This window comes from Streptomyces sp. NPDC053367 (assembly GCF_044545925.1).
Lineage (GTDB): Bacteria > Actinomycetota > Actinomycetes > Streptomycetales > Streptomycetaceae > Streptomyces.
Genome location: NZ_JBITYN010000007.1, coordinates 391,402 through 446,835 on the forward strand (window position 1 = coordinate 391,402; position 55,434 = coordinate 446,835).

At 71.7% G+C, this 55,434-nt stretch carries 52 protein-coding genes, 1 tRNA gene and 1 pseudogene (1 of these 54 only partly in view); 24 read left to right on the forward strand and 30 right to left on the reverse strand.

The genetic code is table 11. The features are described 5' to 3' along the window. Window positions 1-460: 460 nt before the first annotated feature. The 3 genes from otsB to ACIGXJ_RS21780 all read right to left on the reverse strand — a co-directional run bounded on the left by otsB (window position 461) and on the right by ACIGXJ_RS21780 (window position 2,986). Window positions 461-1,339, reverse strand: coding sequence for a trehalose-phosphatase (otsB, locus tag ACIGXJ_RS21770; RefSeq protein ID WP_399647800.1), 879 nt, complete (start codon window positions 1,337-1,339; stop codon window positions 461-463). Between the two features lie 44 nt (window positions 1,340-1,383). Further along, a complete protein-coding gene (locus ACIGXJ_RS21775) occupies window positions 1,384-1,629 on the reverse strand; it encodes a DUF3263 domain-containing protein (protein ID WP_399647802.1) in 246 nt (81 codons plus the stop codon). A 97-nt stretch (window positions 1,630-1,726) separates the two neighbouring features. Continuing rightward, entirely contained in the window at window positions 1,727-2,986 is a 1,260-nt protein-coding gene (locus ACIGXJ_RS21780) for an extracellular solute-binding protein (protein WP_399647804.1), read from the reverse strand. A 146-nt stretch (window positions 2,987-3,132) separates the two neighbouring features. Between ACIGXJ_RS21780 and ACIGXJ_RS21785 the strand changes: the two genes are divergently transcribed. The 3 genes from ACIGXJ_RS21785 to ACIGXJ_RS21795 all read left to right on the forward strand — a co-directional run bounded on the left by ACIGXJ_RS21785 (window position 3,133) and on the right by ACIGXJ_RS21795 (window position 6,339). Then, a complete protein-coding gene (locus ACIGXJ_RS21785; protein ID WP_399647807.1) occupies window positions 3,133-4,077 on the forward strand; it encodes an ROK family protein in 945 nt (314 codons plus the stop codon). A 77-nt stretch (window positions 4,078-4,154) separates the two neighbouring features. Continuing rightward, complete coding sequence (nagA, locus tag ACIGXJ_RS21790) at window positions 4,155-5,288, forward strand: N-acetylglucosamine-6-phosphate deacetylase (protein WP_399648107.1); 1,134 nt, start codon at window positions 4,155-4,157, stop codon at window positions 5,286-5,288. A gap of 121 nt (window positions 5,289-5,409) precedes the next feature. Continuing rightward, complete coding sequence (locus ACIGXJ_RS21795) at window positions 5,410-6,339, forward strand: 1-phosphofructokinase family hexose kinase (protein WP_399647810.1); 930 nt, start codon at window positions 5,410-5,412, stop codon at window positions 6,337-6,339. 11 nt (window positions 6,340-6,350) lie between these two features. Here ACIGXJ_RS21795 and ACIGXJ_RS21800 read toward each other — a convergent pair whose 3' ends face one another. Both ACIGXJ_RS21800 and cdgB read right to left on the reverse strand, forming a co-directional pair. Then, window positions 6,351-7,292: a carbohydrate-binding protein gene (locus tag ACIGXJ_RS21800; protein ID WP_399647813.1), complete on the reverse strand. Its 942-nt coding sequence runs from the start codon at window positions 7,290-7,292 to the stop codon at window positions 6,351-6,353. Window positions 7,293-7,410: 118 nt separating this feature from the next. Next, window positions 7,411-9,069 carry a diguanylate cyclase CdgB gene (cdgB, locus tag ACIGXJ_RS21805; RefSeq protein ID WP_399647815.1) on the reverse strand — a complete coding sequence of 553 codons (1,659 nt, stop codon included), beginning with the start codon at window positions 9,067-9,069 and terminating at the stop codon, window positions 7,411-7,413. Between the two features lie 383 nt (window positions 9,070-9,452). Here cdgB and ACIGXJ_RS21810 point away from each other — a divergent pair, with 383 nt between their 5' ends. Continuing rightward, window positions 9,453-9,971, forward strand: coding sequence for a flavin reductase family protein (locus ACIGXJ_RS21810; RefSeq protein ID WP_399648110.1), 519 nt, complete (start codon window positions 9,453-9,455; stop codon window positions 9,969-9,971). 95 nt (window positions 9,972-10,066) lie between these two features. Here ACIGXJ_RS21810 and arfB read toward each other — a convergent pair whose 3' ends face one another. After that, entirely contained in the window at window positions 10,067-10,501 is a 435-nt protein-coding gene (arfB, locus tag ACIGXJ_RS21815) for an alternative ribosome rescue aminoacyl-tRNA hydrolase ArfB (protein ID WP_399647817.1), read from the reverse strand. A gap of 156 nt (window positions 10,502-10,657) precedes the next feature. Between arfB and ACIGXJ_RS21820 the strand changes: the two genes are divergently transcribed. The 3 genes from ACIGXJ_RS21820 (at window position 10,658) to ACIGXJ_RS21830 (ending at window position 14,224) form a co-directional block, all read left to right on the forward strand. Then, entirely contained in the window at window positions 10,658-11,233 is a 576-nt protein-coding gene (locus ACIGXJ_RS21820) for a TerD family protein (RefSeq protein ID WP_399647819.1), read from the forward strand. 97 nt (window positions 11,234-11,330) lie between these two features. Further along, window positions 11,331-12,374, forward strand: a complete 1,044-nt coding sequence (locus ACIGXJ_RS21825) for a GNAT family N-acetyltransferase (protein WP_399647821.1) — start codon at window positions 11,331-11,333, stop codon at window positions 12,372-12,374. 299 nt (window positions 12,375-12,673) lie between these two features. Then, a complete protein-coding gene (locus tag ACIGXJ_RS21830; RefSeq protein ID WP_399648113.1) occupies window positions 12,674-14,224 on the forward strand; it encodes a M4 family metallopeptidase in 1,551 nt (516 codons plus the stop codon). A 35-nt stretch (window positions 14,225-14,259) separates the two neighbouring features. On the opposite strand, the gene ACIGXJ_RS21835 is transcribed toward ACIGXJ_RS21830, so the two are convergent. Next, complete coding sequence (locus ACIGXJ_RS21835; RefSeq protein ID WP_399647823.1) at window positions 14,260-15,666, reverse strand: M1 family metallopeptidase; 1,407 nt, start codon at window positions 15,664-15,666, stop codon at window positions 14,260-14,262. A gap of 345 nt (window positions 15,667-16,011) precedes the next feature. On the opposite strand from ACIGXJ_RS21835, the gene ACIGXJ_RS21840 reads away from it, so the two are divergent. Next, complete coding sequence (locus ACIGXJ_RS21840; protein ID WP_399647826.1) at window positions 16,012-16,512, forward strand: hypothetical protein; 501 nt, start codon at window positions 16,012-16,014, stop codon at window positions 16,510-16,512. 5 nt (window positions 16,513-16,517) lie between these two features. Here ACIGXJ_RS21840 and ACIGXJ_RS21845 read toward each other — a convergent pair whose 3' ends face one another. Further along, on the reverse strand, window positions 16,518-17,222 hold the full coding sequence (locus ACIGXJ_RS21845; protein WP_399647829.1) for a pentapeptide repeat-containing protein: 705 nt from the start codon (window positions 17,220-17,222) through the stop codon (window positions 16,518-16,520). Between the two features lie 129 nt (window positions 17,223-17,351). On the opposite strand from ACIGXJ_RS21845, the gene ACIGXJ_RS21850 reads away from it, so the two are divergent. The 3 genes from ACIGXJ_RS21850 (at window position 17,352) to ACIGXJ_RS21860 (ending at window position 21,105) form a co-directional block, all read left to right on the forward strand. Continuing rightward, entirely contained in the window at window positions 17,352-18,512 is a 1,161-nt protein-coding gene (locus ACIGXJ_RS21850; RefSeq protein WP_399647832.1) for an NAD(P)-binding protein, read from the forward strand. Between the two features lie 48 nt (window positions 18,513-18,560). Continuing rightward, window positions 18,561-19,544, forward strand: coding sequence for a zinc-binding dehydrogenase (locus tag ACIGXJ_RS21855; protein WP_399647834.1), 984 nt, complete (start codon window positions 18,561-18,563; stop codon window positions 19,542-19,544). 67 nt (window positions 19,545-19,611) lie between these two features. Continuing rightward, window positions 19,612-21,105, forward strand: coding sequence for an MFS transporter (locus ACIGXJ_RS21860; RefSeq protein ID WP_399647836.1), 1,494 nt, complete (start codon window positions 19,612-19,614; stop codon window positions 21,103-21,105). Between the two features lie 338 nt (window positions 21,106-21,443). Here the strand turns inward: ACIGXJ_RS21860 and ACIGXJ_RS21865 are convergent, their stop codons facing one another. Beyond that, the gene (locus ACIGXJ_RS21865) at window positions 21,444-22,841 is read right to left on the reverse strand and encodes an NAD(P)/FAD-dependent oxidoreductase (protein ID WP_399647838.1); all 1,398 of its coding nucleotides are present in this window, start codon (window positions 22,839-22,841) and stop codon (window positions 21,444-21,446) included. A 268-nt stretch (window positions 22,842-23,109) separates the two neighbouring features. Here ACIGXJ_RS21865 and ACIGXJ_RS21870 point away from each other — a divergent pair, with 268 nt between their 5' ends. Further along, window positions 23,110-24,000, forward strand: coding sequence for an aminoglycoside phosphotransferase family protein (locus ACIGXJ_RS21870; RefSeq protein WP_399647840.1), 891 nt, complete (start codon window positions 23,110-23,112; stop codon window positions 23,998-24,000). After that, window positions 23,997-24,473: a GNAT family N-acetyltransferase gene (locus ACIGXJ_RS21875; RefSeq protein WP_399647842.1), complete on the forward strand. Its 477-nt coding sequence runs from the start codon at window positions 23,997-23,999 to the stop codon at window positions 24,471-24,473. Before ACIGXJ_RS21870 ends, ACIGXJ_RS21875 begins: the two co-directional genes overlap by 4 nt. Window positions 24,474-24,516: 43 nt before the next feature. Here ACIGXJ_RS21875 and ACIGXJ_RS21880 read toward each other — a convergent pair. Then, window positions 24,517-24,590, reverse strand: a tRNA-Thr gene (locus ACIGXJ_RS21880). A 213-nt stretch (window positions 24,591-24,803) separates the two neighbouring features. On the opposite strand from ACIGXJ_RS21880, the gene ACIGXJ_RS21885 reads away from it, so the two are divergent. The 3 genes from ACIGXJ_RS21885 (at window position 24,804) to ACIGXJ_RS21895 (ending at window position 27,449) form a co-directional block, all read left to right on the forward strand. Then, the gene (locus ACIGXJ_RS21885) at window positions 24,804-25,892 is read left to right on the forward strand and encodes an ABC transporter ATP-binding protein (RefSeq protein ID WP_399647844.1); all 1,089 of its coding nucleotides are present in this window, start codon (window positions 24,804-24,806) and stop codon (window positions 25,890-25,892) included. Window positions 25,893-26,111: 219 nt separating this feature from the next. Then, on the forward strand, window positions 26,112-26,567 hold the full coding sequence (locus ACIGXJ_RS21890) for a hypothetical protein (protein WP_399647848.1): 456 nt from the start codon (window positions 26,112-26,114) through the stop codon (window positions 26,565-26,567). A 150-nt stretch (window positions 26,568-26,717) separates the two neighbouring features. Further along, complete coding sequence (locus tag ACIGXJ_RS21895; protein ID WP_399647850.1) at window positions 26,718-27,449, forward strand: NDP-sugar synthase; 732 nt, start codon at window positions 26,718-26,720, stop codon at window positions 27,447-27,449. 95 nt (window positions 27,450-27,544) lie between these two features. On the opposite strand, the gene ACIGXJ_RS21900 is transcribed toward ACIGXJ_RS21895, so the two are convergent. From ACIGXJ_RS21900 to ACIGXJ_RS21925, 6 genes are all read right to left on the reverse strand, one after another. Further along, complete coding sequence (locus ACIGXJ_RS21900; protein ID WP_399647852.1) at window positions 27,545-29,254, reverse strand: DoxX family membrane protein; 1,710 nt, start codon at window positions 29,252-29,254, stop codon at window positions 27,545-27,547. A 117-nt stretch (window positions 29,255-29,371) separates the two neighbouring features. Beyond that, on the reverse strand, window positions 29,372-30,313 hold the full coding sequence (gene rlmB / locus ACIGXJ_RS21905) for a 23S rRNA (guanosine(2251)-2'-O)-methyltransferase RlmB (RefSeq protein WP_399647855.1): 942 nt from the start codon (window positions 30,311-30,313) through the stop codon (window positions 29,372-29,374). A 92-nt stretch (window positions 30,314-30,405) separates the two neighbouring features. Next, window positions 30,406-31,803 (reverse strand): cysteine--tRNA ligase, encoded by a 1,398-nt coding sequence (gene cysS / locus ACIGXJ_RS21910; protein WP_399647857.1) that lies wholly within the window; start codon window positions 31,801-31,803, stop codon window positions 30,406-30,408. 52 nt (window positions 31,804-31,855) lie between these two features. Beyond that, window positions 31,856-32,353: a 2-C-methyl-D-erythritol 2,4-cyclodiphosphate synthase gene (gene ispF / locus ACIGXJ_RS21915; RefSeq protein ID WP_399647860.1), complete on the reverse strand. Its 498-nt coding sequence runs from the start codon at window positions 32,351-32,353 to the stop codon at window positions 31,856-31,858. Next, window positions 32,343-33,140: a 2-C-methyl-D-erythritol 4-phosphate cytidylyltransferase gene (gene ispD / locus ACIGXJ_RS21920; protein ID WP_399647863.1), complete on the reverse strand. Its 798-nt coding sequence runs from the start codon at window positions 33,138-33,140 to the stop codon at window positions 32,343-32,345. Before ispD ends, ispF begins: the two co-directional genes overlap by 11 nt. 282 nt (window positions 33,141-33,422) lie before the next feature. Then, window positions 33,423-33,905, reverse strand: coding sequence for a CarD family transcriptional regulator (locus tag ACIGXJ_RS21925; protein ID WP_003953493.1), 483 nt, complete (start codon window positions 33,903-33,905; stop codon window positions 33,423-33,425). A gap of 615 nt (window positions 33,906-34,520) precedes the next feature. Here ACIGXJ_RS21925 and ACIGXJ_RS21930 point away from each other — a divergent pair. Further along, entirely contained in the window at window positions 34,521-35,168 is a 648-nt protein-coding gene (locus ACIGXJ_RS21930) for a copper chaperone PCu(A)C (RefSeq protein WP_399647865.1), read from the forward strand. A 66-nt stretch (window positions 35,169-35,234) separates the two neighbouring features. Here ACIGXJ_RS21930 and ACIGXJ_RS21935 read toward each other — a convergent pair whose 3' ends face one another. Continuing rightward, a complete protein-coding gene (locus ACIGXJ_RS21935; RefSeq protein WP_355906010.1) occupies window positions 35,235-35,915 on the reverse strand; it encodes a response regulator transcription factor in 681 nt (226 codons plus the stop codon). Then, a complete protein-coding gene (locus tag ACIGXJ_RS21940) occupies window positions 35,912-37,213 on the reverse strand; it encodes a sensor histidine kinase (RefSeq protein WP_399647868.1) in 1,302 nt (433 codons plus the stop codon). The genes ACIGXJ_RS21935 and ACIGXJ_RS21940 overlap by 4 nt, the downstream gene beginning before the upstream one ends. A gap of 214 nt (window positions 37,214-37,427) precedes the next feature. Here ACIGXJ_RS21940 and phoU point away from each other — a divergent pair, with 214 nt between their 5' ends. From phoU to ACIGXJ_RS21955, 3 genes are all read left to right on the forward strand, one after another. Next, window positions 37,428-38,102: a phosphate signaling complex protein PhoU gene (phoU, locus tag ACIGXJ_RS21945; RefSeq protein ID WP_399647870.1), complete on the forward strand. Its 675-nt coding sequence runs from the start codon at window positions 37,428-37,430 to the stop codon at window positions 38,100-38,102. Between the two features lie 275 nt (window positions 38,103-38,377). Beyond that, window positions 38,378-38,542, forward strand: a complete 165-nt coding sequence (locus tag ACIGXJ_RS21950) for a hypothetical protein (protein ID WP_399647873.1) — start codon at window positions 38,378-38,380, stop codon at window positions 38,540-38,542. Window positions 38,543-38,685: 143 nt separating this feature from the next. Then, the gene (locus ACIGXJ_RS21955; protein WP_399647874.1) at window positions 38,686-38,934 is read left to right on the forward strand and encodes an SCO4226 family nickel-binding protein; all 249 of its coding nucleotides are present in this window, start codon (window positions 38,686-38,688) and stop codon (window positions 38,932-38,934) included. 5 nt (window positions 38,935-38,939) lie between these two features. Here ACIGXJ_RS21955 and ACIGXJ_RS21960 read toward each other — a convergent pair whose 3' ends face one another. The 6 genes from ACIGXJ_RS21960 to ACIGXJ_RS21985 form a co-directional block, all read right to left on the reverse strand. Next, window positions 38,940-39,335, reverse strand: a complete 396-nt coding sequence (locus tag ACIGXJ_RS21960; RefSeq protein ID WP_399647877.1) for a hypothetical protein — start codon at window positions 39,333-39,335, stop codon at window positions 38,940-38,942. A gap of 30 nt (window positions 39,336-39,365) precedes the next feature. Continuing rightward, window positions 39,366-40,313, reverse strand: coding sequence for an RNA polymerase sigma-70 factor (locus ACIGXJ_RS21965; protein ID WP_399647878.1), 948 nt, complete (start codon window positions 40,311-40,313; stop codon window positions 39,366-39,368). Further along, a complete protein-coding gene (locus ACIGXJ_RS21970) occupies window positions 40,310-41,503 on the reverse strand; it encodes an NAD(P)/FAD-dependent oxidoreductase (RefSeq protein WP_399647881.1) in 1,194 nt (397 codons plus the stop codon). Before ACIGXJ_RS21970 ends, ACIGXJ_RS21965 begins: the two co-directional genes overlap by 4 nt. Window positions 41,504-41,625: 122 nt before the next feature. After that, on the reverse strand, window positions 41,626-42,903 hold the full coding sequence (locus ACIGXJ_RS21975) for an MDR family MFS transporter (protein WP_399647883.1): 1,278 nt from the start codon (window positions 42,901-42,903) through the stop codon (window positions 41,626-41,628). Window positions 42,904-42,994: 91 nt separating this feature from the next. Beyond that, window positions 42,995-44,797, reverse strand: coding sequence for a stealth conserved region 3 domain-containing protein (locus ACIGXJ_RS21980; protein WP_399647885.1), 1,803 nt, complete (start codon window positions 44,795-44,797; stop codon window positions 42,995-42,997). A gap of 12 nt (window positions 44,798-44,809) precedes the next feature. After that, on the reverse strand, window positions 44,810-46,480 hold the full coding sequence (locus ACIGXJ_RS21985; protein WP_399647888.1) for a stealth family protein: 1,671 nt from the start codon (window positions 46,478-46,480) through the stop codon (window positions 44,810-44,812). A gap of 236 nt (window positions 46,481-46,716) precedes the next feature. Here ACIGXJ_RS21985 and ACIGXJ_RS21990 point away from each other — a divergent pair, with 236 nt between their 5' ends. Continuing rightward, on the forward strand, window positions 46,717-47,478 hold the full coding sequence (locus ACIGXJ_RS21990; protein WP_399647890.1) for a phosphoglyceromutase: 762 nt from the start codon (window positions 46,717-46,719) through the stop codon (window positions 47,476-47,478). A gap of 86 nt (window positions 47,479-47,564) precedes the next feature. On the opposite strand, the gene ACIGXJ_RS21995 is transcribed toward ACIGXJ_RS21990, so the two are convergent. The 4 genes and pseudogenes from ACIGXJ_RS21995 to ACIGXJ_RS22010 all read right to left on the reverse strand — a co-directional run bounded on the left by ACIGXJ_RS21995 (window position 47,565) and on the right by ACIGXJ_RS22010 (window position 50,804). After that, entirely contained in the window at window positions 47,565-47,732 is a 168-nt protein-coding gene (locus ACIGXJ_RS21995) for a hypothetical protein (protein WP_399647893.1), read from the reverse strand. 581 nt (window positions 47,733-48,313) lie between these two features. Next, window positions 48,314-49,531 carry a tyrosine-type recombinase/integrase gene (locus tag ACIGXJ_RS22000; RefSeq protein WP_399647896.1) on the reverse strand — a complete coding sequence of 406 codons (1,218 nt, stop codon included), beginning with the start codon at window positions 49,529-49,531 and terminating at the stop codon, window positions 48,314-48,316. Further along, window positions 49,531-49,770 carry a helix-turn-helix transcriptional regulator gene (locus ACIGXJ_RS22005; RefSeq protein ID WP_399647898.1) on the reverse strand — a complete coding sequence of 80 codons (240 nt, stop codon included), beginning with the start codon at window positions 49,768-49,770 and terminating at the stop codon, window positions 49,531-49,533. The genes ACIGXJ_RS22000 and ACIGXJ_RS22005 overlap by 1 nt, the downstream gene beginning before the upstream one ends. After that, window positions 49,763-50,804: pseudogene (locus ACIGXJ_RS22010) on the reverse strand (replication initiator). Before ACIGXJ_RS22010 ends, ACIGXJ_RS22005 begins: the two are co-directional and overlap by 8 nt. Before the next feature lie 68 nt (window positions 50,805-50,872). Here ACIGXJ_RS22010 and ACIGXJ_RS22015 point away from each other — a divergent pair. The 3 genes from ACIGXJ_RS22015 to ACIGXJ_RS22025 all read left to right on the forward strand — a co-directional run bounded on the left by ACIGXJ_RS22015 (window position 50,873) and on the right by ACIGXJ_RS22025 (window position 54,247). Further along, the gene (locus tag ACIGXJ_RS22015) at window positions 50,873-51,193 is read left to right on the forward strand and encodes an ATP-binding protein (protein WP_399647901.1); all 321 of its coding nucleotides are present in this window, start codon (window positions 50,873-50,875) and stop codon (window positions 51,191-51,193) included. A gap of 1,074 nt (window positions 51,194-52,267) precedes the next feature. Next, window positions 52,268-53,380, forward strand: coding sequence for a hypothetical protein (locus ACIGXJ_RS22020; protein ID WP_399647903.1), 1,113 nt, complete (start codon window positions 52,268-52,270; stop codon window positions 53,378-53,380). A 438-nt stretch (window positions 53,381-53,818) separates the two neighbouring features. Further along, entirely contained in the window at window positions 53,819-54,247 is a 429-nt protein-coding gene (locus ACIGXJ_RS22025; RefSeq protein ID WP_399647905.1) for a protein kinase, read from the forward strand. Window positions 54,248-54,304: 57 nt separating this feature from the next. On the opposite strand, the gene ACIGXJ_RS22030 is transcribed toward ACIGXJ_RS22025, so the two are convergent. Then, window positions 54,305-55,105, reverse strand: a complete 801-nt coding sequence (locus tag ACIGXJ_RS22030) for a hypothetical protein (RefSeq protein WP_399647907.1) — start codon at window positions 55,103-55,105, stop codon at window positions 54,305-54,307. Between the two features lie 78 nt (window positions 55,106-55,183). Further along, a protein-coding gene (locus ACIGXJ_RS22035; RefSeq protein ID WP_399647909.1) for a YbjN domain-containing protein crosses the window boundary here: on the reverse strand, window positions 55,184-55,434 show its 3' portion. The gene runs 250 nt beyond the window's last position; only the last 251 of its 501 coding nucleotides appear in the window; the start codon falls outside the window, past its right edge; its stop codon occupies window positions 55,184-55,186.

Consider the following 55,434-nt stretch of genomic DNA (forward strand, 5'->3'; position numbering starts at 1 on the left):
GTCCGTGGTCGGTCGCGCAGTTCCCCGCGCCCCTGAGAAACCGCCCACCCGACCAGGCCCGTCCCGCCGTACGCTAGTGCGGGCCCGTCCACGGCCGGTCGCGCAGTTCCCCGCGCCCCTGAGAAACCGCCCACCCGACCAGGCCCGCCCCGCCGTACGCGAATGCGGGCCCGTCCACGGCCGGTCGCGCAGTTCCCCGCGCCCCCTGGGGAGCTGCCGGCAGGTGCGTACAAACCACGGAAGGTGGGATCGGCGGTCAGCCGCGTACGGCGGGAAGGGGACGGGACGGGGGGTTGTCCGCCCGCAGCGGCCGGCGGAAACCCGGTTGGACCCCTCGGCCGACCAGATCGCCGGACCGAGGACGGACAACCCCCCGGCCCGGCCCCGGCCCACCCACCGAACCCGGCGCGCTGCAGCAACCCCCACCGGAGCCGCGCGGGCCGCCGCGGGCATCCGGCGCTCAGGTCAGGCGGGACGCGAGGGCGGTCAGCAGGCCGACGACGCCCGCAGGCCCGTCGACCACGACATCGGCGCGCTCCCGCAGCTCGGCGACCTCGTCGCTGCCGCTGCACACCAGCAGCCCGGCCACACCGTCCGAGCGGAGCTTGTCGACGGCGGCGAACGCGGGCAGGTCCCCGAGGTCGTCCCCGGCGTACACCACGCACTCGGCACCCACCGACCGCACCCACTCCTCCAGCGCGACCCCCTTGTCCACCCCCGGCGGCCGCAGCTCCAGCACCATGCGCCCGGGCTCGACGATCAGCCCATGACGCGCGGCCAGCGCCCCCAGCGGCTCCCGCAACGCCTCGAACGCCGCCTGCGGATCCTCCGCCCGCCGCGTGTGGACCGCGACGGCGCGCCCCTTCTCCTCCACCCATGTGCCCTGCCACGCCCCGACCCCGTCGAGCACCCCGGGCAGCTCGGCCCGCACCGCGGCAACGCCCGGATGCGGCGCGGGCGCACTCACACCGCCGCTCGCCGCGTCCCACCGCTCGGCCCCGTAGTGCCCGAGCACGACGAGGTGCTCGAGCCCGGCCACCCCCGCGAACCCCCCGTACCGCACCGCCACCCCCGCCGGCCGCCCGGTGATCACCGCGACGGACGCCACCCGCGGCGCGATCCGCGCCAGCGCGGGCACCGCGTCGGGGTGCGCCCGCGCCTGGTCGGGGTCCGGCACGATCGGGGCGAGCGTGCCGTCGAAGTCGAGGGCGATCACCGCCTTGCCCGGCCGGGCGAGTAGCGCGTCGAGTCCGACGCGTCCGGCCTCGGTCACCGGCTCCGGCAGAGCACCCACGCCTGCCGGCCCTCCGTCACTCGCATCATGCTCATGGCTGCCCATACAACGACCCTATCCACGGAAGGCCCACCGCACGCGCGGCAACCTCACCGCTCCGCCCGCCGGGCCTCCCGCACCCGCCGCAGCCGATTGACGGTCACGGGGTCGTGGGCGAGGGCCCGCGGATCGTCCAGCAGGGCGTTCAGCAGCTGGTAGTAGCGCACGGGCGCCAGCCCCAGCTCCTCCCGGACGGCCCGCTCCTTCGCGCCGGGCCCGGCGAACCCCCGCCGCTCCAGCGCAAGGATGTCCCGCTCCCGCCGCCCGAGCCCGTCACCGTCACCGTCACCGTCCATGCCCAGCACACTAACCCCGGCCACCGACAAACGGGCACGGCCCGGTCCCCGCCCCCCCCTCAACCGCAACCGCAACCGCAACCGCAAGAGCACCGGCTCACCCCTCCGCGGCAGCCTCCGCGTCGGCCTGCGTGGCGAACGCCTCCAGCTTCCCCAGCACGGCCGACGGGCTCCCCCCGGGAGCGACGGCCTTGCCGATGCCGGACTTCACCTCGGCGCTCACCGAGGCCCACGACGTCTTGCCCACGGGATAGAACTCGGCGAGCCCCAGCTCGTCGAGGAACGGCTTGAGCTCCCGGTCCTCCGCGGCGGCGGACATGACGGCGGAGGCCGAGTTGGTCACGGGCAGCAGGTCGTACTCACGGGAGAACGCGAGCACGTTCTTCTCGCTGTACACGAAGTCGAGGAAGTCCCCGATCTGGTCCCGGTGGCCGTTCTTCTTGAACGCCAGCATCCAGTCGGCGACGCCCATCGTGGACTCGGTCTCCCCGTCCCGCCCGGGCATCGGCACCATGCCGAACTTCACGCCCTTCTTCGCGGCCATCTTCATCAGCGAGGGATGCCCGTTGAGCATGCCGACCTCGCCGGAGGCGAACGCCGCGAAGGCGTCGGCCCGGTTCAGCTTGGCGGGCGGGACCGGCCCGGTCAGGCCCTTGCCGACCAGCTGGTCGCGCAGCCAGGTGAAGGTCTCGACGTTCTCGGCGGAGTCGATGCCGTAGGTGCCCAGCGTGTCGGTGTAGCCGCCCCCGCCGCTGAGCAGCCACTGCATGGTCTCGGCCTGTGCCTCCTCGGGCCCGAGCGGCAGGGCGTACGGACAGCTGACGCCCTCCTCCTTCAGCGCCTCGGCGTCGGCGGCGAGCTCGGCCCAGGTGGTGGGCGGGGTGAGGCCGGCCTCGGCGAAGAGGGACTTGTTGTAGAAGAGCAGGCGCGTGGAGGCCGCGAACGGCATGCCGAACTGCTCCCCGTCGACCTTCCCGGCGTCGGCGAGCTGCCCGGCGAAGTCGGCCTGGGTGGTGATGGAGAGCAGGTCGTCGGCGGTGTACAGCTGCCCGTCGGCGGCGTAGTCGGCGTACGCGCCGATCTGCGCCATGTCGGGCGCGTCGCCCGCGTCGACCATCTCCTTGACCTTGCGGTCGACGTCGTTCCACGAGTAGACGGAGACGTCGATGCGCACGCCGGGGTGGTCGGCCTCGTACTCGGCGACCAGCTTGTCCCAGTACTTCTCGGAGCTGTTGGCCGAGCTGTCGCCGTAGTCGGCGGCGACCAGCTTCAGCGTGACGTCGTCGCCGGATCCGCCCCCGACGCCGCAGCCCCCGAGCACCGCCGTCATCCCCAGCGCGGCGACCGCCGCGACCATCCCTGTCCTACGCCGCTGCACGAACCGAGCCCCAACCCTGCGTGAGTTTCCGTCGAACACCTGTCGAGCGTCCGCTATCCGAATTAAGGTCTACACCACGCAAGTGGACTAGACCTCTTGTGGGTCCTCGGGCCACACTGTCCCCCGTGAGACATGTCATCGCCCTCGATGTGGGCGGCACCGGGATGAAGGCCGCCCTGGCCGGGGCGAACGGCGAGCTGCTGCACCGGGCCCGCCGGCCGACCGGGCGCGAGCGCGGCCCGGACGCGGTCGTCGACGGCATCCTCGACTTCGCCGCCGAGCTGCACGCGTACGGCGAGAAGCACTTCGGCGAGCCGGCGAGCGCGGCGGGCGTGGCCGTACCGGGCATCGTCGACGACAAGAACGGCGTCGCCGCGTACGCCGCGAACCTCGGCTGGCGGGACGTCCCGCTGCGCGAGCTGATGACCAAGCGCCTCGGCGGCATCCCCGTCGCCCTCGGCCACGACGTCCGCACCGGCGGCCTCGCCGAGGGCAGGATCGGCGCGGGCCGCGGAGCCGACCGCTTCCTCTTCGTGCCCCTCGGCACCGGCATCGCGGGCGCGATCGGCATCGACGGCCGGGTGGAGGCGGGCGCGCACGGCTTCGCGGGCGAGATCGGCCACATCGTCGTACGGCACGACGGAGCACCCTGCCCCTGTGGTCAGCGCGGCTGTCTGGAGCGGTACGCGTCCGCGTCGGCGGTGAGCGAGGCGTGGGCCGCCGCCGGCGGGGGCCCCGGGGCGGACGCCGCCGACTGCGCGCGGGCCGTCGCGTCCGGCGACCCGAACGCCGTACGGGTGTGGGGTGAGGCGGTCGGCGCCCTCGCCGACGGCCTGGTCACCGCGCTCACCCTGCTGGACCCCCGCACCCTGATCATCGGTGGCGGGCTCGCCGAGGCGGGGGAAACCTTGTTCTCACCGCTGCGGGACGCGGTCCGGCGCCGCGTCACCTTCCAGAAGCTGCCGACGATCGTCCCCGCCGCCCTGGGCGACACCGCGGGCTGCCTGGGCGCAGGCCTCCTGGCCTGGGATCTCCTCAACCACTCGGACCGTATGGAGGAACCGACGTGACGGCATCGCCCCGAGGGGCGCGGGGAACTGCGCGAGAAGCCTCGACGCACCCGCGGCCCGCGACGGACGGGACCCCGCTGGTCCTGACCGGAGCCAACGTGGTCCTCCCCGCCGGCACGGCCGAGAACGGCCGGCTCACCGTCGACGGCACCCGCATCTCCGCCGAGGCCCCCGAGAACGCCAGGACCCTCGACGTCTCGGGCCACTGGCTGGTGCCCGGCTTCGTCGACCTCCACAACCACGGCGGAGGCGGGGCATCCTTCTCCTCCGGCACGGTCGAGGACGTCCTCAGGGGCATCCACACCCATCGCCTGCACGGCACGACGACCCTCGTCGCCTCCACGGTCACCGACGAGATGGACCTCCTGGTCCGCCAGGCCGGCCTGCTCAGCGAGCTGGCCGAGCAGGGCGACCTCGCGGGCATCCACTTCGAGGGCCCGTTCATCTCCCCCTGCCGCAAGGGCGCCCACTCCGAGGCGCTGCTGCGCGACCCCGAGCCGGCGGAGGTGCGCAAGCTGATCGACGCGGCGCGCGGCCACGCCAGGATGGTCACCCTGGCCACGGAACTGCCGGGCGGCATCGACTCCGTACGGCTCCTCGCCGAGCACGGCGTGATCGCGGCGGTCGGCCACACGGACGCGACGTACGAGCAGACGGTCGAGGCGATCGACGCGGGCGCGACGGTCGCCACACACCTGTTCAACGCGATGCCCCCGCTCGGCCACCGGGCGCCGGGCCCGATCGCGGCGCTGCTGGAGGACGAGCGGGTCACGGTCGAGCTGATCAACGACGGCACGCATCTGCATCCGGCGGCGCTGGAGCTGGCGTTCCGCCACAAGGGCGCGGGCCGGGTCGCGTTCATCACGGACGCGATGGACGCGGCCGGCATCGGCGACGGCCGCTACATGCTGGGCCCGCTGGAGGTCGAGGTCGCGGACGGGGTGGCCCGGCTGGTGGAGGGCGGCTCGATCGCGGGCTCGACCCTCACGCTGGACCGCGCGTTCAAGCGGGCGGTGACGGTCGACCGGCTGCCGGTCGGGGACGCGGTCGCCGCGCTGTCGGCGACCCCGGCCGGGCTGCTGGGCCTGTACGACTCCATCGGCTCCCTGGAGCCCGGCAAGTACGCCGATCTGGTGCTGCTGGACGCGGACTTCGACGTCAAGGGCGTCATGCGGCGAGGGGAATGGGTGGTCGATCCCCAACTGGGCTGATTCAGCCGCGGGTCGACGAGACGGTGGCCGGTCCCGGGGCTGGGCCGGTCGCCGTCTCTTTGGCATGATCAGGACTTCGGAAGAAGTCGGTCGGCGAACGCATCGGGGGAGGTCGGACCAGGTGATCCTCACGGTCACACCGAACACCGCTCTCGACATCACCTATCGCGTACGGTCCCTGCGGCCGCACACCTCCCACCGTGTCTCCGAGGTCGTCGAGCGGCCCGGCGGCAAGGGGATCAACGTGGCCCGGGTCCTCGCGGCGCTGGGCCATCCGGTGACGGTCACCGGGTTCGCCGGCGGCGGCACCGGACGGGCGATCCAGGAGCAGCTCACCGCGACGCCCGGCGTGACCGACGCGCTCGTCCCGGTCTCCGGCGCGAGCCGCCGCACGGTCGCGGTCGTCGACACCTCCACCGGCGACACCACCCAGCTGAACGAGCCGGGCCCGCTGATCACCCCCTCGGAGTGGTCCGCGTTCCAGGAGGCCTACGCACACCTCCTCACCTCGGCCTCAGCGGTCGCCCTCTGCGGCAGCCTCCCCCCGGGCGTCCCGGTGGGCGCCTACGCCGGCCTCGTCCGAACAGCCCGGGCAGCGGGCGTCCCGGTACTCCTGGACACCGGCGGCGAAGCCTTGCGCCGGGGCGTGGCCGCGCGCCCGGACCTGATCAAGCCGAATGCCGACGAACTGGCCGAACTGACCGGCTCCCACGAGCCGCTGCGGGCCACCCAGGACGCCCGCAGACGCGGGGCACGGTCCGTGGTGGCCTCGCTCGGCGCACAGGGCCTTCTGGCGGTGACCCCGGAGGGCCGCTGGCGTGCCGCCCCGCCGGCCCGTGTGCACGGCAACCCGACGGGCGCGGGTGACTCGGCGGTGGCGGGCCTGCTGTCGGGCCTGGTGGAGAACCTCCCCTGGCCGGCCCGCCTGGCCCGCGCGACGGCCCTGTCCGCCGCGACCGTACTGTCCCCCGTGGCGGGCGAGTTCGACCGCCCGGCCTACGAGAAGCTGCTGGCCGGGGTGTCGGTGACGGGAGAGGTCAGCGCGGCCTGACCCCTGCACCGCTATTCCTCGACCTGGCCCTGCTTCAGCCGGAGCCGGTCCAGCAGGACGTTGCACTTGTCGCCGGCGCCGCAGGCGACGGTGAGGACGTTGGTGCCCTTGGTGAGGGTCGGGTAGGCGTAGGTGGTGGTCCAGCCCTTGGAGAAGTCGCCGTCGGGGGCACCGGCGTAGTTCTTCATGCTCAGCTTGCTGCCGAACTCCTTGCCGTTGACGAGGAGCGTCATCGACTGGTCCTCACCCGCGGCGCTGTAGTCGGCGAAGAGGGTGTAGCTGCCGTCCTCGGGGATGCCGTCGACGGTCCAGGTGACGGACGCGCCGGGCTGGTTCAGCCCGGTGATGTACACCCCGCCCTCGGACTTGGCGCCGGGGATCTCGGTGGCGGTGGCCACGCCCGGCGACAGCCGCAGCGCCTTGGCATCGGTCTCCAGCGGCTCCATCGCCTCCTCCATGCTGGAGCTGACCGACGGGCTCGGCTGCTCGCTCCGGGAGACGGACGGGGTGGGGCCGGTCTGGGTCCGGTCGTCGCCCTTGGCGTCGTCGCCGCCGACCATGGCGATGCCGATGCCGATGACGACCGCGCCGACCACCGCGAGGGCGCCGATCAGCAGGCCCTTGGTGTTGGGGCCGCGGCCGCGGCCGCCGCCGCTGCCGTACCCCTGCTGGGGAGCGGTCGGTGCGCCGCCGGGGAGGGTCTCGGGGGCCGCGTAGTGCGGGTTCGGCCTGCCGTAGGCGCCCTGCTGCGGGATGGGCTGACCGTAGGCGGGGGCGGCGGCCTGCTGCTGGCCGTACTGGCGTTCGCCGACCGTCCGCACTCTGCTCACGGAGTTCGGGTAGCCGTAGCCGCCGGAGGGCGGCTGGGCGCCGTTGGCCTGACCGTCGGCGTACAGGTAGCCGAACGGGTCGTCGTCCTCGGGCGTGCTCGCGCCGTTGTTGCCGGGCGTCATCCCTTGGTACTCCTCAACATGCGGAACAGATGCGATACGGATGTCAGGGTGGCGAGCCTACCCGCTCCAGCTGCCCCAAACAGGTGACTCAGACCGCATCAACCCTCTGACCTGGGGATCATCCCGCACGCCGATGCTGTTTGGGACGAGATCGTTTCTCGACGTACATACGTTCGTCGGCGGACTTGAGCACTTCGTCCGCGGTCATCCCGCAGTGTGCCCACCCGATGCCGAAGCTGGCGCCGACGCGCACGGCGCGGCCCTCGGCCCGGATCGGCTGGATGATCTCGTTGCGCAGCCGGACGGCGAGGTCCTGGGCGTCGGCGCGGCCGAGGCCGTCGGCGAGGATCACGAACTCGTCGCCGCCGAGCCGGGCGACGGTGTCGCCGTCGCGCACGCCCCGGGACAGGCGGCGGGCGACCTCGATGAGGACGGCGTCGCCCGCGTTGTGCCCGAACCGGTCGTTGATCGACTTGAACCCGTCGAGGTCGCAGAAGAGCACCGCGAGCCCCTTGGTGCCGTCGTCGTGCTCGCTCTCGGGGGCGACGGTGTGCACATGGTGGTCGTAGGCGTCGTACGGGTCGGTGCCCGGCCGGAAGTCGAAGCCGTGGCCGCCGCTGTCGTAGACGGGGTGCCCGTAGGCGGCGTCGACGGACTCCAGCTCGCCCGGGTGGCCGGAGTGCGGCCGCTGGCAGAGCCGCGCGGACAGGCGGGCGCGCAGTTCGGCGGAGTTCGGCAGGCCGGTGAGGGAGTCGTGGGAGGCGCGGTGGGCGAGCTGCAGCTCGCGGCGCTTGCGCTCCTCTATGTCCTCGACGTGGGTGAGCAGGAAGCGGGGCCCGTCGGCGGCGTCGGCGACGACGGAATTGCGCAGGCTCACCCACACGTACGTACCGTCGCGGCGGCCCAGCCTCAGCTCGGCCCGGCCGCCCTCCGCCGAGGTGCGCAGCAGGGTGCCTATGTCCTCGGGGTGGACGAGGTCGGAGAAGGAGTAGCGGCGCATCGCGGCGGCGGGCCGGCCCAGCAGGCGGCACAGGGCGTCGTTGGTGCGCAGGATGCGGCCGTGCTGGTCACCGCCCATCTCGGCGATGGCCATGCCGGAGGGCGCGTACTCGAACGCCTGCCGGAAGGATTCCTCACTCGCCCTGAGGGCCTGCTGCTCGCGCTCCAGGCGGACCAGGGCGCGCTGCATGTTGGACCGCAGCCGGGCGTTGCTGATCGCGATGGCGGCCTGGAAGGCGTACATCTGAAGGGCCTCACGGCCCCAGGCTCCGGGCCGCCGGCCGTTGCGCGGGCGGTCCACGGACAGCACGCCGAGCAGTTCGCCGTGCGGGCCGCCCTGCGAGCCGGGCGCGTACATCGGCGCGAACAGGCGGTCGGCGGGGTGCCACTCGTCCTCGAAGCGGGGGGCGGGGCCCTCGGTGAACCACTGCGGGACGTCGTCGTCGTCGAGGACCCAGCCCTCGGTGTGGGGTATGAAGATCAGGTCGCCCCAGGCCTCGCCCATGTTCAGCCGCCGCTCCCAGGACTCGCGGGAGCCGACCCGGCCGGTGATCAGGGCCTCGGCGGCGGGGTTGCCGGAGAACGCGGCAACGACGAGGTCGCCGTCCTGGCGGACGAGGTTGACGCAGGCCAGTTCGTAGCCGAGGGCGCTGACCACGCCGTCGGCCACCGTCTGGAGGGTGTCGGCGAGGCTGCGCGCGGTGTTCATGTCGGCCATGACCTGGTGCAGCTGCCGCAGGGACGCCAGACGGACGTAGGGCTCCGACTCGGTCTCCATGCTCGCCCTCCCCCCGAGACCTCGCAGCGAATAAAGGGTTCGCATCGTCCCCGCCACTGAATCACAGCGCGCTGCCCACTCGGTACACAGGGTCAACAATTAGTGCCCCTTGTGACTCAAGTCACAGGTAAATGTGAACAATTGCGTGAGGTTTCTGCGTTTTCCCTGTGTGTTTACTGAGCGCATATCCGGCGGAGATGTGCGGGAAGCACCGGAACGCACCGTAACTCGGCCGGTGGTCCTAGGCCCGGTCTCGGACCGAGGTCCGATGCGGGGGCCGTGGGGCGCACACTAGCGTCTCTCCTGTGCTGAACCATCCTCCCGTCACGTTCCCCGCCCAGTCCCCGCCCGTCACGGCCGCCGCCGCCGGGCATCCTGTGGGGGTGAGCAACGACGAGTTCCGCGCCGCCATGTCCCGGCTGGCCGCGGGCGTGGTCCTGGTGACCGCCAAGGAGCCGCCGCTCGACCCGGACGACCCCACGGCGCCGGGCGGCGAGGACGTCGGCATGACGGCCACCGCGTTCATGTCGGTGTCGCTGGACCCGCCGCTGGTCCTGGTCAGCCTGCGCGAGGGCTCCCGCATGGACGACCTGCTCGACGAGCAGCCGCTGTGGGCGGTGTCCGTGCTCGCCGAGAGCCAGCGGCACATCGCGGGCCGCTTCGCCATGAAGGGCCGCATCAGCGACCGCCTCCTCTTCGAGGACATCGCCTACACGCGCGGCGAGGCCTCCGGCGCGCCCCTGGTCGGCGGCGCCCTCGCCACGCTGGAGTGCCGTACCGAGCAGCGGGTGACGGCCGGAGACCACACCCTGGTCGTGGGCCGCGTGCTGACCGCGCGCGTGCCGAGCGCGGACGGCGGGCCGCTGCTGTACTTCCGGGGCCGCTACCGCCAGCTGGGCTGATTCCCTCCCGTCACCTCAGGACGAGGGGGGGGTGGGCGGGCCGTCGGCGTGCCGACCAGCCGCCCAGGGGAGTCCGGCGGGCGTGGGCCGGAGGACTACCAGTCGCGCCCGGTGCGGCCGCGCTTCGTCTCGGCCCGCTGCTTCTTCTCCCGCAGCCGCCGCTCGTTGATGCCCCGGGGTATCCGGGTCGGCCGTCGCGGCTCGGGCGGCGGCGCGGTCGCCTCGGCGAGCAGCGCGGCGAGGCGCACCGCCGCGGCCTCACGGTTGCGCCACTGCGACCGGTGCTCGGACGCGCGCACGGTGACGACCCCGTCGACCAGCCGCCCGGACAGCCGCTCGAGCGCCCGCTGCTTCCACACCTCGGGCAGTGCCTTCGTCGCCGCGAGGTCGAAGCGCAGCTCGACCTGTGAGTCACTGGTGTTGACGTGCTGTCCGCCCGGCCCGGAGGAGCGCGAGAAACGCCACATCAGCTCGGCCTCGGGCAGCGAGACGGAGCCACGGATGACATGGGGACCGGACATGCCGACCATGTTCCCGTTTCCGACCGGTCCACGTCACCCGAATATCCCGAGTGGGCGCATCCCGGTAAAGAAAGTAAAGACACCTGGAACCTATGGCACCTCTCTGGACGTTCATTGGGGTAGCTGTAGGTTCGTCGTACGCAACGAGGGAAGGGACTCCCAACAATGGCTGTAAGCCTGTCCAAGGGCGGCAACGTCTCGCTCACCAAGGAAGCTCCGGGCCTGACCGCCGTCACCGTGGGCCTCGGCTGGGACGTCCGCACCACCACCGGCACGGACTTCGACCTCGACGCCTCCGCCATCGCGGTCAACCCTCAGGGCAAGGTCTACTCCGACGCCCACTTCGTCTTCTTCAACAACAAGCAGACCCCGGACAACACCATCGTCCACACCGGTGACAACCGCACCGGCGAGGGCGCGGGCGACGACGAGGCCATCAACGTCAACCTGGCGGCCCTCCCGGCCGACATCGACAAGATCGTCTTCCCGGTCTCGATCTACGACGCCGAGAACCGCTCGCAGAACTTCGGCCAGGTCCGCAACGCCTACATCCGCATCATCAACCAGGCCGGCGGCGCCGAGATCGCCCGTTACGACCTGTCGGAGGACGCGGCGACGGAGACGGCCATGGTCTTCGGCGAGCTGTACCGCAACGGCGCCGAGTGGAAGTTCCGCGCCGTCGGCCAGGGCTACGCCTCGGGCCTGGCGGGCATCGCGCAGGACTTCGGCGTCAACGTCTGACGGACGCCACGCAGTGTGTGAGGACCCCAGGCTCCGGCCAGGGGTCCTTCCCCTCCGGCCCCTCATCACCGGGTGGGCAGCGCGGTAGCGTCCCGGCATGATCCTCCAGCAGCTGGACGTACCGCCCGGCCAGGACATCCCCGGGCCGCTTCTCACCGAACTCACCGCCCTGTACGCCTCCCAGCACGAGTTCTTCGCGCTGAGCGGTGACTTCCCCGACCCGGACGACATCCGACCGGAGCAGGTCGCGGCCGCGCTCGCCGCCGAACTCGCCCATCCGGACGCCGAGGTGCTGCTGGCACGCAGTCAGGGGCGGCTGGTCGGTATCGCCGTCACGCTGGCCCACCACCCGGACCCGGCCGACCCGGACCCGTGGATCGGGCTGCTGATGGTCGACGCCGCTGTCCGGCGCCAGGGACACGGCAGGCGGCTCGCCGCCCTCGTCGAGGACCGCTTCCGCGCGGCCGGACGGGATGCCGTACGCCTCGCCGTGCTGGAGAACAACCCCACGGCGCTGGCCTTCTGGACCGCGCTCGGCCATGAGGTCATCGACCGGCGCGCGGACCGCGAGCGGGGCCGCCCCTGCGCCGTGCTGCGCAAACCGCTGAGCACACCTCCGGGCACCAGGCAGGGCACACCCCCGGGCACACCGCAGGGCGAGCCGCCGCGCATCCCCCGGCGTGCCGCCCGGATCGCGGTGCTGGACCCGCAGGGCGCGGTGTTCCTGTTCCGGTACGACAACGTCGAGGTCGGCGTCCACTGGGCGATGCCCGGCGGCGGCCTGGAGCCCGGCGAGTCCCCGCGCGAGGGCGCTCTGCGCGAGCTTCACGAGGAGACCGGCTGGACGGACCTGGAGCCGGGGCCGCTGCTCACCACCTGGGAGCACGACTTCACGCACGCGGTCGGCCCGGTCCGCCAGCACGAGCACATCTACGTCGCCCACGGCCCCCGCCGTGAACCCGCCGGCCCCCACCTCGCCGCCGCGCACGCCGAGGACGGCATCCTCAGCTGGCGGTGGTGGACCCGCGAGGAACTGGCCGAGGAGGCCGAGCCGGTGTGGCCGCCGGAACTCGCCCGGCTGCTTGACGACTTGGACGACTTGGACCGGACCAACACAGGGGCCGATGACAACTCCCCCTGACGAAAGCCGAGTTGGGGCCACACTTACGTCCGGATAGCGGAGGCCCCACCACGGCTTTCGGATACGAACACGTAAAGTCTTGACGGCGGTCTGTCAAACAGACCGGTGCAGGTGTCACTCTCTCCTCGCCGCCGCAATCTGTGCCCCACCTGTGCCTCACCCCATGAGGCGCAGCCCACAGCCTGTGCCTCCCCCCAGAGGCCGGTGACCAAGGAGACCGAGTGAGACTGCAGTCCCACGCCACCCGCACTCCCCGCACGACCGTCCTGCGCGCCGCCGCCCTGATCGGCTCGGCCGCGATGGTCGTCCTCGCGACGCAGAGCGGCGCCGCCACCGCGGCCGCCCCCGAGCCCGCCTCCACCTCCGCGGCCCTCCCGCTGAGCGCCTCCGCGCGCGCCACCGCCATCGCCGCCGCCCAGGACCGGGCCGCCTCGACCGCCCGCGAACTCGGGCTCGGCGCCCAGGAGAAGCTGGTCGTCCGCGATGTCGTCAAGGACGCCGACGGCACGGTCCACACCCGCTACGAGCGCACCTACGCCGGACTCCCCGTCCTCGGCGGCGACCTGATCACGCACGAGGCGAAGGGCGGCGCCCTCAAGGGCGTCACCAAGGCCACCAAGGCCCGGATAGCCGTGGCGTCCACCGACGCCGCGATATCGGCGACCGCCGCGAAGAAGTCGGCGCTCGCCGCCGCCGGGGACGGCACCTCCGCCACCGCCCGCAAGGTGATCTGGGCCGCCGGCGCCAAGCCCGTCCTGGCCTACGAGTCCGTCGTCCACGGCCTCCAGCACGACGGCACCCCGAGCGAGCTGCACATCGTCACCGACGCCGCCACCGGCAGGCAGCTGCACTCCTTCGAGGCCATCGAGACCGGTACCGGCACCAGCCAGTACAGCGGCACCGTCACCCTCGGCACCACCCCCGTCTCCGGCGGCTTCACCCTCACCGACGCCGGGCGCGGCGGCCACAAGACGTACGACCTCAACGGCGGCACGTCCGGCACCGGCACCCTCTTCCAGGACGCCGACGACGTCTGGGGCAACGGCTCGCCGACCAACCGGCAGACCGCCGCCGTCGACGCCGCCTACGGCGCCCAGGTCACCTGGGACTACTACAAGACCGCGTTCAACCGCAACGGCATCCGCAACGACGGCAAGGCCGCCTACAGCCGCGTCCACTACGGCAACGCCTACAACAACGCCTTCTGGTCCGACCAGTGCTTCTGCATGACGTACGGCGACGGCGCGAACAACGTCAAGCCGCTCACCTCGCTCGACGTGGCCGGCCACGAGATGAGCCACGGCCTGACGGCGTCCACGGCCGGCCTCAACTACCGCCGTGAGTCCGGCGGCCTGAACGAGGCCACCTCCGACATCTTCGGCACCTCCGTGGAGTTCTTCGCGAACAACTCCTCCGACCAGGGCGACTACCTGATCGGCGAGAAGATCGACATCCGCGGCAACGGCACCCCGCTGCGCTACATGGACAAGCCCAGCAAGGACGGCAACTCCGCCGACTACTGGTCCTCCGGTGTCGGCCGCCTCGACGTGCACTACTCCTCGGGCCCGGCCAACCACTTCTTCTACCTGCTGTCCGAGGGCAGTGGCGCCAAGACGGTCAACGGCGTCAGCTACAACTCCCCCACCTACGACGGCTCCACGGTCACCGGCATCGGCCGCGCCAAGGCCGAGCAGATCTGGTACAAGGCCCTGACCACCTACTTCACCTCCACCACCGACTACGCGGGCGCCCGCGTCGGCACCCTGAACGCCGCGCGCGACCTGTACGGCGCGGGCAGCGCCGAGTACAACGCGGTCGCCGCCGCCTGGAAGGGCGTCAACGTCAACTGACGTCCCCCCGACGGTGATACGGGCCGGGCCGTCCCTCAGGGGCGGCCCGGCTTTCCGTCGCCGTACAGCCACTCCCGCCAGATGTCCGAGAAGTCCTCGCGCGGCGCCTGCTTCTCGACGTACGCCGTGAACCCGGCCGTGTCCGCCGTGCCGTGCCGGTGCGCGCCCGCCCAGCCGCGCAGCAGCGTGCGGAACGCGTCGTCGCCGAGCCGCTGCCGCAGCTTGTGCAGCACCATCGCGCCCCGCTGGTAGACCGGGTCGCCGGAGATCTGCGCCGCGCCGTCGGGGCGCGCGGGCGGGAACGCCCACAGGTCCGGGTAGGTGTCCTCGCCGTGCGCGTACAGCTCCTCGAAGGTGCGCTGCGCGCTGTCGCCGCCGTGCTCCTCCGCCCACAGCCACTCCGCGTACGTCGCGAAGCCCTCGTTGAGCCACATGTCCCGCCAGGTCCGCGGGGTGACCGAGTCGCCGTACCACTGGTGGGCCAGCTCGTGCACCAGCAGCGGCAGGTCCGGCGCGCCCGGGAAGACCGGCCGGTTCTGCGTCTCCAGGGCGTAGCCCACGTCCGTGTCCGGCTCGACGATCGCGCCGGCCGAAGCGAACGGGTACGGCCCGAAGGTGTCCTCCGCCCACGCCACCGCCTCCGGCAGCCGGGCCAGCACCGCCCGGCTCGCCCGCGCCTCCGCCGGGTCCACGGCGGTGTACACCGGCAGCCCCTCCCGGGCCGTCGTCCGGCTCACCTCGTAGCGGCCGATCGCCAGGGTGGCGAGATAGCTCGCCATCGGCTCACCCGTGTGCCACACGAACGTCGTACGGTCCTTTCCCCGGCGTTCCCTCACGAGTTCGCCGTTGGACACCGCCGTCAGGCCGCGCGGCACGGTGACCGTGATGTCGTAGGGCGCCTTGTCGGACGGGTGGTGGTTCCCCGGGAACCACGCCATCGACCCCACCGGCTGGCCCAGCGCGAGCGCGCCGTCGGCGGTGGGCAGCCAGCCCTCCCGCGAGCCGTCCGGGTCGGTGACGGTCTCGGGCGTGCCGCCGTACCGGACGGTCACCCGGAAGCTGCCGCCCTCCCGCAGCTCCCCCTCCGGCCGGACCGTCAGCTCCTGCCCGGCCCGGTTCCAGCGCGCCTGCCGCCCGCCGACCTCGACCGCGGCGACGTCCAGCCCCTTCAGATCCAGGTCGAAGGCGGACAGATCCTGAGTGGCCCGGACCGTGAGCACGGCCGTCCCGGTGAGCCGGCGCCGGTCGGGCTCGTAGGCGAGCTCCAGGCCGTAATGGGTGACGTCGTACCCGCCGTTGCCCGCCTTGGGAAAGTACGGATCCCGCACGCCCGCGCCACCGGGAGTGCCCTGCACACCGCCACCACCGCACGCGCCGAGGCCAAGGCAAAGGGACAGGGAGAGCGCGGCTACGGCGGGAACAAGGGGCACGAATCGGGGCACGAGCATGATCCTATGGGCGCCGGAGCGTGAGCCCCCCGGGCACGGAATGGCCAGGCACGGAATGGCCAGGCACGGAATGGCCGGGCACGGGATGGAACGACCGCTCAGCCTCGGAACCCGCCGGGCGCGGAACCAGGAGAACGCCGGCCACGGGACCAAGAGCCCGCCGGCCACGGGACCGGGAGAACGCCGGGCAAGGGCTCCGCCGGGCCCGGGAGCGAAAGCCCCCCGGCGCCTAAGACCCCGGAGGCCACCGGGTGCACGATCCCGGAGGGCACCGGACGCAGGACCCCGGTGGCCGCCGGCGTGGGATCGCCGATCTCCCGGTCGTGACACCATCCCTACGTGCTCGACATCGGTTACGCCCTCTCCAACCGCTTTCCCGACCCGCCGCAGACGGACTACCGGCGGGCGGACGTCCATGCGCTGCGGCACGACCTGTTCTGCGGGGACGTCTACCTCGCCGACACCGAGAGCGACCGGGAGTTGTCCACAGCCTGGGGATGGGTGCCGGTGCTCGACTTCGCGTGGGCGCTGTGCGACATCGTCGAGCGAATCGACCAGGACCCGGCCGGCTCGCGGGCCTCACGGCCGCAGTACGCCGAGCTGGACTTCACCGAGTCCACGGACCGGATGCTGTTCGAGCGGAGGTTCGGCTGGGTCGACATCGAGGCCGACTGGATGCCGGCCGAGGAGGCCCCGCTGACCTTCTCCCACACCGAGCTGCGCCGCGAGGCCCGGGACTTCCTGCACGACCTGCTCGCCGACCTGGTCGACCTGCACGAGGACCTGGGCGAGAACCCGGCGGTCTGGACCCTCCAGGCCCGCTTCCCCCGCGTGAGCTGACGCCCTCAGCCCTCCACCCGTATCCCCAGCTCCGCCGCCAGCACCGGGGCCAGGTCCAGCAGTTGCGCCGGGCTGATCACCGCACCCGAGAGCCGGTCCACCCCGCGGGCGATCTCCAGCGGGGCGGCGCCACGGAGGTCGACGTCCTTGAGGGTGGCCGAGGTGAGGTCGGCCTCCTTGAGGGCGCAGCCGACGAACTCGACGCGCTCCAGGTGGGCGCCCGCGAAGTCCGGCTCGACCAGCACGCAGCCGTCGAAGACGACGTCCTTCAGGCGCGCCGCGCGGAAGTTGAGGAAGTCGAGCTTGCCGCCCCGCACGACCACCCGCTCCAGCGCGGCCCCGTGCAACTGGGTGCCGCCCAGGCGGGCGTCCAGCAGCTCGACGTCCCGCAGGGTCGCCTCGGCCAGGTCGGTGCCGACCCCGCGCACACCTGCGAGGACCGAGTCGAGGAAGCGGGCGTGGTGCAGCCGGGTCTCGTCCAGGACGCAACCGGTCAGCGCGCAGTCCATGAAGCGGGCGCCCGCGCCGTCCTGTCCCGCGAGGTCCGCCTCCTTCAGCTCCAGGCCGTCGTAGTCCCCGTCCGGCTCCAGGGCGCCGCCCTGCCATCGCTCGAGCCCGGGCAGCCGCACCTGCGGCCGCCGCGCCCGCTTCACCGCCGCAGCACCCGTCCGTCCACCCCGTCCACCCCGTCCGACCCGCCCGCTCGCCATGCCCCCATCCTGCACCCCGCCACTGACAATCCCCCTGACCAGCACGAACGCCTCCCCTGTCACATTTCCCCGGGTCCGCGTCGTCGTAAGGAGTGACAGGCGAACCCCAGCAGAGGGAGACCCCCAGCCATGCACCGCATCACTGTCGTCGGCGGCGGCTTCGCCGGACTCACCGCGGCCATCACCGCCGCCGAGGCGGGCGCCCGGGTCACCGTGTACGAGGCGCACCACACCCTCGGCGGACGGGCCCGTACCGCCGACGGCCCGTACCGGACCAACGAGGGCCCGCACGCGCTGTACAACGGCGGTCCGCACTGGACCTGGCTGCGGCGGCGCGACCTGATCGGGCCGCTCGCACCGCTGCCGCCGCTGGAGGCCGCCCGGCTGCGGCTGCGGCACCACGGCGTGCTGCGCCGCACCCCGCCCTTCGCCATGCTCAAGCTGCTGCGCCGCAGCGCCGCGCAGGCGCCCGTGGACGTGGACTTCCTCACCTGGGCGACGCGCGAGGCGGGCGAGGAGGGCGCCCGGGCCGCCGCCCACTACGCGGCCGTCGCGCTGTTCCACCACGACCCCGGCTCACTGTCGGCGGCGTTCGTGCAGGAGCGGCTGCGGCGCGCCACCAAGCTGCCGCCGGAGGCGCACTACCCGCGCGGCGGCTGGGGCACGGTCATCGACCGGATGGCGGCCCGCGCCTGGAACCTCGGCGTGCGGATGGAGACCCTGTCGCGCGTCGACACCCTGCCCACGGACACGCCGGTCGTCGTCGCCACCTCCCTGGACGCCGCCCGCCGGCTGCTCCGCGACGACTCGCTGACCTGGCCCAGCGGCCGTACCGTCCTCGTCGATCTGGCCGTACGGACCCGGCGCGGCGACGCGTTCGCGGTGTCGGACCTGGACGCGCCGGGCTGGATCGAGCGGTTCACCGCGCAGGACCGCACCCTCGCCCCGGCCGGCGAGCAGCTGATCCAGGGCCAGATCCCGATCGCGCCGGACGCCCCGCGCGCGGAGGGCGTCGCCCGCGCCGAGGAACTCCTCGACCTGGGCTTCCCCGGCTGGCGCGAGCGCGTCACCTGGCGCCGCGAGGCCGTCGCCCAGGGCCGTACGGGCGCGGTCGACCTGCCCGGCACCAGCTGGCGGGACCGGCCCGCCGTGGACCGCGGCGACGGCGTGTACCTCGTCGGAGACCAGGTCGCGGCCCCCGGTGTGCTGTCCGAGGTGTCCTTCAACAGCGCGCTGACCGCGGTGTCGCTGATGCTCGGCCGGAACGCCCTTGACCTCAAGCATGCTTGAGGATGAAGGGTGGGTCGCGTCGCACCGACGAGACCCTGGGGGGATCCCATGCACGCCATCCGCCTGCACGCCTTCGGCCCGGCCGAGAACCTGACGTACGAGCAGGTCGAGGACCCGCGTCCGGGCCCCGGCCAGGTCCGCGTCCGGGTCCGGGCCGCCGGCGTGCACCTCCTCGACACCGCCCTGCGCGAGGGCGTCCAGGGCGGCCCGGCGCCGGTGCCGGCCGAGCTGCCCACGATCCCCGGCCGTGAGGTCGCGGGCGTCGTCGAGTCGCTCGGCGAGGGCGTCGCCGCCCTGTGGCTCGGCAAGCCCGTGGTCGCCCACCTGGGCTTCGTGCCGGGCGGCTACGCCGAACTGGCCGTCACCGAGGTCGAGCGCGTCCACGAGATCCCGGAGAACCTCGACTTCGCGCAGGCCGTCGCCATGATCGGCACCGGCCGCACCGCGATGGGCATCCTGCAGTTCGCCGACCTGGGCCCCGGCGCGGTGGTGATCGTCCCCGCGGCGGCCGGCGGCATCGGCACCCTGCTCGTGCAGTACGCCAGGCACGCCGGTGCCACCGTCATCGGCCTCGCCGGCGGCCCGGACAAGGTCGCCCGCGTGCGCGAGAACGGCGCCGACCTCGCCGTCGACTACAAGGACCCGGCCTGGCCCGGCAAGGTCCGCGCCCATCTGGGCGGCCGTACCGCCACCCTCGTCCTCGACGGCGTCGGCGGCGACGTCGCCCGCGAGAGCGTCGCCCTGCTCGGCCCGGGCGGCAAGCACCTCGTCTTCGGCTGGTCCGCGGAGGGCATCAAGGACGGCCGGGCGTATCTCGTCGACGGCGTCTCCGAGGAGGTTCTCGGCCCGGTGATGCTCGGCCGGGCGGGCGGCCCCAACCCGGTCCGCACGCTCGAACTGCGCGCCCTCGCCGAGGCCGCCGCGGGCCGCCTCACCCCGGCCGTCCAGCGCTTCCCGCTCGCCGAGGCCGCCGCCGCCCACCGCGCCCTGGAGAACCGCGGCACGACGGGGAAGGTCGTCCTGGAGCCCTGAGCCGACGCGCCCCCACCCGGGGGGCACCCCGGATGCGACCCGCCCCGATCCATGGTCTGCTGGCCGAATGAGCGGCACCCGGACAGCCGACAGGGCGGAGGCCGACCCCCATCGCTGGTGGGGCCTGACGGTCATCGCCCTCGCCCAGCTGATGGTCGTCCTGGACGCGACGATCGTGAACATCGCGCTCCCCTCGGCACAGCGCGCCCTGGACATGTCCGACGGCAACCGCCAGTGGGTCATCACCGCCTACACGCTGGCCTTCGGCGGCCTGCTCCTGCTCGGCGGCCGTATCGCCGACCTCGTCGGCCGCCGCCGTACCTTCGTCATCGGCCTGATCGGCTTCGCCGGCGCCTCCGCGCTCGGCGGCGCCGCCACCACGGCGGGCATGCTGTTCGGCGCCCGCGCCCTCCAGGGCGTCTTCGCCGCCGTCCTCGCCCCGTCCGCACTGAGCCTGCTCACCACGACCTTCACCGACCCGAAGGAACGCGGGAAGGCCTTCGGCATCTACGGCGCCCTCGCCGGCAGCGGCGCCGCGATCGGGTTCATCCTCGGCGGCCTGCTCACCGAGTACCTGGGCTGGCGCTGGTGCCTGTACGTCAACGTGCCCATCGCGATCGCCGCCGTCGTCGGCGCCCTCACCCTGCTGCACGACCGGCCCGGCCACGCGGGCGCCCGCCTGGACGTGCCCGGCGTGCTGCTCGGCTGCGGCGGCCTCGTCGCGATCGTCTACGGCTTCAGCGAGGCCCAGCCCCGGGGCTGGACCGACCCCCTGGTGCTGGCCCTGTTCGCGCTGGGCGTCGTCCTGCTCGCGACCTTCGTGTGGTGGCAGACCCGGGCGCCGTCGCCGCTGCTGCCCCTGCACATCGTCAAGGACCGCAACCGCGCCGGCTGCTTCCTCACCATCGGGCTCGCCGTCATCGGCATGTTCGGCCTGTTCCTGTTCATGACCTACTACCTCCAGGTCGTCCTGGCGTACTCCCCGGTCAGGACCGGCCTGGCCTTCCTCCCCCTCACCGCCTCGATCATCGTCGGCTCGACCCAGGTCTCGGCCCGCCTGCTGCCGCGCGTCGCCCCGCGCGCCCTGATGGCCCCGGGCGCCCTGCTGGCGTCGGGCGGCATGGTCGTCCTCACGCAGCTGACGGTCGACTCCGACTACGCCACCCACATCCTGCCCGCGCTGATCCTCATGGGCCTCGGCATGGGCATGATCTTCATGCCGGTCTTCTCCACCGCCACCGCGGGCGTCGCCCCCCAGGACTCCGGCGTCACCTCGGCCACCGTCAACACCTCCCAGCAGGTCGGCGGCTCCATCGGCACGGCCCTGCTCAACACCATCGCCACCACCACCAGCAGCGCCTACCTCACCGCCCACCTCACCTCCGGCGGCGACCGCGCCCTCATCGCCCGGCAGGCCGTCGTCCACGGCTACACCGTCGCCATCTGGTGGGCCGCGGGCATCATGCTCTGCGCCGGCCTCGTCGCAGCCCTCATGGTGAAGGCGAAGCCGACCGCACACGGAGCCGCACCGGCCCGACCGCTGCCGGAGTCGGTGGCGTAGGAGAACCCGCGGGAGAGCCGCCGGGCGGGACCGGGCGACCACGGAAGGCCCGCCGGGCGGAACAGGCGGCGACGGAAGGCCCGCCAGGCGGAACAGGCGCCCACGGACAGGCCCGCCAGACGGAACAGGCGCCCACGGACAGGCCCGCCAGACGGGACGAACGCCTCACGCAGGGCCCGGTCAGCCGGAAACGGAAGCCGCACGCACGGCCCGCCCGACCGACCGGAAGCCACACCCAAGACCCCGCCCGGCGGAACGGAAGCCGCACGGAAGCCGCACCCAAGGCCCCACAAAGCCCCGCCGCACGGACCGGAACCCGAGCAATCCGAGCGGAGCGCTCAGTGCCGCCCGGACACCCGGTCCGCCACCCGCGCGATCCGCGAGGACCCCGCACTGTGCGAGACCGTCTCGCGCCGGTCGGCTGCCCGGTACGCCGCGTACAGCGCCTGCACGCCCAGCCACCGCAGCGGCTCCGGCTCCCAGCGCCGCACCTTGTGCCCCACCCAGGGCAGCTCGGTCAGTTCGGTCCGCCCGCCCTGCCCGGAGTCCTGCTGCACGAGGTCCCGCAGGGTCCGGCCGGCCAGGTTCGCGGTGGCCACACCCGAGCCGACGTAACCACCCGCCCAGCCGAGCCCCGTCGACCGGTCCAGCGTCACCGTCGCGCACCAGTCGCGCGGCACGCCCAGCACCCCCGACCAGGCGTGCTCGACGCGCACCCCGGCCAGCGGCGGGAAGAACCGCACCAGGATCTCCCGCAGCGCCTCGACCGTCTCCGGCTGCGTACGGCCGTCGTTGTCCGTCCTCGACCCGAAGCGGTACGGCACCCCGCGCCCGCCCAGCGCGATCCGCCCGTCGGCGGTGCGCTGCGCGTACATGTAGGCGTGCGCCATGTCGCCGAGCGTCTCCCGCCCGGCCCAGCCCACCGACTCCCACTGCTCCTCGCTCAGCGGCTCGGTCACCACCATCGAGGAGTTCATCGGCAGCCAGGTCCGCCGCTGCCCCTTCAGGGACGCGGTGAACCCCTCGGTGCAGCGCAGCACATAGGGCGCGCGGACCGTGCCGTACGGCGTCACCGCGTGCTTGGGCCGGATCTCCGTGACCGGCGTCGCCTCGTGGATGGTCACCCCCAGCGCCTCCACCACGGCCGCCAGCCCCTTGACCAGCTTCGCCGGATGCACCCGCGCCCCGTGCGGCGTCCACGACGACCCGACCGCGCCCGCGACACGGATCCGCTCCGCCGTCTCCCGCGCGCCGTACAGCTCCCGGTCCTTCTCGCCGTACGACAGCTCGTGCGCGTGGAACGCCTTCAGCCGCGCCAACTGCGCGGGCGTACAGGCCACTTCGAGTACGCCGCCCCTGTGGACGTCGGCGTCGACGCCCTCGGCCGCGAGGACGGAGACGACCTCGTCGACGGTGTCGTTCATGGCCCGCTGCAGCCGTACGGCGGCGTCCTGCCCGTGCAGCTTCGCGTACCGGTCGCGGCCGGCGATGCCGTTGTACAGCCAGCCGCCGTTGCGCCCGGAGGCGCCGTAGCCGCAGAACCGCTGCTCCAGCACGGTCACCCGGAGGAACGGCGCCGCCTTCTTCAGGTAGTACGCCGTCCACAGGCCCGTGTAGCCGCCGCCCACGATCACCACGTCGGCGGACGCGTCCCCGGCGAGCGGCTCCCGCACCGCCGGAAGCCCGTCGTGCGCGTACCAGAAGGAGACACCACCGTTGACCACAACGCTGCTCATGGCGCGGACGTTAACCCGTCCCCACCGCCGGTGTCTCCTTCGGATTCCGTACTTTCCCACCCCTCTGACCAGCGGCAGCACCCGATCCCCGGGGCGAGGGCGGGCGGCGCGACGAGATGCCCGAGATCGGACCGGCGAAGCAGCGCCCCGGCGCGAGCGGAACGCCGTACGCGACGTGCACGACGCGCGGCGGCCGCCGCCCGGCCCGGCCCGGCCACGGAATCCGGACCCGTGGGCCGGACGCCCGCGCGCCGGTAGCCTCGGCCCGGTGACCGACATCCCGGAGGAACTGGCCGCGACCCAGGCGCGGTACAACGGCGAGGCCGGCCGCGCGTTCATCGCCGCACTCCCGGCCCTGATCACCACGTTCCTGGACCGCTGGAACCTGCGCCCCGACGGCCCGCCCCGCTACGGCGTCTGCGCCCTGGTCCTCCCGGTCGTACGCGGCCACGACACCCGGGCCGCGCTCAAGCTCCAGCTCCAGGACCCGGAGACCACGGACGAGCCCCTCGCCCTGCGCGCCTGGGCCGGCGACGGCGCCGTACGCCTCCTCGACCACGACCCGGCCACCGGCACCATGCTCCTGGAACGCCTGGACGCGGCCCGCCCGCTCTCCAGCCACCCCGACACCCGCGAGGCGGCGCGCATCGTCGCGGGGCTGCTCGTGCGCCTCACCGCGACAAGGGCCCCACGGGGACTGCGCGACCTGGGCGACATCACCCGGGCCCTCCTGGACCGCACGCCCAAGGCCCTGGCCCGTGTCCCCTACGAGCCGGTCCGCCGCCTCCTCACCGACTGCGCGTCGGCCACGGCCGAGGTGGCGGCCGACCCGGGCGACCGCCTGCTGCACTGGGACCTGCACTACGACAACGTCCTGGCGTCCGAGCGCGCCCCCTGGCTGGCGATCGACCCGAAACCGCTGGCGGGCGACCCCGCGTTCGAGCTGCTGCCGGCCCTGCTGAACCGCTTCGACGTGGACGAGATCCTGCCGCGCTTCGACACGATGACCGGCGAGATGTCCCTGGACCGGGCCCGGGCGGCCGCCTGGACGATGGCGAGGGCCCTGCAGAACGCGGTCTGGGCCACCGAGGAGGGCCTTCCCCCGGCCCCCGAAAACCTGGAGATCGCCCGCCGGCTCCGTTCTACGCTCCACTCATGATCCGCACAGCGACCCCGGCCGACATCCCCGTCCTGCACACCCTGATCCGCGAACTGGCGGAGTACGAGAAGGCCCCGCACGAGGCCAAGGCCACCGAGGCCCAGCTCCACGACGCCCTGTTCGGCGACCGCCCCGCCGCCTACGCCCACATCGCCGAGGACGACGCCACGGGCACCCCCGTCGGCTTCGCCCTCTGGTTCCTGAACTTCTCCACCTGGCGCGGCACCCACGGCATCTACCTGGAGGACCTCTACGTCCGCCCGTCCGCCCGAGGCGGCGGCCACGGCAAGGCCCTCCTGACCACCCTGGCCCGCCTCTGCGTCGAACGCGGCTACCAGCGCCTGGAGTGGTCGGTCCTCGACTGGAACGAACCCGCCATCGGCTTCTACCGCTCCCTGGGCGCCGTACCCCAGGACGAGTGGACGGTGTACCGCCTGACGGACGAGGCCCTGACAGCCCTGGCCAAGGCATAACAAAAGCCCAGGCCGGCCCCGGCCGGCCTGGGCTTCCACCCAGAGCCCCCTGTCGGATTCGAACCGACGACCTTCGCTTTACAAGAGCGGCGCTCTAACCAGCTGAGCTAAGGAGGCCTGTGCGCTTCAGGAGCGCGCCCAGGCAGTGTACCCAGGCCCGGGCGGGGGCCCGTCGAAAATTTCCGCGAAGTTCACAGAGGTCCAGGTACTGACAGAGTGGGTGGACGGCAGGTAGCGTCCTGCACGGTTCACTCGCGTGGACTACACCAACCACCTTCCTACAACGGATCGTCCGGCACGTTCCTGCCGGTAGAAGGGGGCCTCTGAGCCATGGCCACTGTCACTTTCGACAAGGCGACCCGGATCTACCCGGGTTCCGAAAAGCCCGCCGTCGACGCTCTGGACATCGAGATCGCGGACGGCGAGTTCCTCGTCCTGGTCGGTCCTTCCGGCTGCGGCAAGTCCACCTCCCTGCGGATGCTCGCGGGTCTCGAGGACGTCAACGGCGGCGCGATCCGCATCGGTGACCGCGACGTCACGCACCTGCCGCCGAAGGACCGGGACATCGCCATGGTGTTCCAGAACTACGCGCTCTACCCGCACATGACGGTCGCCGACAACATGGGCTTCGCGCTCAAGATCGCCGGCGTCAACAAGGCGGAGATCCGCAAGAAGGTCGAGGAGGCCGCGAAGATCCTCGACCTGACCGAGTACCTGGACCGCAAGCCGAAGGCCCTCTCGGGCGGTCAGCGCCAGCGTGTCGCCATGGGCCGCGCGATCGTGCGTGAGCCGCAGGTGTTCCTCATGGACGAGCCGCTGTCCAACCTGGACGCCAAGCTCCGTGTCTCCACCCGTACGCAGATCGCCTCGCTGCAGCGCCGCCTCGGCATCACCACCGTCTACGTCACCCACGACCAGGTCGAGGCCCTCACCATGGGCGACCGGGTCGCGGTCCTCAAGGACGGTCTGCTCCAGCAGGTCGACACCCCGCGCAACATGTACGACAAGCCCGCGAACCTGTTCGTCGCCGGCTTCATCGGCTCCCCGGCCATGAACCTGGTCGAGGTCCCGGTCGCCGACGGCGGCGTGAAGTTCGGCAACTCGGTGGTGCCGGTACAGCGCGACGCGCTCTCCGCCACCAGCGACAAGACCGTCACGGTCGGCGTGCGCCCCGAGCACTTCGACGTGGCGGGCCCGGAGTCCGACCTCGGTGTCGAGGTCGTCGTCAACGTCGTGGAGGAGCTCGGCTCCGACGCGTTCGTCTACGGCACCGCCAACGTCGGCGGCGCGTCCAAGGACCTCGTCGTCCGCGTCGGCGGCCGTGACGTCCCGGAGAAGGGCAGCACGCTGCACGTCGTCCCGCGGGCCGGTGAGACGCACGTCTTCTCCACCTCGACCGGCGCGCGCCTGTCCGACTGAAACCCGCAACCGCGGAACATCCCCGGGTAATTCACCCAGGTTGACGAAGAGGGCCCCGCAGACTCCCGCGGGGCCCTCTTCGCTGTCGACGAATACCCCGGCAAACCCCGCATTTCGAGCAGCGGGCGTCAACCCGTTACCCCGAAATCGGCACCTTCTCATCCCCCGAACCGGTGACTAAATGTCGCCAAATCATTACCAGAGGCTACGCTGCCCAGCGTGAAGCACTCCACCACCACCCAGACGCGAAGCGGCCGGGGCCCTGCCCGCCGGATCGGCCGCAGCCTCGCCCTCGTCCTGCCCGTCGTCCTGGTGCTCTCCGGGACCCTCGCGGTGACCCGGGTCAACTGGTCGGGCGACCCGTCGACCTCGGTGCTCACCGCGTCGGACACCACCGTCTCCGACGACGCCAAGCCGGCCGCCCCGCGCCGCCCGCACGAGCGGCTGCGCGACCAGCTCCTGACCGAGCTCCAGGAGAAGGACCCCGGCATCGCCCTCACCCACCTCCAGCAGGCCGTCGACGAGCGTCCCTCGCTCGCCGAGCACTGCACCTCCATCGCCCGCGCCCTCGGCCGGGCCGCGGTCGCCCTCTACGGCCCCAAGCGAGCCCAGTCCTTCGCCCGCCCGGTCTGCGACACGGCGTACGCGTCGGGAGTCATGGTCGCGACGGGCTGAATCGCCGAGAAACGCCCCGCAAGGGGCGACGCCCCAGGGGCGCGGGGAACTGCGCGAGCAACACACGACGGCCCGCGGCCGCACATGCGCAGAACCCCCGCCCCCACAGGCGCCTGCGGCCCCGGAACAGCGCCCGCGTAAAGTTCGGGCATGACCGACCCGAACGCCGCCTCCCGCCCCACCCAGGCCGTGGTCCTCGCCGGAGGCCAGGGCTCACGCCTGCGCCCGTACACCGACGACCGTCCCAAGCCGATGGTGGAGATCCCGGGCACGGGCACGCCGATCATCGGCCATCAGCTCGCCTGGCTCGCCGAGGAGGGCGTCACCCACGTCGTCGTCAGCTGCGGCCACCTCGCCGAGGTGCTCCAGAAGTGGCTCGACACCGCGGACCTGCCGCTGAACGTCACCACGGTCGTCGAGACCGAGCCCCTCGGCCGCGGCGGCGGCCTGAAGTACGCCGCCGCGCACCTGCCCCACCCGGACCGGCCCTGGTACGCCACCAACGGCGACATCTGGACCCGCTTCTCCCTGCGGGACATGGCCGACTTCCACACCGAGCGCGACGCCGTCGCGACCCTCGCCCTGGCCCGCCCGCGCATCCCGTGGGGCGCCGTCCAGACGGACGGCTTCGGCCACATCACGGACTTCATCGAGGCCCCGCCGTCGACCTTCGAGATCAACGCCGGCGTCTACGTCTTCTCCCCCGAGTTCGCCGGCCTGCTCCCCGAGCGCGGCGACCACGAGCGCACCACGTTCCCGCACCTGGCCCGTGAGCACCGCCTGGCCGGCTTCCCGCTCCCCCAGGGCGCCTACTGGCGCGCCATCGACACCGCCAAGGACCTCACGGAGGCCGCGAAGGAACTGGCGGCCATGGGCCGCTAGAGCCGCCTCCGCCCCGGCCTCCCCGGGGCGTACGACGACGGGGTCCCGCATCTGCTGCAGATGCGGGACCCCGTCGTCGTGGAGCCGGCCGGGCGTCAGCCCAGGAGGCCGCCGACCAGGCCGGGCTCCTCGGGGGCGGGTGCCCCGCCACCACCGGAGTCGCCTCCTCCGGAGCCGGTGCCGCCGGAGGACGTGGCGCCGCCGGAGGCGGGGCCGGTGCTGGTGCTCGGGGGCTGCTCCTGGGCCGGGATGGACTGCTGCGGCGGGGCCTCGCCGACCGTGCCCTGCGTCTGGCTGGGGGCGCTGCCCGCGGGGGCGTCGTCCTGGGTGGCGCCGGGTGTGGTCGCGGCGCCCGCGGTGGGGGCGGCCGAGGTGGCGGCCTCCTCGGTGGGCGTCGTGGCGGCGGAGGGGCTGCTGCTCTCCTTCTTCTCGCGCTTCCCGGGCTCCTGCGGCAGCGGCGAGCCGGGCAGTTCGTTGCGCGGGATGCCGCCGGGGCCGGGGACGACGATCCGGTCGGCGTCGCGGACGGCTCCGCCGAGCAGCGAGCCCAGCAGCAGGGTCAGGCCGGTGGCGACGGCGGTGACCAGGGCGCCGCGGCGCAGGACGTAGCGGCGCAGGTCCCAGATGTCGGAGCGGGGGCCGAGCCGGCGCCAGGCCATGCCGGCGAGGCGGCCGTCGACGGAGTAGACGGGGGCGCCGGCGATGATCAGCGGCGACCAGGCGGCGAGGTAGATGATGTCGGGGGTGTCGTAGGCGGGGACGCTCTTCCAGCTGACGGTGACGAGCAGCGCGGCCGACAGCAGCGCCCCGAACACGGCGGCGACCCGCTGCCAGCAGCCCAGGACCGTCAGGACGCCGACGACGACCTGCGCGAAGGCGATGACGAGGCCGGAGCCGACGGGGTGCTCGAGGGCGAACTGGCGCAGCGGCTCGGCGACCTCCCACGGGTGGAGGGTGTTGAGCCACTTCACCATGGAGCCGCGCTTGCCGCCGTCGAAGTAGACGGGGTCGCACAGCTTGCCCATGCCGGCGTAGATGGAGATGAAGCCGAGGAAGATGCGCAGCGGGAGGAGGACGACGCCGAGGTTCAGGCGGCGGCCGGGGTAGTAGGCGTGCCGCGCGGGGTCGTCGGCGTGCCGTCCGCCGCGGCGTCGCGTGCCGTCGAGGTCGGTGTCCGGGTCGGTGTCGGGACCGTCGGCGTACCGGGCGTCGTAGCCGGGTTCGTCGTAGGCGCTGCCCACGGTGCGCATGGCGGGCAGGAGGCGGGTGCCGGCGCCGTCGGGGGTGCGCTGGGCGCCGACGACGGGGGTCTCGACGGTCTGGTCGAGCCCGTCGTAGACGTCGTCGTAGCCGTCGTCGTAACCGTGGTCGTAGCCGGGGCCGGTGACGCCGACACGCGGGATGACCTGGGTGGCGCCGGCGTCGGCTTCCTCGGCGGGGCGGACGCCCGCAGTGCGCACGGCCTGGAGCAGGCGGTGGGCGCCGGTGTCGTCGGGGGCCGAGCGGCCGCTCCAGACGACGGGGCGGCGACGGGCGCCGCCGGGCCCGGCCGCCGCGCCCGCCGCGCCGGCGGGGATGCGGGCGGTGTCCTCGGTGGCGCTCAGGTGCCGTGCGACCCGCACGGACTGGGCGCGCCGCGAGGAGGCGCCCAACTGCACGCGGAAACTCGCATGGTTGACGATGATCTGCGCCGGGTCGCTCGGCACCTTCACCATGCTCAGCGCGGGAGCGTCGTCGGGTCCGGAAGTGAATCCCGACGAGCGGTCCCCCGTGGGTGTGCGGGGTGTTCTGGTGTCCACACTCATCTAACCGAGTGACGCGAGGTTAGGACACTGTCTTGACCTGCCGGATCTGTCCGGACCCCGTCAAGCTTGCCCTGGACGCCAGGATTGCCCTGTACGGGTGATCCTGTGGACGTGCGTTCAGGCGCGTCGGCGCGCCGCCTCGTACAGCACGATGCCCGCGGCCACACCGGCGTTCAGCGACTCGGCGCCGCCCGGCATGGGGATGCGCACACGGAAGTCGCAGGTCTCGCCGACCAGCCGCGACAGGCCCTTGCCCTCGCTGCCCACGACGATGACGACCGGCCCGCCCAGCGCCTCCAGTTCGCCCACCTCGGCCTCACCGTCGGCGGCGAGCCCGATCACCGTGACGCCCGCCTTCTTGTACTGCTCCAGCGCGCGGGTCAGGTTGGTGGCCCGGGCGACCGGCGTACGGGCGGCCGTACCGGCGGACGTCTTCCAGGCGCCGGCGGTCATACCGGCCGCGCGGCGCTCGGGCACGACCACGCCGTGCCCGCCGAAGGCGGAGACCGAGCGGACGACGGCGCCGAGGTTGCGCGGGTCGGTGACCCCGTCGAGCGCGACGATCAGCGGGTCCTCGCCCTCGTCCGCGGCGGCGTCGAGGAGGTCCTCGGGGTGCGCGTACTCGTACGGCGGGACCTGCAGGACCAGGCCCTGGTGGTTCAGGCCGTTGGTCATGCGGTCGAGCTCGGGGCGGGGCGCCTCCATGAGGTTGATGCCGCCGCGGTCGGCCGCGAGCTGCAGCGCCTCGCGGACCCGCTCGTCGTTGTCGATGAACTGCTGGACGTAGAGCGTGGAGGCGGGGACGCCGCCGCGCAGCGCCTCGACGACCGGGTTGCGGCCGACGACCAGCTCGGAGGCGGACTTGCCGCCGCGGCCCTTGGGCGCGGGGCGGCGCACCGACTGCTTCGCCTTGGCGTTGGCGAGGCGGTTCTTCTTGTGGCCCTTGCGCATCTCGGCGGGCGGGGTCGGCCCCTTGCCCTCCAGGCCCCTGCGCCGCTGGCCGCCACTGCCGACCTGCGCGCCCTTCTTGCCGGACATGCGGCGGTTGTTGGCTGCCATGAGCTACCTGTCTTTTCGGGTGTTCTGAGAACTGGATACGTACGTCGTGGCAAGTGTGCCGCCCAGGAGGCCGGGCGGCACATTCGCGGTGGTCAGCGGCCGATGCTCCAGCGCGGGCCCTGCGGGCTGTCCTCGATGGCGAGCCCGGACTGCTTGAGCTGGTCGCGGATGGCGTCGGCGGTGGCCCAGTCCTTGCGGGCGCGGGCCGCCTCACGCTGGTCGAGGACCAGGCGGACGAGGCTGTCGACGACGCCGTGCAGCTCCTCGCCCTGGTCCGACTCGCCGGCCCAGAGCGGGTCGAGCGGGTCGAGGCCGAGGACGCCGAGCATGGCGCGGACCTCGGCGAGGCGGGCGACGGCGGCGTCCTTGTCGTCGGCGGCGAGGGCGCTGTTGCCCTGCCGGACGGTGGTGTGGACGACGGCGAGCGCCTGCGGGACACCGAGGTCGTCGTCCATCGCGTCGGCGAAGGCCGGCGGCACCTCGGCGGCGGGCTCGACCGGGCCCCCGGCGAGCTCGACGACGCGCTGCGCGAAGCCCTCGATCCGGGCGTACGCCGACTCGGCCTCGCGCAGGGCGTCCTCGCTGTACTCGATCATCGAGCGGTAGTGCGGGGTGCCGAGGTAGTAGCGCAGGACGACGGGCCGCCAGTGCTTGACCATCTCGGAGACGAGGACGCTGTTGCCGAGCGACTTGGACATCTTCTCGCCGCTCATGGTGACCCAGGCGTTGTGCACCCAGTACCGGGCGAACTCGTCGCCGTAGGCCTTGGCCTGGGCGATCTCGTTCTCGTGGTGCGGGAAGATCAGGTCCAGGCCGCCGCCGTGGATGTCGAAGGCGGAGCCCAGGTACTTGTGGGCCATCGCCGAGCACTCCAGGTGCCAGCCGGGGCGGCCGCGGCCCCACGGCGTCTCCCAGTCGGGCTCGCCCGGCTTGGTCGCCTTCCACATGGCGAAGTCGCGCGGGTCGCGCTTGCCGGTGATGCCCTCCTCGGCGGGCTGCCGCATCTCGTCCAGGTCCTGCCGGGACAGCTCCAGGTACGAGGGCCAGGAGCGGACGTCGAAGTAGACGCTGCCGTCGGCCTCGTAGGCGTGACCGCGCTCGATCAGGCCGCGCATCATCTCGACCATCTCGGTGACATGGCCGGTGGCGCGCGGTTCGTAGGTGGGCGGCAGGCAGCCGAGGGCGCGGTAGCCGTCGTTGAAGGCGCGCTCGTTCTCGTAGCCGATGGACCACCAGGGGCGGCCCTGGTCGGCGGCCTTGGTGATGATCTTGTCGTCGATGTCGGTGACGTTGCGGATGAACGTGACGTCGTAGCCGCGGTACTCGAACCAGCGGCGCATGATGTCGAAGTTCAGCCCCGACCGGATGTGCCCGATGTGCGGGGCCGCCTGGACGGTGGCGCCACACAGGTAGATCGAGACACAGCCCGGCGTGAGCGGGGTGAAGTCACGAATCTGCCGGGCGCTGGTGTCGTACAGGCGAATAGTCACGGGTCCAGGGTAGTGGGCGGCGGGTGGTGCGTGGCGCCGTAGGCCTGTTTCGTCAGGCCTGCTTCCTCGCCACCAGTGCGGTCGCGATCGCCATCAGGCCCTCGTCGCGTCCGGGGAAGCCGAGGCCGTCGGTGGTGGCGCCGGAGACGGAGACGGGAGCGCCGGCCGCCTCGGAGAGGATCTTCTGCGCCTCGTCGCGGCGCTTGCCGATCTTCGGGCGGGGACCGACGACCTGGACGGCGACGTTGCCGATGACGAAGCCCGCCTCGCGGACGATCCGCGCGGCCTCGGTCAGCAGGGTCACGCCCGAGGCACCGGACCACTCGGGGCGGCCCGTGCCGAAGTGCTGCCCCAGGTCCCCGAGCCCGGCCGCGGAGAACAGGGCGTTGCAGGCGGCGTGGGCGACGACGTCCGCGTCGGAGTGCCCGGCGAGGCCCGTGCCCTCGCCCTCCCACTTCAGGCCCGCGCACCACAGGTCGCGGCCCTCCTCGAAGGCGTGGATGTCGGTGCCGATGCCGACCTGGGGAAGGAGAGGCGCCTCAGAAGCCATCGTTGAGCCTCCTGCGGGCGAGGACCGCCTCGGCGAGGACGAGGTCGAGGGGGCGGGTGACCTTGAAGGCCTCCTCGTGGCCGGGGACGGTCACGACCGGGACGCCGAGCTGCTCGATCATGCTCGCGTCGTCGGTGACGTCGCCGGTGACCGTCTCGTGGGCGCGGACCAGGGTGGCCCGGTCGAAGCCCTGCGGGGTCTGCACCGCGCGCAGGCGGGCGCGCTCGGGGGTGGCGACGACCGGCTCCGGGGTGCCGGGGGCGGTCGCGGGCTCGACCTCCTTCACCGTGTCGGCGAGCGGAAGGGCGGGCACCACGGCGGGGGCGCCCTCGCGGACCGCCTCGATCACGGCGTCGACGGTGTCGACCGGGACCAGCGGGCGGGCGGCGTCGTGCACCAGGACGATGTCGTAGCCGGGCGGCAGCGCGTCCAGGCCGAGCCTGACGGACTCCTGACGGGACGCGCCGCCGGGCACGACCAGGAAGTCGGTGCTCCCCCAGCTACCGCTGGGGGTACCCCCGGGCAGCGCGTGCGCGTCGAGCATGGACTTCACCTCGGCGGCGCCGTCCGGCGGGGCCACGACCACCACCAGGGACACCGCGCGGGAGGCGGCCATGGCGCGCACCGCGTGGATGAGCATCGGCGTGCCGTTCAGGGCGCGGAGCGCCTTGGGGGCGCCGGGGCCGAGACGGACGCCCCGGCCAGCGGCCGGGATGACGGCGGCCGTGCGTGCCGGGCGGGCCTCGGAGCCGGTGTCCGAGGGTGAAGGGCGCGAAACGTCAGACATCGCTTCCTGTCAGGTTTGTGTGCGCGGCCTTGGTGGGTATGGCCTCAGTCGGCGTGCTTGGCACGTGGTCCGACCGGCCCCTTCCGTGACTCCGGTCGAGCCATCGTCCCGGGCCCGCACAGTACCGGGGGGTCTCCCCTCGGCGTACGGCTCGGGCGTACGACATCCCGTACTCCGTGTACGGACATGCCGCAGCGCCCGGCGACAGTCCTAGTGTCATCGGGCACCGCGGCATTTCGATGTGCTGGGCGTGCTGGGCCGGGCGGGTTCACACCGCTCGGTTCAGGAGGCGAGAACCTCGTCGAGCAGGGCCTCGGCCTTGTCCTCGTTGGTGTTCTCCGCGAGGGCGAGTTCGCTCACCAGGATCTGGCGAGCCTTGGCGAGCATGCGCTTCTCACCGGCGGACAGTCCGCGCTCGCGCTCGCGACGCCACAGGTCACGCACGACTTCCGCGACCTTGATGACATCACCGGAGGCAAGCTTCTCCAGGTTTGCCTTGTAGCGACGGGACCAGTTCGTGGGCTCCTCGGCGTACGGCGCGCGCAGCACCTCGAAGACCCGGTCCAGCCCGTCCTGGCCGACCACATCACGCACGCCGACGAACTCCGCATTGTCCGCTGGCACACGTACCGTCAGGTCACCCTGGGCGACCTTCAGCACCAAGTAGGTCTTGTCCACGCCTTTGATCTGGCGAGTTTCGATGGCCTCGATCAGCGCGGCCCCGTGATGGGGATAGACCACGGTGTCGCCAACCTTGAACGTCATGTGACAGGTACCCCTTCCGTGGCTATCCAGGGTAACACGGATACGGCGTCTTCTGAATGGCGTTTTCGCAGGTCAGGGCATATCTCGGGGCTTGACAACAGCGACAGGAACATGCTGCGACGGGTCCGCGGAACCAGGTATTCGCAGGTCGGAGCGGTTGTTCGGGCGGGGCGAAACGTGCACGTTGCACACCTCCGGAGCCTCCGCCAAGCGGACGAACATCCCGAAATGTCCGCTTCCAAGTGATCGACTTCCGCTACTCCGTTCGGTGAGAGGAGTCGGGTACAAGACGATTCCGGAATTGGTCCGCTCAGGCGTACGCCACGGTCGCGGATGATCAATTTCCGGCGCCTTGGCGCATTCCTTCACGGAAAATTTGCGAGCGGATCCTCGCGCTTTCGCGAGGCGGGATTGTGTGAATGCCGGACCGCGCCGGGTGAAGTGACCGGCGCGCCGGCGACCGGTCTCGGTACCCCCTGCCGAGCGACGCGACGGGCCGGGGGGAGGGTCGGGTGCGGCGGCACAGGAACGGCTCGGTAACCTGGGGCCGCTGACAGACACTTAGGGCGGCTTTATCAGGAGAGCCGCCCCTGCGTTCAAGGAGTTGCCGCCGCCGTGAGCAGCAGCCTTCGACGCGGCGCCCTCGCCGCCTCCGTCATCGCGTTCTCCTTCGCCTCGCTCGCCGCGTGCGGTGCCGGGAACGACGCGCAGACCCTCGGGATCAAGCCGGACAACGCGGCCACCAGCGTCGGCGACATCAAGGTCCAGAACGCGCTGGTGATCATCCAGCCCGAGCGCGAGTCCGAAGGCCCCGCCGCGGTGTCCGCCACCCTCTACAACTCCGGCGACTCCGCCCAGACGGTCGAGTCCATCACCGTGGACGGCGTCGGCGAGGCCGAGATCAAGCCCGCCGAGGGCTCGGGCGCGCTGACCGTCCCGGCCGGCGGCTCGGTCGTGATCGGCGGTGACGGCAACGCCACCGCCCTGCTCCAGGACGCCGCGGCGCTGGCCGACGGCGCCAACCAGAAGGTCACCTTCGCGTTCAGCGAGACCGGCGACGTCAGCCTGGCGGCCCTCGTGGTCCCCGCCGAGAGCTACTTCAGCTCCTGGGGTCCGGCCGACGTCCCGTCCGCCCCGGAGGGCAGCGCCTCGGCGTCCGCCTCCGAGAGCGGCGAGCCCTCCGAGGGCGCGTCCGAGTCCCCCTCGGGCACGCCGTCGGACGAGGCGTCCGCCTCCGCCTCGGAGAGCGCCGCCGCGCACTGACCCGCCGGACGCCCGAAGGGCGGGACCTCCACGGAGGTCCCGCCCTTCGTCGTCGTACGACCGTGTCTACGGCTCGAACTTGTAGCCCAGCCCCCGCACCGTCACCAGGTACCTCGGCGCGCCCGGGTCGGGCTCGATCTTGGCGCGCAGGCGCTTGACGTGGACGTCGAGGGTCTTGGTGTCGCCCACGTAGTCGGCGCCCCAGACGCGGTCGATGAGCTGCATCCGGGTCAGGACGCGCCCGGCGTTGCGCAGCAGCATCTCCAGGAGGTCGAACTCCTTCAGCGGGAGGTCGATCTTGGAGCCGGAGACGGTGACGACATGGCGGTCGACGTCCATGCGGACCGGTCCCGCCTCCAGGGCGGCCGGGGCGACCTCCTCCGGCTCGCCGCGGCGGCGCAGCACCGCGCGGATGCGGGCGACCAGCTCGCGGGAGGAGAAGGGCTTGGTGACGTAGTCGTCGGCCCCTATCTCCAGGCCCACGACCTTGTCGATCTCGCTGTCCTTGGCGGTCACCATGATCACGGGAACGTTGGAGCGGCCACGCAGCTGACGGCACACCTCCGTGCCCGGCAGGCCGGGCAGCATCAGGTCGAGGAGCACGAGGTCGGCGCCGTTGCGCTCGAACTCGTCGAGTCCGTCGGGGCCGGTGGTCGCGACGGCGACCTCGAAGCCCTCCTTGCGGAGCATGTACGACAGGGCGTCGGAGAAGGACTCCTCGTCCTCGACGACGAGCACACGGGTCACGGAAGGACCTCCGGGGCGGAAAGCGTCTGGTACGCGGTTGACTCGGGGGTGGGGGAAGACGTCGTGCGGGAGCTTCCGGCTGCGTGCCCGGCCGATCCCGCTCCGCTCTCTTCGTCGAGGGCGGGGTGCTGCTGCGCGCGGTCGCGGGAGGCCCCCGCCTCCGGCAGCCGCAGGGTGAACGTGGAGCCCTGTCCCTCGGAGCTCCACACCGTGACCTCCCCGCCGTGCGAGGCGGCCACGTGCTTGACGATCGCCAGGCCGAGCCCCGTACCGCCGGTGGCGCGGGAGCGGGCCGGGTCGACGCGGTAGAAGCGCTCGAAGATGCGCTCCTTGTCCTTGTCGGATATGCCGATGCCCTGGTCGGTGACGGCGATCTCGATGAAGTCCCCGCCCGGGGCGGTCACCCGGCGCGCGGCGATGCCGACGCGGGTGCGGGCGGGCGAGTAGTTGACGGCGTTCTCGACGAGATTGCCGAGGGCGGCCGCGAGCTGGCCGCGATGGCCCCACACGTGCAGCTCGGCGGTGCCGCCCGCGGCCATGGTGATCTGCTTGGTGGATGCCTGGTGCCGGCAGCGGTCGATGGCCTCGGCGACCAGTTCGTCGACCCGGACCGGTTCGGCGTCCTCCAGCGGGTCGTCGTTCTGCACCCGGGAGAGGTCGATCAGCTCCTGCACGAGGTTGGTCAGCCGGGTCGCCTCGATCTGCATCCGGCCCGCGAAGCGCTGCACGGCCTCGGGGTCGTCGCAGGCGTCCATGACGGCCTCGGAGAGCAGGGAGAGCGCGCCGACCGGGGTCTTCAGCTCATGGCTGACGTTCGCGACGAAGTCCCGCCGCACCGCCTCGATGCGCCGGGCCTCGGTGAGGTCCTCGACCAGCAGCAGCACCAGCCGCGAGCCCAGCGGGGCGACCCGGGCGGAGACCGCGAGGGCCTCGCCGCGGCCGCTTCCGCGCCTGGGCAGGTCCAGCTCGACCTGGCGTATCTCACCGTCGCGCCGGGTGTCGCGGGCCATCTGCAGCATCGGCTCGACGGCGAGCTCGCCGCCGCGCACCAGACCCAGGGCGTACGCCGCCGAGCTGGCCTTGACGACGGCGTCGGCCTCGTCGAGGACGACCGCCGAGGAGCGCAGCACCGACAGGACGGTGTCCACGCCGGGCGGCAGCACCGCCTCGGTGTGCAGGGAGGTCCGGGTGGGGCGTTTCAGGTCGCGTTCGCTCCAGCGGAACGCCAGCATGGCGATGACACCGGTGAGCACTCCGGCGATCGCTGCCGCTGCGGCGACCGCCGCGTTCACGTCCATGCCCCCAGGTTAGGCATGGGATACGGACTGGCCACAGCCGTGCGAGTGCGACCTCGAACACTCGTCGCCCAGAGTTCACCTGGGAGCCAGTACCGGTTCATTCGAGGTGGCGGAATCGGACGCGTAGAGGGCCGAACGTGGGAGTGTGGGGGCGGAACCCCCGAGAGGCCGAAGGGGCCCGACCCCTGGGACACACGTACGAGAGGGAACCCTGATGCGGGACGCGTACCACGAGGAACTGGACTCGATCGGCGACGGTCTGGTGGAGATGGCCCGGCTGGTCGGCTCGGCGATCGGGCGCGCCACGACCGCCATGCTCGACGCCGACCTGAAGCTGGCCGAGGCGGTGATCGAGGCCGACAAGAAGGTCGACGAGCTGCAGCACGAGCTGGAGGCGCGGGCGATAGCGCTGCTCGCGCGGCAGCAGCCGGTCGCGACGGACCTGCGCATCGTGGTGACGTCGCTGCGGATGTCCGCCGACCTGGAGCGCTCCGGCGACCTCGCCCAGCACGTGGCGAAGCTGGCCCGGCTGCGCTTCCCCGCGCGCGCGGTCCCGCAGGACCTGCACGCCACCATCCTGGAGATGGGCCAGCTCGCGCAGCGCCTGATGGCGAAGGCGGCGGAGGTCATCATCACCAAGGACATCGACCTGGCGATGCAGCTGGAGCAGGACGACGACGCGATGGACCTGCTCCACCGCACGCTCTTCCAGCACCTGATGGACGACCGCTGGAAGCACGGCATCGAGACGGCGGTCGACGTGACGCTGCTGGGCCGCTACTACGAGCGGTTCGCGGACCACGCGGTGTCGGTGGCCAAGCGGGTGGTGTTCCTGGTGACGGGTGAGCACGCGGACGAGCTGCAGGCGGATGTGCAGCAGGAGATCTAGGCCTGACGGCCGGCTCCTGACGGCCGGCTTGTGGCGCCCCAGCTCCTGGCGCCCCAGCTCCTGACGACCGGCTCCTGACCGCTCCGTCCGGGCCGGGGCCGGCTCCCGGCAGTCCTCGCGGGCCGTCTCGGGGCCGTCTCGGACCGTCTCGGGCCGTCTCGGGGCCGTCTCGGGGCCTGCTCCCGGTGGGCGTGGCTTCGCCTCCGTGCGCCGTTGATGCGCCTGGCGGGGCGGGCATGCAATGGGGGCAGGCACCTGCCTCTCCAGGAGGAACCATGGCCGAGTCCCCCGCCGCGCGCAGCGGCACGTCCGACCCCGCACAGGAACGCCCGACCGAGCGGCCCGCCGAGATCAGGAACCTGACCCTGATCGCGGCGTGCGGCTGCGGCTCGGGCTGCGGCTGCGGGTGCCAGTCGGGCAACCCCTGCCAGTGCGGCTGACGACATGACGTGAGGCCCTCGGTGTCGCGGGACACCGGGGGCCTTCGCCGTGTCGCCGGGGCCGTGGGGCGGGCGCACCATGGAGGTGCAGCCACTCCGGCGCCGTTCATGGCGCCGCCCCCCCGGGAAGGAGGTGTCCGGCCATGCCCCAGTTCATGGACGTCCACCGCGGGATGAAGGGCATCACGGCCGACCAGCTGATGGAGGCCCACCGGGCCGACCTCGCCATCGAGGAGGACGAGGCCGTGCACTTCGAGCGGGCCTGGGCCGATCCCGAGTCCGGCGTCGTCTACTGCCTGTCCGAGGCGCCCTCGGCCGACGCGGTGCAGCGCATCCACGAACGCGCCGGCCACCCCGCCGACGAGGTGCACCCGGTCCCGCTCACGGTCTGACCGCCCTACGGCCGGCGCGCGGTCAGCACCCGCGCCAGGTCCAGCACGCTCAGGCCGAACATCAGCACGCCCAGCGGGACGTGCAGCGACGCGGTGTGCGTGACGCCCAGGACGACCTGTACCGAGGCGAGGACGAGGAAGCCGGAGGAGTACAGGAGGGGTCGGGGCGAGCCGCCGCCCGGCCGCCACGCGAGGACCGCGGCGAGCACGTACAGCATGGACGCGCCGTACATCACGCGCGCTCCGACGCTGTGCAGCGTCTCGCCCTGCGAGGAGGTCAGCAGCAGGCCGGCGGTGGACGCCTGGAAGAAGATGCCGAGCGTCTGCAGGGCTACGGCGGTCTTCAGGAGGGCGAGGGTGCGGGCGGCCTTCGGCGTGGGAGCGGTCAGGGTCGCGGTCATGCTGGGGTTCCCTTCGTACTGATGGACTGTTCAGCGCAGGGTGAGCGGTGTCCCCGACGCCACATGGGTCAATTTCTCCGGGTTCCGCACGAAGTACAGGCCGGTGATGCGGGCGTCCTCGACGCGCAGCGCCATGACGCCGTCGAGCTCGCCGTCCAGGCGTACGACGAGTGCGGGGCTGCCGTTGACGAGGGTCGGTTCGCTGGTGACGGTGGCGCTGACCTTGCGGATGCCGCCGAGGTAGAAGCGGACCACCTTCTCGGCGCCGACGACCGGGCGCAGCGCGGCCCGCCTGACGCCGCCGCCGTCGCTGACCAGGACGACGTCGGGGGCGAGCACGTCGAGCAGGTCCCGCGGGTCGCCGGTGTCCAGCGCCCGCCGGAACGACTCCAGCACCGCCCAGGCCTCGCCGGGCGTGGCCGTCCTGCGCGGGCGGCGGGCGTCGACGTGCCGGCGGGCCCGGTGGGCGATCCGGCGGACGGCCGCCGGGGTCTTCCCGACGGCCTCCGCGATCTCGTCGTACCCGACGTCGAACACCTCGCGCAGCACGAACACGGCCCGCTCGGTCGGCGTGAGGCTCTCCAGGACCAGCATCAGCGCCATCGACACGCTCTCGGCGAGCTCGGCGTCCTCCGCCACGTCCGACGCCGTGAGCAGCGGCTCGGGCAGCCACTGGCCGACGTAGGCCTCCTTGCGGCGCCTCACGGTGCGCAGCCGGTTGAGGGACTGCCGGGTGGTGATCCGCACCAGGTAGGCGCGCGGGTCGCGGACCTGCCGCAGGTCGGCCCGCACCCAGCGCAGCCAGGTCTCCTGGAGGACGTCCTCGGCGTCGGCGGCGGAGCCGAGCATCTCGTAGGCGACCGTGAAGAGGAGGTTGCGGTGGGCGACGAAGGCGTCGGTCGCCCGCTCGACGGCCCGGTCGGTCTCCTCCGGAACCGGGCCGGGTTCCGGGTCGTGCTCGGGGGCGTGGCCGCTCATGTCGTCACGACGGCCTCGTCGCGCCGGGCCTGGAGCATCTGCTGCCGCTTGGGGCTGCCCGCGGCACGGTGCAGGCGGTATCCGCCGGGCTTGTGCGCCTCCTCGGTCAGGTGCTTGACGATGACGTTGCAGACGAGTTCCTTCAGGCGCGCGCCGGGACGGCCGCCCACGTGGAACCACAGGGCGACGTCGTCCCGGTGGGCGAACTGGAAGATGCCGTGGCGGCGGCCCAGGCTGATGCACTGCCCGAAGAAGTACGTCTTGAGGTTCTCGGGCTGCTCGCCGGCGAGCCGGCTGAGGATCGTGTCGGCGGCGCGGGCGCCCAGCGGCATCGCGGCCTGGCAGCTCATGCGCAGCGGCACGCCCGAGGGCGCCGCCGAGTCGCCGGCCGCGAGGATCCGGGGGTCGTCGACGCTGGTCAGGGTCTCGTCGGTGAGCAGGCGGCCCGCCTCGTCGGTGCTCAGTCCGCTGCGCGCGGCCAGGTCGGGCACGGCGAAGCCGGCGCTCCAGACGGTCACGCCGCTCGCGACCTCGCGGCCGTCGGCGAGCCGTACGGCGTCCCGGGTCACGGCCGTCACCTTGCTGCCGGGCCCGTCGAGCACGGTCACCCCGAGCTTCGCCATCCGCCCGGCCACCGAACGCCGGCCCCGCGGGTGCAGGGACGGGCCCAGGACCCCGCCGCACACCAGGGTCACGGGGCGGCCCTGCTCGGCGAGTTCGGAGGCGACCTCGATACCGGTCGGCCCGGCCCCGACGACGACCACGGGCACGGTGGTGCCGGCCGCGTCGAGCACGGGCTTCAGCCGCTCGGCCTCCTCCAGGGTGCCGAGCGCGTGTGCGAACTCGGCCGCGCCCGGCACGCTGGGGTCGGCGCTTCCGCTGCCGACGGCGTAGACGAGGTAGTCGTACCGGATGCTCTCCCCGCTCTTCAGCGCGACGGCCCGTCCGTCGGCGTCGATCCGCTCCACGCTGTCGACGACCAGCCGCACGCGCTGGGCCAGCACGTCCCGGAACGCGACGACCGCCTCGCCGGTGCCCCCGGCGTGCTGGTGCAGCCGCACCCGGTGCACGAAGCCCGGCCGCGGGTTGACCAGTGTCACGGTCACGTCGTCCCGCTGCGTCAGCCGGTTGGCCGCCATCACCCCGGCGTACCCGCCGCCGACCACGACCACCTGCGTGTCCTCGTTCATGGTGTCTCCTCCGTCGTCCGCGTCCGTCGTCCGTAGCGCGTTCGACCTCAAGACACCGGGGGTCCGGGGGGTGTGACAGGATGTGGCCCGGATCACATCACCGGGCCGTTCCCCCGGTGGCGTCAGCCCGTCACCGGCTCCGACTCGTCCCGGCGGACCGGACGCCCCGCGGACGGCTGGGCCTCCGCCCGCGCCGGCTCCGCGGGCAGCGAGCGCATCAGCAGCCAGTAGCCCACCGCGGTCACCGTGCCGACGACGGCGCACAGCCCCCACAGCCACTCGGCGCCGAAGCGGTCGATGAGGAGGCCGGACATCAGGGGGGCGACGAGGGCGGCGACGGACCAGGACAGGGTGTACATGCCCTGGTAGCGGCCGCGGCCGTGGACGGGGGACAGACGGACGACGATGCCGGTCTGGGTGGGCGCGTTGACGATCTCGGCGAGGGTCCACACGCACACCGTCAGGGCGAAGGCCGCGACCGAGCCGGCGAAGGCCGTGAGGGCGAAGCCGTAGCCCGCGAGGAGCGCCGAGACGACCAGCAGGCGCTGCGGGTCGCGGTGTTCGATGAAGCGGGTCACCGGGATCTGCAGGGCGACGATCAGGACGCCGTTGACGGCGATGGCCAGGCCGTAGTCCGCGGGCGTGAAGCCGGCCGCGCCCATGGCCACGGGCAGGCCCACCGCGCCCTGCTGGAAGATCACCGCGATGAGGAAGGACAGGCCGACGACGCCCATGAAACGGCCGTCGCGCAGCACCGTGCCGAGGCCGACCGCCTCGCCCCCGGCCTCCTCCGCGGCGGTCCTCACGGGCTTGGACTCGGGCAGCTTCAGGAACACCACGACCGCGCAGAGCAGGGTCATGCCGGCCTCGATCAGGAAGCCGGCGAGATAGCTGAACTCCGCGATGAAACCGGCCGCCATGGAGGAGACCGCGAAGCCGAGGTTGATCGCCCAGTAGTTGAGGGAGAACGCCCGCACCCGGTCCTCGGGGCGCACGATGTCGGCCATCATCGCCTGCACGGCGGGCCGCGAGGCGTTGGACGCCATGCCGACCAGGAAGGCCACGGCCGCGATGGCGACGGGGTGGTGCATGAAGCCGAGCAGGGCCACCGACAGGGCCGTCGCGGTCTGCGCGATCAGCAGGGTCGGGCGCCGGCCCAGCCGGTCCGTCATCACGCCCCCGCCGAGCGAGGAGATGACACCGCCGAGGCCGTGCAGGGAGGCGACCAGACCGGCGTACGAGGCGGAGTAGCCGCGGTCCAGGGTGAGGTACAGCGCCATGAAGGTGGCGACGAACGCGCCGAGCCGGTTGACCAGCGTGCTGGTCCACAGCCACCAGAACTCCCTCGGAAGACCCGAGACGGTCTCCCGGGCGGCACGTCTCAACGAGGCTGGTGACATCGCGCGATCCCCCACGGCGGTAAGCGGCAAAAGCGGCAGCCACAACTTACGAAGGTGACTGCCGCCCGCGCCACTGGATTGACGCTCCCCGTCAATCGACCGGCTGCACCGGCTCCTTCTCGCGCGTCCGCCGACGTGCGGGCCGCCCGGCGGGCCGCGGCGCGGCGACCTGGGCGCGGCGCTCGAACCGGCTGGGGAAGGGGTACTTGCGCTCCAGGAACGCCCCGATCGCCCGCTGGGCCGCGGCCCGCGCCGCCGGGGGCGTGTCCACGTCGTTCAGACAGAAGAAGTCGACGTCCTCACCGGCCGCGAGCCGCGCGAGGCGCTGCCGCATGTCCGGCGAGCCGAGCTGCACGTACCGGAAGAGGTACTCCGCCGGTACGGCCCGGCCGGTCGCCAGCGCCCAGTGGTGGTGCAGCGTCGACGCGGGTGCCAGGTCCGAGGTGGAGCGGAACCGGGAGTACGAGGTGCGCCGCAGCTCCTCGATCTCCAGGGCCTCCATCTCCCGCATCACCGAGAGGAGTTGCGGGTGCGGCGTGTGCAGCGACTTGTTGGTGATCTGCCGGCCGTGGAACCGCTTGATCACCTCGCGGGTGTTCTTGCCCGCCGAATTGGGCGCCGGCTCCAGCGGATGCGGGGTGCCGACACCCAGCTTCAGCGGCGAGAACGGGATCCGCGCGATGCCGTTGCCGTGGAAGAAGTGCCCTGCCTGCACGGGACGGTTGATGAACACGTCGTCGTTGAAGTACAGGTAGTGGTCCGAAAGGCCCGCTATGTGGTGCAGCCGGCTCTCGATCGCGTGCGAGTTGAACACCGGCAGGGCGTCCGCCGGGAGGATGTCCCGGTGGTCGACGACCGTGATGCCCTCGGCCTCCGGGTCCAGCCAGTCCGGCACCTGCGAGTCGGTCACCAGATACACGTGCCGTACGAAACCGGCGTACATCTCCAGCGAGCGCAGGGCGTACTTCAGCTCGTCGTGGCTGGTGTAGCGGGAGGCGCCGGTCTCGCGGGCGGCGATGTCGTTGTCGGAACGCTCCTGGTGTGCGCGGCGCTTGGCGGCCATCGCCGGGTCGTTGCCGTCGACCCAGGTGTAGACGGCGTCGACCGGGAACAGCACCTCGTCGATGCCGGGCTCGGCGAACGCGGCGAAGGTCGGCACCGGACGGCGGTGGAAGCCGACCGTGGCCGGCTTCTGCGCGGCCTCGGGGACGACCTCGGAGACCGGGTTGCGGCGCGGGGCGACCAGCGCGGCGGCGTACACGTCCTCCAGCTTGTCGCCGGGGACCGTGAGATGGCCGGGCTCCGCGCCCAGGTCCCGGCCGTGCCGCCAGAACTCGATGTCGCAGCCCGCCTCCAGGCCGCTGAGCACCTGCCCGGCGGGTCCGAGGCGCACCTCGCCGATCCGCAGCACCGCGGCCCGGCGCAGGGCCCGCGGCAGCTTGCCGTCGGCCCACAGCACCGCGCCGGACACCGTTCCGTCCGCGGCCACCGCGCCGGCGTACGCCGCCGTGCCCGAGAGACTCCGCGCGGCCTGCGCCAGCACCGTACGGCGATGGGTGTCGGCGACACCCACCACCTGCCGCGGCGCGCCGTGCCCGTGCTCGGAGGGCACCAGGAAGTACGGCACCCCCGCCGCCTCCAGCAGGTCGCACACCTGCGCGAGGTCGGCCTCGACGGCCTCCGCGGCGGTGTAGGCCGTGACGGTCCGGCCGTACAGCCGCTGCGGTCCGAAGGCGACACGGCGCAGCCCGGGGACCGTGCGCCGCAGCCGGCGGCGGCGCACGGCGACGCGCGGCGCCCACAGCCGGGCGGTCAGCCAGAGCCGGCAGCGCAGCAGCAGGTCCCGGGCGGCCCGCATGCCCGCGGATGCCGGCAGGCGGTGACGTATCTCCATGGCCTCAGCCCGTCAGTCGCGCTTCTCGTAGGGGCTGGGGAACGGGAAGTAGTTCTCCAGGAACTCCGCCATACGGGTGTGCACCTGCTCGCGCTCCTCCTCCGGAACGTCCACGTCGTTCAGGCAGAAGAAGTCGAAGCGGCGGTTGGTCCTCAGGTCCTCCAGACGCTTGTCGGCGTCCGGGCGGCTGATGTTGACGTACCGGAAGTTGAACTTGCCCGGCACACCGCGGCCCGTCATCAGCGAGTAGTTGTAGAGCATCGGCGCGGTCACGGCGATGTCCGTCGGGGAACGGAACCGGGACGCCATGGTCCGCTGGACGTCCTCGGGGAACAGCTTCTCGATCTCCAGCAGCGTGCTGCGGTGCTGCGGCAGCGGGGTGTGCATGAAGTTGTTCGTCGTGAACTTGCCGAACTTCTCCAGCAGCAGCGCCCGTACGTTCTTGCTGGCGGAGTTGGTGGCCGTCTCCTCGGCGTGCGGCTTGCCGACACCGATCTTCAGCGGGGACACCGGGATCCTCATCAGGCCGCTGCCGTGGAAGAAGTGCTCCGGGGTGACGCGGCGGCCGCAGAAGACGTCGTCGTTGAAGTACAGGTAGTGGTCCGAGATGCCCGGGATGTGGTGCAGCCGGGTCTCGATCGCGTGCGAGTTGAACACCGGCAGGACACCCTCGGGGAAGATGTCGCGGTGGTCGACGACGGTGATGCCCTCGGCGGTGTCGTCCAGCCAGTGCGGCTTCTGGCCGTCGGTGACGATGTAGATGTGCCGCACGAAGTCGGCGTACATCGCCAGCGAGCGCAGCGAGTACTTCAGCTCGTCGTGGCTGGTGTAGCGGGAGGCGTTGATCTCCTTGTCCAGGATCTCCGCCGTGCCCTTCTGCCGGTACTTGGCGCGCTTGGCCCGCATCGCCGGCTCCTCGCCGTCCACCCACGTGTAGACGATGTCCACCGGGAAGGTGACGCGGTTCACCGTCGGCAGGGTCAGCGGGGCGAAGCTCGGCAGCTCGCGCCCGCCGACCTTCACGGTGACCGGCTTCTGCTCGGAGGCCGGCAGGACGTCCGTTATGCCGTTGTTGCGGGGCGCGATCAGCGACTCGGCGAAGATGTCCTCGGACGCCTGCGGCTGCACCTTGGCCAGGCGGCGCTCGCCGTCCTCGCCGGCCAGCAGCTGACCGCCGTCCTCCCAGAACTCCACGTCGCAGGCCAGCTCGGGGCCGGCGAGCAGCTGACCGGCCGGGCCGAGGTGGTTCTCGCCGATCCGCAGCACGGGGGACGTGCGCAGGCCCGCGGGCAGGATGCCGTCCAGGAACATCGCCGGGTGCTTGAGCTGGCCGCCGGGCAGCGGGCGGCCGATGAAGACCGCCTTGCCGGCGTAGAGCTTCTCCAGGGCCGCGAGGAACCGGTCGCGGTCGACGACGTTGACGCCGACGACATGACGGGTCCGGGCGGTCGGCACGAGGAAGTAGGAGATGTTCTCCTGCTCCAGCGCGGCGACGACCAGGTCGAGGTTGGCGGCGGCCGCACCGACGGCGGTGAACTCCGTCACAACCCGCCCGAACAGCTGCTGGCCGCGGACGACGACGGGGCGCAGGCCCGGGTTGGTCTCCGCAGCCATACGGCGCCGTCGCATGGTTCGCAGCTGCCAGACTCGCTCGGCGGCCTTCCGCTCGATTCGCGGTCGCATCCGCCGCGCAAAGGAACGCACGGTCACGTTCTGTGCTCCTCATCTGAACCGCTACACCTGCGCTTGGCAGCCAGGTGGACGTGGCTTTGGGTTGTGGAAGAGTTCACCTTAATTTAGAGGCCCGGGCGGCCGGCTGTCAGATCGCCCTCCGGACGCACCGGTGGGGCCAAGCCCACACCATTCCACACAGTGAGCACACACCCTCTGCCGCAGAGCGCTTAGGTAGGCTAAAGGCCATGGCCGACGCACCGTACAAGCTGATCCTCCTCCGCCACGGCGAGAGCGAGTGGAACGCGAAGAACCTGTTCACCGGATGGGTGGACGTCAACCTCAACGAGAAGGGCGAGAAGGAGGCGGTCCGCGGCGGTGAGCTGCTCAAGGACGCCGGCCTGCTCCCTGACGTGGTGCACACGTCGCTCCAGAAGCGAGCGATCCGCACCGCGCAGCTCGCCCTCGAAGCGGCTGACCGCCACTGGATCCCGGTCCACCGCTCCTGGCGCCTGAACGAGCGCCACTACGGCGCCCTGCAGGGCAAGGACAAGGCCCAGACCCTCGCCGAGTTCGGCGAGGAGCAGTTCATGCTGTGGCGCCGCTCGTACGACACCCCGCCGCCGCCCCTCGAGGACGGCTCGGAGTTCTCCCAGTCCGCCGACCCGCGCTACGCGACGATCCCGCCGGAGCTGCGCCCGCGGACGGAGTGCCTGAAGGACGTCGTCGTCCGGATGCTCCCCTACTGGTACGACGGCATCGTCCCCGACCTCCTCGCGGGCCGCACCGTCCTGGTCGCCGCGCACGGCAACTCCCTGCGCGCCCTGGTCAAGCACCTCGACGGCATCTCCGACGCCGACATCGCGGGCCTGAACATCCCCACGGGCATCCCGCTCGCCTACGAGCTCGACGCCGACTTCAAGCCGGTCACCCCCGGCGGCAAGTACCTCGACCCGGCTGCGGCCGCGGCGGCGATCGAGGCGGTCAAGAACCAGGGCAAGAAGAAGTAACACGACCTGAAGAAGCCCCCTACCTGCGGTTTTTCCGTCAGGAGGGGGCTCTTCTATGCGTCGGTGCCGTGTCTGGGCCGTCGCGGTCAGATGCGGTGCAGTCTCACGCGGACCGACACGAGGAAGGCCAGCGGGAGGACAGCGACGGGTTCGGCGCCGACCCACATAGCAAGGGTCGAGCCACCGAGGCCGACCAGCCCGAGCGGCAGCTCGCGGGGCATGAGGTCGATACGCAGACCGCGTCGTGGCACCATGGGCTTCTCCGTAGGACGCATGACTTCTCCTATATCAGCGGTGAATAAGCGTGCCGACGGAGTAAGGGGCCGCTCATGCCCGTGAGCGGCCCCTCCTGTTCCCTCGGCGCGTAGGGGACTTTAGCGACCTAGTGGGGAGTGCCACAAACCCGCAGCTAAAACCACTTGAGCGAGCCCTTCGCTTAGTCTCGCAGCGCAATCAGAAAGTGTAGTTGCAGCGTTGTCCGGCAGGGCCGAGACGTGGCAACCGTAAAAAAACGGAAAACCGTTGAACCGTTGAAGCGGAATGTGGCGGCTGCCCGGCCGGGCGGGCGGCCAGGCGGGCGGGCGGCCGGGCAGGCAGCCGGGCGGGCGGCCAGGCGGCAAGGCGGGAGGGGGACGTGGACCGGTACATTGTCGTGGCGGTGCCGAATCACGGTTGGCGATTCCAAATGCTAGCTTCGACGATTCACGAGCTGCGACTTTGTCGTGGTGGTGCCGAATCACGGTTGGTGATTCCAAATGCTAGCTTCGACGATTCGTGGGCCATGGCTTCTCGATTCTGGGCAAGAGGGTGAGGTTGTGTAGTGGGGCACCCTCGGCTAGGCGAAGATGGCCGCAATCGCCTTGCGGGTGCGCTCCCGGCTGGATGGCATCAGGTGCGCGTACACGCGGAGCGTCAGATCCGGGTCCGAGTGGCCGAGGTACTCGGCGAGGGCCTTGATGTTCTCTCCCGCGTCCAGGAGCACCGAGGCGTAGAAGTGGCGGAGGGCGTGCATGCCGTTCTCACGCGACTCGGCGTACGAGCCGCCCGGCTTGCGCTCCGGGATCACACCGGCGCCCGCGAGCGCTCGCTTCCACACCTCCTCGTTCAGGGACGTGCGCCACACATGCCCGCCGCGCGGTCCGGTGAAGATCAGGCGCTTGGTCACCCGAGGTCCGTCCGCGACCTTCCACGGCAACGTGATCTCAACCGGCGGGAACCGCTTTATGTGGGCCCGGAGGGCGTCGGCGACCGGGCCCGGCAACGGCACGTCCCGCAGCTTGCCGCCCTTTGGTGGGGCGAAGACGGGCTTACTGCGGCTGAGCTTGAGCTGCTGGACCACATGGAGCGTCTCCGAGTCGAAGTCGATCGCGTCCACGGCAACGCCAAGGATCTCGCCCTGTCGGAGGCCGCAGCCGCTGCCCAGGTCGACCATGGCCTGGTACCTCTCCGGCATGCCGGCCCGGACGGCGAAGACCCGTTCAACCGTCCACGGGGTGATCCGCTTGGTGTCCGGGGTGGGCGGCCGGACCGACCGGGCGGCGCACGGGTTCCGAGGAAGGTGCCCGTCGTCCACGGCCGCGCTCAGGGCCGCCCGTACGTTGGAGTAGATCGTCCGGGCGTACGAGCCACGGACACCGTTCTCCTGGAGCTGCGTGATCCAGTCGCGGATGTGGGCGGGCTGGAAGGACCCGAGCGGGCGTGAGCCCAGGTACGGGTAGGCGTGCAGCCGAAGCTGCGACTCCATCGACGCCTGCGTGTTCGGGTCCGGCGCATGGGCCACCCAGCGTTCGGCGTACTGCTGGAACGTGATCCGAGCCGCGCGCGGGTCGATGTACTGCCCGCGTGCCATGTCCGCCTCGGTGTGAGCCAGCCACTGTTCAGCCAGCCGCTTCTGCCGGTCGGGGAAACTCTTGGACTTCTCCGTGCCGTCAGGGCCGACGTAGCGAGCGCGGTAGCGGAGGCCGGACCCGTAGCGCTCGGTCTTCACCTTGCGCGCCTTCCCGTCCGGGCCGGTCTCCGTCCTGTACCAACGGTCCTGAATGTGCCCGGCCATCAGGCGGCAGCCCCTTCCCGCAGGGACTCCACCCAGGCTTGGACGTCCGCGGGGTCGTACCGCAGGTGCCGGCCGACCCGGAAGCCGCGGGGGCCGGTGCGCTTGCGGCGCCACTGATAAACCGTCTCGACGCTGGGCAGGTCGAACATCGCCACTAGGTCGTCGGGAGTCAGATACCGCGACGGCAGGCCACGCGGCTCGGAGGCCGCTTCCGCGACAGCGAGGCGACGGCTAGCCATGGGTGGGTTCTCCTTCCGTTCCGGCGGCGGGTTCGAGGGTTTCGGCGAGCCAGGCTTCGGTGTCGGTGAGACCGGTCCCGGCGTAGACCCAGTGCGCCAGGACGAGGGTCGTGTCCGGGTCGGTCTCGGCCGCTGCCGGGGCCTGTGCGCGGCGCCATTCGGCGCGGGCGTCGCGGAGGGCGCCGAGGGTGGTGGAGTAGCGGCGGGACTTGGTGGAGAAGTGGCCGCGGAACCCGAGCATGTGGGCCCAGGCCCGCAGGCGGAGGTGTTCGAGGTCCTTACGGGCGCCGAGGGTCCAGGCAGTGCGGATGAGGCGGCGGGCGCTGTCGCTGATATCGAGCTGGGCGAGTTCGGCGAGGAACCTCAGCGGCCGGTCCAGAGCTCCCGTGGCGGTCTCGGCGACCTCGGCGGCGTATTTGGCGATGTACGCGGCGACAGCCCGCTCGGTCAGCTCCTGGTCGCCCTCGAAGTCGGCCGAGCGGATGGTGCGGACGTCGAGTGGAGGGCACCGAGCGGGGAGACGTTGATCTTGGTGCCGCCGGTGAGCGAGGGCCGAAGGCGAAGACGTGGGCGCGGCCGTCGAGGACTGGGCCGTCCACGACGGCGAAGCCGACCAGGCGGAGTTCGACAACACCAGGCTTGACGGTGTGGACGTATACGGCGTGAACGCCCCAGGCGTGCCGCAGCCGTTCGGCCGATGCGGCGACGTCGGCGGGCACCTGCCCCGGCGCGAGGCGAAGCCGGAGTCGTAACCCGGTCGTCATGGGCCGGATGACGCCCCGCCGGGGCGGCACGGGCCGAACCTCCCGACGAGTGATCGCCCTCGCGGCGAGGACACGCAGTCGGGAAGGCTGGACGGTCAGTCCGCAGGCTTCCATGACGGAGGCGTACGAGCTGAGGAGCCGGACAGTGGATATCGGACCGCCGACCGTGGACCAGTACACGGCGGGATACCGGCCTCGGGAGTAGGCGGCCCCGCCGCCGAGCGCGGCGACAGGACCACCCACCTCCAGGAGCGTCGTCAGGTCGGTCATCAGGCAGCGGCTCCCGTGGACACCGGGAAGGACGCCGGAGTGACGGCAGCGGCGCGGTAGGCGATGCCGTGGCGCTGCTACCCGTTGAACACGGACTGAGCGAGCTGAGCGTGAACGCGATCCTGCACACGGCCAGCGGCGGGAACTGTGGCACCTTCCACCTGGCACTCGCCGTATCACCGCAAGCGGTGGCCCTGTCGGTGACGGACGACGGCGGCACGAGCACCGCCCCCAAGGTCGAGCACCAGGACCAGGACGCCGAACACGGCCGGGGCCTGGGCATCGTCAACGCACTGGCCCACCGGGTCATCGTCCACACCAGCCAGGCCGGCCGCACGGTCACGGCCGAACTCTTCACGGCCCCTCGGCCAGGAGACCTCCCGTGCTGACTGCCGCCAACACCGAGATGCCGGACATGAGCAGCAGTCAGCCCCCGCCCTACCAGTGCCAGGCCAGGCCTATGCGTAGTGGTTACGCGAACGCACCTGGCACATCACAGGCCAACTCGAACCGGCATACGCACAGCCAGGACTGCACTGGCTGACGGACCAGGCCGAACACGAACGCGCCCTCGCCTACCTGGTCGGTGGCACGGGTTACCAACTCATCCTCTACGACGGCAGTACCCGCTACGTCCTAGCGATCTACCCCCCGACGACGAGCGCATGAACGCATCCATCCGCGGCTACTGGTGCGAGTGCTGGACCGCAGACGTCAGGGAGCGAGAGCTCCCTGAGCTCAAAGCTTCGTTCGACGCCTACTCGGCACCACAGGCAGACCGATGGATCGCAGTCGCCCTCCGCACCATCTCACCGGCCCTCGGCCCCGCCGCCACCAACGCGGCATGGGAATGGCTCTACAACGGCCGCATCGACACGAGACGCGCCCTGATTCGCATGCAGCCCTGCACGGTGACCATCACGCAAGCCCACACCCGCATCACATGGACGGTCCGCCCCGTGACCTTCCTGCCACTCGCAGACCGCCGAGACACGCAATTACCGGCATGCGCACACACCCTTAGTCCCCAGACAACCGACTGAGTTACAACTTTCTCTACTGGTTCAAGGCGGCTCGCTCCGCTCACCGCGCGGCCAGGCGGGCGGTGGTGGAAGTGCCGCAGAAGGCCGTCTCTGTGCCGTGAAAGCACTGCCCCAAGGTGGACGCGCCTGTCGTGGTGGCCAGCGGGACGGTATTGGGGAAGCCAATGGGTACACACCCGGCGGTGCCTCACGAGAACAATGCTGATGCCGGGTGGCCAGTTGGCGACTCGTGAGCAACGGTTCGCGGTTGCTTGGGAGAAGATACGCCCCTACAATGAAAATGGAATGGGCCAATACATGGCGAGCCTTTCGGCAGATTCAATGAATATCGCCAGCCGCCATCATTAATGGCTGCCAGGCGACCGGGGAACTGACCGAATGTTGACCTGCACTCCGTGCGGCCGGCAATGGAAGGCCGCAGTGGAAGACGTCGCAAAGAGATTGCGATCGGAAGGTCGTATCAAGATGCCAGACGATGTCAAACGACCTAAACTCCCTGAAGGACTCAGGGATGGAAACTCGCAAATCTCACCACTCCAAGCCGAACTAGAGCGAAGTCTCGCAATCGGACTCACCCCGGACGGATGGACGCACGAGATCACCTGGGAAGCGGACAGCCCCAAAATACACCCAATCCCCACTGTCGCGTTCATTTTCGGCAGCACCTTGACTTGCTGGCTTTTCTGGGGCTGGAAAGCTGGGATCGCCGCCACTGCCGCAGCAATAGGTCTACGGATGCTGTTCTCCGTGCGCAACGGTCCGCAGCCGGGCCAGGAAATCACCGAATGGTTCATCCCGCCGGATGAAAAGCTGTTTGAAGCGGGAATTGCAGGCCATGAGATTGTCGAAATCACTCGCGGGCGCCCAGGATTTTCAAGAACGCGCATCGCTACGAGCGCTGACCGTAGATTCACGCACCGAGTATTCGCCGCCGCGAGCAGTGCGCTTTCACTTGGAGGCTTCCTGACGTTACTTGAAGAAGCTAGCGTAATTAGCCCTATCAGCTATCTGCGCGTCCAGTCCCTGCTTGTAGCAGCGATATGCGCCTTTCTCGCCATCTGGATTTGGAGGCGGATTGGAATAAACATGCCCCTGCTGGACTCCAAGCCCGCCGCACCTATGGGATCAACCATCCGCGATGTGCTTGACTCCGCCACGACTGGATCAACCGCTGAGGCCTTGCCATCCGCAGTCCTGTCACGGATTCCCCCAAGGGTGAACCGCGTGCTGCTGCCCGCCCTCGCCGTTGTTTATGGGACCCTAAGCGTCCTTATTTCTTTCAGTGTCACTCCGGACCGCAGTCAACTATGGTCGGGGCTCACCGCGGCCATGGAATTGGCGGTATTTATACTGGCGGGGATACGTGCCGTACTGCTCATTGCTGTTGGCGTCATTCAGCACGACTGGCTAGCTTTTAGGTCTGCGCTGTGGACGATCGCCCTTATGGGAGTACTGCTATTGGTAGCGAAGCTGTTTGGATGGCTCGACGACTGGGGCGCGGTGATCTCTTGGGTTGGGGATCACGTGGGCTGACAGGCCCTCCCCCTAGGTCACGCCCGCTGGAGTGTCACTCGGCGGGACGCCATCAAGCACCCAAGCTTCACGGCTGGTGGCTCAGCACCGTCATGGCGGCCCGGCCGTCGTGGCCCGCTCTGGTCGACGGCGTGAGCAGCGTGGCCAAGGCCGGTGGGGGTATAGCGCGGCACACGCGTGCGTGGTCGGTCGGCGCACCCGCCGTCGCGGCTGACTGTCGTCGGCTGAGGTTCGGACGGGGTGCAGCGAGGGTGCCGGCCGTCAGCTGAGCGCGCCAGGGCTGTGGGCCGTCCCTGGGCCGTCCGAAGTCGCTCGACAGTGGCCAGTGACGACCAACGACAACCACCAGGAGCACGATCTCACCGCCCCTGACCAGCGAAACCCAGCTCACCAAGATCCCCGGCAAGACCCCGGGCAAGAAGAAGTAGCCCCTGCTTTGTGAGGGCCCCTGATGACGGGAGCCCACACATCGAGCAGCGCTTCGCGGAGTACGTCGACACCCCCGCCGATGCCGAGCTGCTGAGCGGCGAGGCGCTGCTGCACACCGATTGGCACCCGGACAATGTGCTGATCGTGAGCGGTGCCGCCCGTCTTGTCGACTGGGCCTGGCCCACGCGCGGCGCCCCGTGGATCGACGCCGCCTGTTGGGTCGTGTGGCTGGTCTCCGCCGGCCATACCGTCCCGGATGCCGAGCAGTGGGCCGCTACGACCTCTGCTTGGTCCAGTGCCTCGCGGCGTGCCCTCGATGTGTTCGCGTCCGCCCAGGAGCGGCTCTGGGTCGGCATCGCCGCCGATGCGTCGGACGTCGCGTGGATTCAGGGCCTCGCAGCCGCTGCCCGCAAGTGGGCCGCGTACCGCCGAGCATGAGAAGAGGCCGACCGACCGCCGTACGGCCACAGCCGGACGGCGGGCCGGAACGCGTTGTCAGCTGACGTTGACGTAGTCGGCGGTGGAGCCGGCTCCCGAGGTGGTGGCCGTGCCGCCGGCGGACCAGCGCCAGTAGCCGTCGTAGGAGGCCGTGACCGTGGTGCGCAGGTCTCCTGTGGAGTTGGCGGTCACCGTGCGTACGGCCTTGTAGGTGGTGGTGCCGGCCTTGCGGAACTGGAGCGTGGCCTGCTTGCCGCCGTAGTTGACGTAGCGGTCGAGGGCCCAGTCGGCGCGGGTGATCTTGCCGGTGACCGTGATCGGCCTGCCCTTTACGGCCGGCTCGGGCGAGGCGTTGACGGTGACACGGGCGGAGCGCTTGACACGCTCATAGCCGAGGCCGGTCAGATACTCCTCCGTCTTGAACTCGTCACCTGACCACACCTTGGCCAGCACGGCGAACTTCCAGGTGGCGGCGTCGCCGTTGGAGTCCAGGGTGGACCGGTCGACAGAGAAGTCACCGGAGCAGTTGTAGCCGCCCGAGGGCGCGTCACCGCAGCCCACGCCGCTCGGCAGGATGCCGCCCGACCTCCAGGCCCCCGCGGGCGTGGTGTCGTAGCGGTACAGGAACGGAATGACGTCGACGTCGTCGAGGGTGAGTCGGCCCGGCAGGGTCACGTGGAACGAGAACTTCGGACGCTTCACCTCGGTGGGGCCGACGACGATGGTCTTGCCGCCGTTCACCACCATGTTCGTCACGGTGACCCCGGTGTCCGCCGCCTGAGCGGTCGGCGCCGCGAGCGCCCCGAGTGCGAGCGCTCCCGCGAGCGCGACCACCGTGCCGGTTCTTCCTGTGCGCATGCACGACCTCTTCACTGTTCGTCCGCAAGTCGCAGCAGGCTACAGCCAGAGTGCGTGCGGCTGTTCGAAATTGAGACGTCAGTCCGTCGGCCGCTCCAGCAGGTGTGCGAAGGCGTCCAGGTTGCGGGTCGACTCGCCCCGGGAGGTCCGCCATTCGTACTCGCGGCGGATCGCGGAGGCGAAGCCGAGTTCGAGGAGGGTGTTGAAGGAGCCGTCGGCTGCTTCGAGGACCTGGCCGAGGAGGCGGTCGATCTCGTCGGGGGTGATGGAGGCGAGGGGCAGCTTCGCTGTGACGTAGATGTCGCCGAGGGGGTCGACCGCGTAGCTGA

Excerpts from the sequence above, each read along its gene's own strand:
- otsB (WP_399647800.1), bottom strand. The coding sequence starts at position 1,339 with ATGGGCAGCCATGAGCATGATGCGAGTGACGGAGGGCCGGCAGGCGTG.
- ACIGXJ_RS21775 (WP_399647802.1), bottom strand. The coding sequence starts at position 1,629 with ATGGACGGTGACGGTGACGGTGACGGGCTCGGGCGGCGGGAGCGGGAC.
- ACIGXJ_RS21780 (WP_399647804.1), bottom strand. The coding sequence starts at position 2,986 with ATGGTCGCGGCGGTCGCCGCGCTGGGGATGACGGCGGTGCTCGGGGGC.
- ACIGXJ_RS21800 (WP_399647813.1), bottom strand. The coding sequence starts at position 7,292 with ATGACGCCCGGCAACAACGGCGCGAGCACGCCCGAGGACGACGACCCG.
- cdgB (WP_399647815.1), bottom strand. The coding sequence starts at position 9,069 with ATGGAGACCGAGTCGGAGCCCTACGTCCGTCTGGCGTCCCTGCGGCAG.
- arfB (WP_399647817.1), bottom strand. The coding sequence starts at position 10,501 with ATGGTCGGCATGTCCGGTCCCCATGTCATCCGTGGCTCCGTCTCGCTG.
- ACIGXJ_RS21820 (WP_399647819.1), top strand. The coding sequence starts at position 10,658 with ATGGCTGTAAGCCTGTCCAAGGGCGGCAACGTCTCGCTCACCAAGGAA.
- ACIGXJ_RS21825 (WP_399647821.1), top strand. The coding sequence starts at position 11,331 with ATGATCCTCCAGCAGCTGGACGTACCGCCCGGCCAGGACATCCCCGGG.
- ACIGXJ_RS21830 (WP_399648113.1), top strand. The coding sequence starts at position 12,674 with ATGGTCGTCCTCGCGACGCAGAGCGGCGCCGCCACCGCGGCCGCCCCC.
- ACIGXJ_RS21845 (WP_399647829.1), bottom strand. The coding sequence starts at position 17,222 with ATGGCGAGCGGGCGGGTCGGACGGGGTGGACGGGGTGGACGGACGGGT.
- ACIGXJ_RS21850 (WP_399647832.1), top strand. The coding sequence starts at position 17,352 with ATGCACCGCATCACTGTCGTCGGCGGCGGCTTCGCCGGACTCACCGCG.
- ACIGXJ_RS21855 (WP_399647834.1), top strand. The coding sequence starts at position 18,561 with ATGCACGCCATCCGCCTGCACGCCTTCGGCCCGGCCGAGAACCTGACG.
- ACIGXJ_RS21860 (WP_399647836.1), top strand. The coding sequence starts at position 19,612 with ATGAGCGGCACCCGGACAGCCGACAGGGCGGAGGCCGACCCCCATCGC.
- ACIGXJ_RS21865 (WP_399647838.1), bottom strand. The coding sequence starts at position 22,841 with ATGAGCAGCGTTGTGGTCAACGGTGGTGTCTCCTTCTGGTACGCGCAC.
- ACIGXJ_RS21875 (WP_399647842.1), top strand. The coding sequence starts at position 23,997 with ATGATCCGCACAGCGACCCCGGCCGACATCCCCGTCCTGCACACCCTG.
- ACIGXJ_RS21885 (WP_399647844.1), top strand. The coding sequence starts at position 24,804 with ATGGCCACTGTCACTTTCGACAAGGCGACCCGGATCTACCCGGGTTCC.
- ACIGXJ_RS21895 (WP_399647850.1), top strand. The coding sequence starts at position 26,718 with ATGACCGACCCGAACGCCGCCTCCCGCCCCACCCAGGCCGTGGTCCTC.
- ACIGXJ_RS21900 (WP_399647852.1), bottom strand. The coding sequence starts at position 29,254 with ATGAGTGTGGACACCAGAACACCCCGCACACCCACGGGGGACCGCTCG.
- rlmB (WP_399647855.1), bottom strand. The coding sequence starts at position 30,313 with ATGGCAGCCAACAACCGCCGCATGTCCGGCAAGAAGGGCGCGCAGGTC.
- ispF (WP_399647860.1), bottom strand. The coding sequence starts at position 32,353 with ATGGCTTCTGAGGCGCCTCTCCTTCCCCAGGTCGGCATCGGCACCGAC.
- ispD (WP_399647863.1), bottom strand. The coding sequence starts at position 33,140 with ATGTCTGACGTTTCGCGCCCTTCACCCTCGGACACCGGCTCCGAGGCC.
- ACIGXJ_RS21925 (WP_003953493.1), bottom strand. The coding sequence starts at position 33,905 with ATGACGTTCAAGGTTGGCGACACCGTGGTCTATCCCCATCACGGGGCC.
- ACIGXJ_RS21940 (WP_399647868.1), bottom strand. The coding sequence starts at position 37,213 with ATGGACGTGAACGCGGCGGTCGCCGCAGCGGCAGCGATCGCCGGAGTG.
- phoU (WP_399647870.1), top strand. The coding sequence starts at position 37,428 with ATGCGGGACGCGTACCACGAGGAACTGGACTCGATCGGCGACGGTCTG.
- ACIGXJ_RS21950 (WP_399647873.1), top strand. The coding sequence starts at position 38,378 with ATGGCCGAGTCCCCCGCCGCGCGCAGCGGCACGTCCGACCCCGCACAG.
- ACIGXJ_RS21955 (WP_399647874.1), top strand. The coding sequence starts at position 38,686 with ATGCCCCAGTTCATGGACGTCCACCGCGGGATGAAGGGCATCACGGCC.
- ACIGXJ_RS21960 (WP_399647877.1), bottom strand. The coding sequence starts at position 39,335 with ATGACCGCGACCCTGACCGCTCCCACGCCGAAGGCCGCCCGCACCCTC.
- ACIGXJ_RS21965 (WP_399647878.1), bottom strand. The coding sequence starts at position 40,313 with ATGAGCGGCCACGCCCCCGAGCACGACCCGGAACCCGGCCCGGTTCCG.
- ACIGXJ_RS21970 (WP_399647881.1), bottom strand. The coding sequence starts at position 41,503 with ATGAACGAGGACACGCAGGTGGTCGTGGTCGGCGGCGGGTACGCCGGG.
- ACIGXJ_RS21975 (WP_399647883.1), bottom strand. The coding sequence starts at position 42,903 with ATGTCACCAGCCTCGTTGAGACGTGCCGCCCGGGAGACCGTCTCGGGT.
- ACIGXJ_RS21980 (WP_399647885.1), bottom strand. The coding sequence starts at position 44,797 with ATGGAGATACGTCACCGCCTGCCGGCATCCGCGGGCATGCGGGCCGCC.
- ACIGXJ_RS21985 (WP_399647888.1), bottom strand. The coding sequence starts at position 46,480 with ATGCGACCGCGAATCGAGCGGAAGGCCGCCGAGCGAGTCTGGCAGCTG.
- ACIGXJ_RS21990 (WP_399647890.1), top strand. The coding sequence starts at position 46,717 with ATGGCCGACGCACCGTACAAGCTGATCCTCCTCCGCCACGGCGAGAGC.
- ACIGXJ_RS21995 (WP_399647893.1), bottom strand. The coding sequence starts at position 47,732 with ATGGTGCCACGACGCGGTCTGCGTATCGACCTCATGCCCCGCGAGCTG.
- ACIGXJ_RS22000 (WP_399647896.1), bottom strand. The coding sequence starts at position 49,531 with ATGGCCGGGCACATTCAGGACCGTTGGTACAGGACGGAGACCGGCCCG.
- ACIGXJ_RS22005 (WP_399647898.1), bottom strand. The coding sequence starts at position 49,770 with ATGGCTAGCCGTCGCCTCGCTGTCGCGGAAGCGGCCTCCGAGCCGCGT.
- ACIGXJ_RS22030 (WP_399647907.1), bottom strand. The coding sequence starts at position 55,105 with ATGCGCACAGGAAGAACCGGCACGGTGGTCGCGCTCGCGGGAGCGCTC.